The 56674-nt window shown below is 70.1% G+C and carries 49 protein-coding genes, 1 tRNA gene and 2 pseudogenes (1 of these 52 only partly in view); 32 read left to right on the top strand and 20 right to left on the bottom strand.

Features of this window, described 5'->3' with window-relative positions; translation table 11 throughout:
* Positions 1-455: the 5' portion of an LLM class F420-dependent oxidoreductase gene (locus ACFO60_RS20235; RefSeq protein WP_380842180.1), read on the bottom strand. The gene continues 391 nt to the left of window position 1, outside the view; 455 of the gene's 846 nt are visible here — the first part of the coding sequence; the start codon lies at positions 453-455; its stop codon lies off the left edge, out of view.
* 533 nt (positions 456-988) lie between these two features.
* Here ACFO60_RS20235 and ACFO60_RS20225 point away from each other — a divergent pair.
* Positions 989-1285, top strand: coding sequence for a hypothetical protein (locus ACFO60_RS20225; RefSeq protein ID WP_380842178.1), 297 nt, complete (start codon positions 989-991; stop codon positions 1283-1285).
* A gap of 184 nt (positions 1286-1469) precedes the next feature.
* Here the strand turns inward: ACFO60_RS20225 and ACFO60_RS20220 are convergent, their stop codons facing one another.
* Positions 1470-1808, bottom strand: a complete 339-nt coding sequence (locus ACFO60_RS20220) for a hypothetical protein (protein WP_380842176.1) — start codon at positions 1806-1808, stop codon at positions 1470-1472.
* A gap of 264 nt (positions 1809-2072) precedes the next feature.
* Here ACFO60_RS20220 and ACFO60_RS20215 point away from each other — a divergent pair, with 264 nt between their 5' ends.
* Positions 2073-2510: a hypothetical protein gene (locus ACFO60_RS20215; RefSeq protein ID WP_380842174.1), complete on the top strand. Its 438-nt coding sequence runs from the start codon at positions 2073-2075 to the stop codon at positions 2508-2510.
* Between the two features lie 298 nt (positions 2511-2808).
* Here the strand turns inward: ACFO60_RS20215 and ACFO60_RS20210 are convergent, their stop codons facing one another.
* A complete protein-coding gene (locus tag ACFO60_RS20210) occupies positions 2809-3879 on the bottom strand; it encodes a flavin-containing monooxygenase (RefSeq protein WP_380842172.1) in 1071 nt (356 codons plus the stop codon).
* A gap of 59 nt (positions 3880-3938) precedes the next feature.
* Here ACFO60_RS20210 and ACFO60_RS20205 point away from each other — a divergent pair, with 59 nt between their 5' ends.
* The 7 genes from ACFO60_RS20205 to ACFO60_RS20175 all read left to right on the top strand — a co-directional run bounded on the left by ACFO60_RS20205 (position 3939) and on the right by ACFO60_RS20175 (position 9830).
* Entirely contained in the window at positions 3939-4292 is a 354-nt protein-coding gene (locus tag ACFO60_RS20205) for an ArsR/SmtB family transcription factor (RefSeq protein ID WP_380842170.1), read from the top strand.
* 244 nt (positions 4293-4536) lie between these two features.
* Positions 4537-4674 carry a hypothetical protein gene (locus ACFO60_RS20200; protein WP_380842168.1) on the top strand — a complete coding sequence of 46 codons (138 nt, stop codon included), beginning with the start codon at positions 4537-4539 and terminating at the stop codon, positions 4672-4674.
* 25 nt (positions 4675-4699) lie between these two features.
* Complete coding sequence (locus tag ACFO60_RS20195; RefSeq protein ID WP_380842166.1) at positions 4700-6106, top strand: FAD-dependent oxidoreductase; 1407 nt, start codon at positions 4700-4702, stop codon at positions 6104-6106.
* Between the two features lie 14 nt (positions 6107-6120).
* Complete coding sequence (locus ACFO60_RS20190) at positions 6121-6390, top strand: hypothetical protein (RefSeq protein ID WP_380842163.1); 270 nt, start codon at positions 6121-6123, stop codon at positions 6388-6390.
* Positions 6387-7616: an MFS transporter gene (locus tag ACFO60_RS20185; RefSeq protein ID WP_380842160.1), complete on the top strand. Its 1230-nt coding sequence runs from the start codon at positions 6387-6389 to the stop codon at positions 7614-7616. The genes ACFO60_RS20190 and ACFO60_RS20185 overlap by 4 nt, the downstream gene beginning before the upstream one ends.
* 32 nt (positions 7617-7648) lie before the next feature.
* A complete protein-coding gene (locus ACFO60_RS20180; RefSeq protein WP_380842158.1) occupies positions 7649-8023 on the top strand; it encodes a metalloregulator ArsR/SmtB family transcription factor in 375 nt (124 codons plus the stop codon).
* A gap of 526 nt (positions 8024-8549) precedes the next feature.
* A complete protein-coding gene (locus ACFO60_RS20175; protein WP_380842155.1) occupies positions 8550-9830 on the top strand; it encodes a M28 family metallopeptidase in 1281 nt (426 codons plus the stop codon).
* Between the two features lie 99 nt (positions 9831-9929).
* Here the strand turns inward: ACFO60_RS20175 and ACFO60_RS20170 are convergent, their stop codons facing one another.
* The 4 genes from ACFO60_RS20170 to ACFO60_RS20155 form a co-directional block, all read right to left on the bottom strand.
* Complete coding sequence (locus ACFO60_RS20170) at positions 9930-11159, bottom strand: GNAT family N-acetyltransferase (RefSeq protein ID WP_380842153.1); 1230 nt, start codon at positions 11157-11159, stop codon at positions 9930-9932.
* A gap of 13 nt (positions 11160-11172) precedes the next feature.
* A complete protein-coding gene (locus ACFO60_RS20165; RefSeq protein WP_380842151.1) occupies positions 11173-11508 on the bottom strand; it encodes an ArsR/SmtB family transcription factor in 336 nt (111 codons plus the stop codon).
* A 77-nt stretch (positions 11509-11585) separates the two neighbouring features.
* Positions 11586-11987 (bottom strand): arsenate reductase ArsC, encoded by a 402-nt coding sequence (locus tag ACFO60_RS20160; protein WP_380842342.1) that lies wholly within the window; start codon positions 11985-11987, stop codon positions 11586-11588.
* 40 nt (positions 11988-12027) lie between these two features.
* A complete protein-coding gene (locus ACFO60_RS20155) occupies positions 12028-12726 on the bottom strand; it encodes an arsenate reductase/protein-tyrosine-phosphatase family protein (protein ID WP_380842149.1) in 699 nt (232 codons plus the stop codon).
* A 68-nt stretch (positions 12727-12794) separates the two neighbouring features.
* Between ACFO60_RS20155 and ACFO60_RS20150 the strand changes: the two genes are divergently transcribed.
* From ACFO60_RS20150 to arsB, 3 genes are all read left to right on the top strand, one after another.
* Entirely contained in the window at positions 12795-13163 is a 369-nt protein-coding gene (locus ACFO60_RS20150; protein WP_380842147.1) for an arsenate-mycothiol transferase ArsC, read from the top strand.
* A gap of 183 nt (positions 13164-13346) precedes the next feature.
* On the top strand, positions 13347-13661 hold the full coding sequence (locus tag ACFO60_RS20145; protein ID WP_380842145.1) for an ArsR/SmtB family transcription factor: 315 nt from the start codon (positions 13347-13349) through the stop codon (positions 13659-13661).
* Entirely contained in the window at positions 13658-14746 is a 1089-nt protein-coding gene (arsB, locus tag ACFO60_RS20140; protein WP_380842143.1) for an ACR3 family arsenite efflux transporter, read from the top strand. Before ACFO60_RS20145 ends, arsB begins: the two co-directional genes overlap by 4 nt.
* Positions 14747-15349: 603 nt before the next feature.
* Here arsB and ACFO60_RS20135 read toward each other — a convergent pair.
* Positions 15350-15520: a hypothetical protein gene (locus tag ACFO60_RS20135; protein ID WP_380842140.1), complete on the bottom strand. Its 171-nt coding sequence runs from the start codon at positions 15518-15520 to the stop codon at positions 15350-15352.
* A 40-nt stretch (positions 15521-15560) separates the two neighbouring features.
* Complete coding sequence (locus ACFO60_RS20130; protein WP_380842138.1) at positions 15561-15788, bottom strand: Tn3 family transposase; 228 nt, start codon at positions 15786-15788, stop codon at positions 15561-15563.
* 595 nt (positions 15789-16383) lie between these two features.
* On the opposite strand from ACFO60_RS20130, the gene ACFO60_RS20125 reads away from it, so the two are divergent.
* Both ACFO60_RS20125 and ACFO60_RS20120 read left to right on the top strand, forming a co-directional pair.
* Positions 16384-17058 (top strand): DUF2637 domain-containing protein, encoded by a 675-nt coding sequence (locus tag ACFO60_RS20125; protein WP_380842135.1) that lies wholly within the window; start codon positions 16384-16386, stop codon positions 17056-17058.
* A gap of 306 nt (positions 17059-17364) precedes the next feature.
* Entirely contained in the window at positions 17365-17568 is a 204-nt protein-coding gene (locus ACFO60_RS20120; protein ID WP_380842132.1) for a hypothetical protein, read from the top strand.
* Positions 17569-17806: 238 nt separating this feature from the next.
* On the opposite strand, the gene ACFO60_RS20115 is transcribed toward ACFO60_RS20120, so the two are convergent.
* Positions 17807-17971, bottom strand: coding sequence for a hypothetical protein (locus ACFO60_RS20115; RefSeq protein ID WP_380842130.1), 165 nt, complete (start codon positions 17969-17971; stop codon positions 17807-17809).
* A 179-nt stretch (positions 17972-18150) separates the two neighbouring features.
* On the opposite strand from ACFO60_RS20115, the gene ACFO60_RS20110 reads away from it, so the two are divergent.
* A complete protein-coding gene (locus ACFO60_RS20110; protein ID WP_380842339.1) occupies positions 18151-18666 on the top strand; it encodes an IS5 family transposase in 516 nt (171 codons plus the stop codon).
* A gap of 91 nt (positions 18667-18757) precedes the next feature.
* Here ACFO60_RS20110 and ACFO60_RS20105 read toward each other — a convergent pair whose 3' ends face one another.
* Positions 18758-21340, bottom strand: a complete 2583-nt coding sequence (locus ACFO60_RS20105) for a PASTA domain-containing protein (RefSeq protein ID WP_380842127.1) — start codon at positions 21338-21340, stop codon at positions 18758-18760.
* Positions 21341-21447: 107 nt separating this feature from the next.
* On the opposite strand from ACFO60_RS20105, the gene ACFO60_RS20100 reads away from it, so the two are divergent.
* The 5 genes from ACFO60_RS20100 to ACFO60_RS20080 all read left to right on the top strand — a co-directional run bounded on the left by ACFO60_RS20100 (position 21448) and on the right by ACFO60_RS20080 (position 28554).
* Positions 21448-22116: an FHA domain-containing protein gene (locus tag ACFO60_RS20100; RefSeq protein ID WP_380842125.1), complete on the top strand. Its 669-nt coding sequence runs from the start codon at positions 21448-21450 to the stop codon at positions 22114-22116.
* A 182-nt stretch (positions 22117-22298) separates the two neighbouring features.
* Complete coding sequence (locus ACFO60_RS20095) at positions 22299-24389, top strand: serine/threonine-protein kinase (RefSeq protein WP_380842123.1); 2091 nt, start codon at positions 22299-22301, stop codon at positions 24387-24389.
* On the top strand, positions 24390-25358 hold the full coding sequence (locus ACFO60_RS20090) for an AAA family ATPase (protein WP_380842121.1): 969 nt from the start codon (positions 24390-24392) through the stop codon (positions 25356-25358).
* On the top strand, positions 25355-26509 hold the full coding sequence (locus ACFO60_RS20085; RefSeq protein WP_380842119.1) for a DUF58 domain-containing protein: 1155 nt from the start codon (positions 25355-25357) through the stop codon (positions 26507-26509). The genes ACFO60_RS20090 and ACFO60_RS20085 overlap by 4 nt, the downstream gene beginning before the upstream one ends.
* Positions 26506-28554, top strand: a complete 2049-nt coding sequence (locus ACFO60_RS20080; protein ID WP_380842117.1) for a DUF4129 domain-containing transglutaminase family protein — start codon at positions 26506-26508, stop codon at positions 28552-28554. The genes ACFO60_RS20085 and ACFO60_RS20080 overlap by 4 nt, the downstream gene beginning before the upstream one ends.
* Before the next feature lie 47 nt (positions 28555-28601).
* Here the strand turns inward: ACFO60_RS20080 and ACFO60_RS20075 are convergent, their stop codons facing one another.
* The 3 genes from ACFO60_RS20075 to ACFO60_RS20065 are packed head-to-tail and all read right to left on the bottom strand — an operon-like array spanning position 28602 to position 30488.
* A complete protein-coding gene (locus ACFO60_RS20075; protein ID WP_380842115.1) occupies positions 28602-29315 on the bottom strand; it encodes a hypothetical protein in 714 nt (237 codons plus the stop codon).
* A complete protein-coding gene (locus ACFO60_RS20070) occupies positions 29309-30151 on the bottom strand; it encodes a hypothetical protein (protein WP_380842113.1) in 843 nt (280 codons plus the stop codon). The genes ACFO60_RS20075 and ACFO60_RS20070 overlap by 7 nt, the downstream gene beginning before the upstream one ends.
* Before the next feature lies 1 nt (position 30152).
* Positions 30153-30488 carry a hypothetical protein gene (locus tag ACFO60_RS20065; RefSeq protein ID WP_380842111.1) on the bottom strand — a complete coding sequence of 112 codons (336 nt, stop codon included), beginning with the start codon at positions 30486-30488 and terminating at the stop codon, positions 30153-30155.
* A gap of 177 nt (positions 30489-30665) precedes the next feature.
* On the opposite strand from ACFO60_RS20065, the gene ACFO60_RS20060 reads away from it, so the two are divergent.
* Both ACFO60_RS20060 and ACFO60_RS20055 read left to right on the top strand, forming a co-directional pair.
* Positions 30666-31016, top strand: a complete 351-nt coding sequence (locus tag ACFO60_RS20060; protein ID WP_380842109.1) for a WXG100 family type VII secretion target — start codon at positions 30666-30668, stop codon at positions 31014-31016.
* Positions 31017-31040: 24 nt separating this feature from the next.
* Positions 31041-35378: an FtsK/SpoIIIE domain-containing protein gene (locus tag ACFO60_RS20055; protein WP_380842107.1), complete on the top strand. Its 4338-nt coding sequence runs from the start codon at positions 31041-31043 to the stop codon at positions 35376-35378.
* Positions 35379-35415: 37 nt separating this feature from the next.
* Here ACFO60_RS20055 and ACFO60_RS20050 read toward each other — a convergent pair.
* Positions 35416-35583 (bottom strand): annotated as a pseudogene (locus ACFO60_RS20050) (hypothetical protein); the annotation flags it as partial.
* Between the two features lie 347 nt (positions 35584-35930).
* Between ACFO60_RS20050 and ACFO60_RS20045 the strand changes: the two are divergent.
* Together ACFO60_RS20045 and ACFO60_RS20040 are read left to right on the top strand one after the other, a co-directional pair.
* Positions 35931-36215: pseudogene (locus tag ACFO60_RS20045) on the top strand (tyrosine-type recombinase/integrase); the annotation flags it as partial.
* Positions 36216-36230: 15 nt separating this feature from the next.
* Entirely contained in the window at positions 36231-36644 is a 414-nt protein-coding gene (locus ACFO60_RS20040) for a hypothetical protein (RefSeq protein ID WP_380842104.1), read from the top strand.
* A 93-nt stretch (positions 36645-36737) separates the two neighbouring features.
* Here ACFO60_RS20040 and ACFO60_RS20035 read toward each other — a convergent pair.
* Positions 36738-36826: transfer RNA gene (locus ACFO60_RS20035), tRNA-Leu, on the bottom strand.
* A gap of 177 nt (positions 36827-37003) precedes the next feature.
* Between ACFO60_RS20035 and ACFO60_RS20030 the strand changes: the two genes are divergently transcribed.
* The 3 genes from ACFO60_RS20030 (at position 37004) to ACFO60_RS20020 (ending at position 41661) form a co-directional block, all read left to right on the top strand.
* Positions 37004-38302, top strand: a complete 1299-nt coding sequence (locus ACFO60_RS20030) for a M20/M25/M40 family metallo-hydrolase (protein WP_380842102.1) — start codon at positions 37004-37006, stop codon at positions 38300-38302.
* 183 nt (positions 38303-38485) lie between these two features.
* A complete protein-coding gene (locus tag ACFO60_RS20025; RefSeq protein WP_380842100.1) occupies positions 38486-39340 on the top strand; it encodes a hypothetical protein in 855 nt (284 codons plus the stop codon).
* A 614-nt stretch (positions 39341-39954) separates the two neighbouring features.
* Positions 39955-41661 (top strand): chaplin family protein, encoded by a 1707-nt coding sequence (locus ACFO60_RS20020; protein WP_380842098.1) that lies wholly within the window; start codon positions 39955-39957, stop codon positions 41659-41661.
* A 1251-nt stretch (positions 41662-42912) separates the two neighbouring features.
* On the opposite strand, the gene ACFO60_RS20015 is transcribed toward ACFO60_RS20020, so the two are convergent.
* Positions 42913-43098 carry a DUF5703 family protein gene (locus ACFO60_RS20015; protein ID WP_380842096.1) on the bottom strand — a complete coding sequence of 62 codons (186 nt, stop codon included), beginning with the start codon at positions 43096-43098 and terminating at the stop codon, positions 42913-42915.
* 242 nt (positions 43099-43340) lie between these two features.
* Between ACFO60_RS20015 and topA the strand changes: the two genes are divergently transcribed.
* Entirely contained in the window at positions 43341-46007 is a 2667-nt protein-coding gene (gene topA / locus ACFO60_RS20010) for a type I DNA topoisomerase (protein ID WP_380842094.1), read from the top strand.
* A gap of 191 nt (positions 46008-46198) precedes the next feature.
* Here the strand turns inward: topA and efeB are convergent, their stop codons facing one another.
* From efeB to efeU, 3 genes are all read right to left on the bottom strand, one after another.
* Positions 46199-47449: an iron uptake transporter deferrochelatase/peroxidase subunit gene (gene efeB, locus ACFO60_RS20005; protein WP_380842091.1), complete on the bottom strand. Its 1251-nt coding sequence runs from the start codon at positions 47447-47449 to the stop codon at positions 46199-46201.
* Positions 47450-47567: 118 nt separating this feature from the next.
* Positions 47568-48707, bottom strand: coding sequence for an iron uptake system protein EfeO (gene efeO, locus ACFO60_RS20000; protein WP_380842088.1), 1140 nt, complete (start codon positions 48705-48707; stop codon positions 47568-47570).
* Positions 48708-48769: 62 nt separating this feature from the next.
* The gene (efeU, locus tag ACFO60_RS19995) at positions 48770-49618 is read right to left on the bottom strand and encodes an iron uptake transporter permease EfeU (protein ID WP_380842085.1); all 849 of its coding nucleotides are present in this window, start codon (positions 49616-49618) and stop codon (positions 48770-48772) included.
* 696 nt (positions 49619-50314) lie between these two features.
* On the opposite strand from efeU, the gene tmk reads away from it, so the two are divergent.
* From tmk to ACFO60_RS19975, 4 genes are all read left to right on the top strand, one after another.
* Positions 50315-52375: a dTMP kinase gene (gene tmk / locus ACFO60_RS19990; RefSeq protein WP_380842082.1), complete on the top strand. Its 2061-nt coding sequence runs from the start codon at positions 50315-50317 to the stop codon at positions 52373-52375.
* 247 nt (positions 52376-52622) lie between these two features.
* On the top strand, positions 52623-53804 hold the full coding sequence (locus tag ACFO60_RS19985) for a DNA polymerase III subunit delta' (RefSeq protein ID WP_380842080.1): 1182 nt from the start codon (positions 52623-52625) through the stop codon (positions 53802-53804).
* A gap of 140 nt (positions 53805-53944) precedes the next feature.
* Entirely contained in the window at positions 53945-54781 is an 837-nt protein-coding gene (locus ACFO60_RS19980; RefSeq protein WP_380842337.1) for a PSP1 domain-containing protein, read from the top strand.
* Between the two features lie 259 nt (positions 54782-55040).
* On the top strand, positions 55041-56624 hold the full coding sequence (locus ACFO60_RS19975; protein WP_380842078.1) for an alpha/beta hydrolase: 1584 nt from the start codon (positions 55041-55043) through the stop codon (positions 56622-56624).
* Positions 56625-56674 lie beyond the last annotated feature (50 nt).

Here is a 56674-nt window from a genome sequence, read left to right as displayed (position 1 = left end):
GCCTGGTCCTTGGCCCAGATCTCCTTCATCGCCTGGACCCGCTCGCGCAGCAGCGTCATCCGGGTCTTTGGATCGGTGCCGTGATTTCGCATTTCCTCCAGGTTCCAGCCAGCCCCGATGCCGACGGCGACCCGGCCCGCGGAGACATGGTCGAGGCTCGCGATCTCCTTGGCGGTGGTGATGGGATCCCGTTCGACGAGCAGGAGGATGCCGGTGCCGAGCCGGATTCGCTCGGTCACCACGGCCGCCGCCGTGAGGGTCACGAACGGGTCGAAGGTCCGGTAGTACTTCCGCGGGAGCTCGTCGCTCTCAGGCCAACGCGACTCGCGGCTGACCGGGATGTGGGTGTGTTCGGCGACGAACAGCGACGCGAAGCCGCGCTCCTCCAGCGCCTCCCCGAGCCGCGCCGGCGCGATGCCCTCATCGGTCACGAACGTTGCGACCCCGAACTCCATCTGGCCCCCCAAGTTGTCATCTAGAGCGACTCATTCCTACGCGGGCTCATGGGCAAACGGGGGTGCGAATGGAGTCCGGCTCTTCGTTGTCCCTGGAGATGCCCCGTACGAACGTCGTGGGGTGAACGTGGACCTCAGACGGTTCAAGGTCAGGCGCAGCCGTGTCCTCGGGGTGGCGCTGACGCCGAAGGCGGCGTGCGATGGAGCGCCGGCCGGCCCGTCCCGGTCAGCACGGGCGCGGGCGGATCAAGGACACGGACTACAAGACGCGGCTGCTGGAGACGCTCGGGGGCAGCGCCAGGGCGCCGACCGCGCCGGCCGTCGTGCCGATGGCCTGCCGCAAGCCCGGCCCGGCTCACTGTCGGCTCGTCCGGCGGCGGGACGGTACCCATCCCGATAGCGTCGCCGAGCCCGCACAGGCGCGTGGCCACGGCGGTGACCGCGGCCCGTCCACGAGTCGAGTACGCCGGCGACCGATCGCGCGCCTTCGGCGAGACCTGTCCGCGGGCCGGAGCCGGTGAGCGAGCCAAAGCGTGAGCAGCCGCGCGCCGATCCACTCGCCGCCCACCGTCTCCAGCAATCCGTTGAACACCGCAGGACTCGGCGGCGGCCGCAGCGCGGCGGCCAGCGTGCAGAGCGTCGCCATCGGCCCCACCCGCGGGACCGCCGCGCCGAGCGCGGCCACGGCCGGTGTGACCGCCATCGCCGGCCACGGGTCGCCGCTGACCAGCGCGCCGAGTCAGGAGAACACCGCCACGACGGCGACCACGGTGACTGGGAGCGGATGCGAACGCCCTGTGATCCTTGCATCGAGAAGGCACCCAGCGTGACAAGCCGGCTCTCCGCCATGTGGCCGCTCACCAGGCCCGCGACGAGCCGGGTGCACACCTCGGCGCGCTCACCAGCCCGTAGGCGGGCTCCGGGACCCCGTCGGAGTGGCGAACGTCCGGCGCGCAGTGTGACCGCACGGCCACCCCGACGACGGGCGGAGATCATCACATCACGCGGCCGACGTCACGGCCCGCCGACCGCCGGCAGGTGCGGAACCGACGCACGGCGCTGTTCCGGGCTGGTCGTGACCCGTCGGCGCGGCTGGTCGCTGTCCAAGAGTGCGGGCAGGCTGTTGCGGCGCCCTTCGATGATGGCCCTGACGCTCATGGTGCTGCAGTTGGGACAGATGATCTCGTCGCCGGTGGGGGGTAGCACCGGAACACCGTCGAGCCGGTAGAAGGCGAACGACGCGCCGACGTCGTCGCTCACGTACTGCACGTCGTAGTCCGCCGTCCAGGTGTGCCCGCAGCGCCCGCAGACGAATCTGTAGCGTTCCACGGCGACTTCGACCAGCATCGTCATCGCCGTCCCCCCGGCGCTTCGTGAACTTCCCTTCATCGTTCCCGCCACCGGCTCTCGCGCACGCGCCGGACCGTTTCTTTACCGTTGCTGGCGGCCGCGCCGTGCCGCCGGCCTTGCTGGACGCCTACACCGCCCACCACACCGCAACCATCAACACCGACGCCTCCGCCTCGGCCGCACCTAGAGTCCTCATCGCCCCGGACATTGAAGATGCCTTTCTCCGCAGGCAAAGTCGCCTGCGGTTCCTTCAGTACGCCCTCGCCCATGATGAGCAGTTTCGTCAGGACCCAATCGCTCGGCAACTACAGCAAGCACTCGGCCGGCGGGCCCGCCTCGAGACGCCGGCCACGACCCCTGAAGGAGACCCTGATCAGGGAAAAGCGCGACGCTGGCACCTGCTGGCGACCACGCTGTCCCCTGGCGACTTCGCCCATCTCCTTGACGCAACCGAAGTGGGACTGCGCGTACGTGGCACAGGCCGCCGAATATCAGAACACAGCGCGAGCTGCCGCGATCTTGCTGGTATTGGACAAGACCCTGGGCGGCGAAGGCGCACCAAAACTGTTCGAGAGCGCGTGGGTCGAGGAGGTCAAACGCCGCGACGAACGACACACCTGCCGCGTGGTGATCGTCAGGGTGCCGGGTGGCCGGGATAAGCCCGACCAGTTACGCCCACCCGCCCAGCTCTACGCCGCAGGTTGAGCGTTGCCGGCCAACTGCGATGGCGCCCTGGGGGCTGCGTCCACGGAGGTGGTGTACGAGTTTCCGCTGGTAGTCAGCGTGGCGCGGCCGCCGAGATGGTCTCCACTCCAAAGCACCGGGGGCCGATCTACCAGTGGCCCTCACGTCCGCGGGGATGGTTCCGCGACCAACGGCATCAGTGGTCATCTCGGAGATGGAGCGAAGATGGGCCCTCATTCGGCGTCATCGCGGCTGTTCGTTCTCAGCTTGATGAGTGCCAGTGTGGTGGGAATGTACATGATCAGCGGTCCGGCCACGGCTACACGCCTGCCCGCGTGCGCCGTGTGTCGAGATGGGCTTTGAGCTCACGGGTGAGGTGGCGGGCGTCGCGGCCTACGCCGCGGAGGGTGTTGGAGGAAGGGGTGCGCTGCCATTCCAGGCCGAGGTATCCGAGGCCGGCATGGGTGGTCGACAGGCCGCGGGCGTGCCGGGGATGACCTGTCTCGTCGAGTGCGCCGATCTTGTCCAGGTAGGAGAGGCTGGGCCGGTAGCCGGTGGCGAACAGCACCACGTCGACAAGTTCACGCGTGCCGTCGGCCCACACCAGTTCGTCGCCCTCGAAGCGGGTGAACATAGGGCGCCGATCCATGCGCCCATCACGCAGCGCCTGGCGGTAGATGCCCGTGTCCAGGACCGGGACGCCGGGCGGGCTGTCGATCAAGCGGGCGGGAAACCGGTCGAAGCCGGTGACGTGGAACCAGAAGTGCAGGTCCTTACCCAAGGGGCGCTGGTCGACGAAGCGGACCGGCTCGCGGGTGGCCAAGGTGACCGTCGCGGTCTCCGCGAGCTCGTAGGAGATCTGGACGGCGGAATTGCCCGCGCCCACCACGACGATGCGCCTTCCCGCGTAGGAAGCGGGGTTGTCGTAGCCGGCGGCGTGCAGGATCTCTCCGGGGAAATCCTGTTGCCCTGGCAATGTGAACAGGTAGGGGTTGGTGAATGAGCCGCTGGCCGCGATCACTGTGGGTGCCGAGAACATGTCGCCGTTGGAGGTGCGCACGTTGAAGCGGCCGCTATCGGCTTCGACGGCGGTGACACGGGTGCCGGTGCGGATGCCGGCGCCGCGGCGGGCCAGGGCGCGGGCGTAGCGCGCCAGGTAGTCCACCACTTCGTCGCGGTGGGGGTAGCGATCTGGGTGGCCCGGAAACACCATGCCGGGCAGTGAGCTGTAGCGCGCGGGGGAGAACAGGGTGAGGCTGTCGTAGTAGCGCGGCCAAGATCCGGTGGCCTGGTCGCCGGCTTCGAGGAGTACGGGCGTGAGGCCGGCGTCCAGCAGGGTCCAGGTGGCTGCCAAGCCGGACTGGCCGCCGCCGATGACGATGGTGTCCATGCGGCCAGATCATATCGTCATATCTAGAAAAGACAATATGATGGCCGGGGGGTGATGCTATGACCATGACGTCGAGTCCGGTGGAGATGAGTGAGCGGGCGCGTGGCCTGCTCAAGGCCCTGGCCAGCGACACCCGCCAGCAGATCCTCATGCTGTTCGCCGGGGGGATCGAGCTGACGGTGAATCAGGTGGCCGAGCGTATGTCGCTGGCTCAGTCGGCGACCTCCACCCATCTGGCCACGCTTCGGGACGGCGGGTTGCTGAGTTCCCGGCGTGAGTGGAAGACCGTCTATTACCGCGCCGACCCGGGCCGCATCGGACGTGCGCTTACGGACCTTCAGCTCAGCCTGCAGGCATGCTGCCCGCCCGGTGACTGTCGGTCGGATGACCGCCCGGTGGACGGCTGTGGCTGAATCGCCGCCTGGATCCGTCCCCTCCGTCAGGTCTGCCGGCGGCTGGGTGCGCTGTGGCGTGAGCCGCGATGCCGTCCACGTCAGGGGCCCAGTGGTCGCGTACACCCGCAAGGCCCCGCTGCGGTCGCCTTCTGGCCGGGCGCGGCGAGAGGGCTGATTCGACCAGCGTTTTGATTTGACAATTCTCTAATCAACAGCGCATGCTGCTGACTACTTCGACAAGCTTCTAAACAGGAGGTGCGCGATGCGCGCTCTGTTCCGCCGGTCCCGCCAGGTCCAGCCTGTCTCGTTCAATGAGGCCACCGGCGAGGTCTGCGACACCGCTTGCCGCGCGGACGCTGCTCTGCACCGCGCACGCACCACCGTCCTGCTGTTCCGCTGACACCCGAAGACCAGGAGGAACCACCATGAGTGACAGCTGCTGCGGCACCACCACCTCCCTTGAACTCGAGCAGATCTTGACCGCAGGCGACGCCGGCGCTCTGCCCGTTGTCGTGATCGGTGCCGGTCCGGTCGGTCTGGCCGCCGCCGCGCACCTGGCCGAGCGCGGCCAGGACTTCGTGGTCTTGGAGGCAGGCCGGCAGGTGGCCTCCTCGGTCGCCCAGTGGGGCCACGTCCGCGTGTTCAGCCCGTGGAAGTACAACATCGACGCCGCGGCCAAGCGCCTGCTGCAGGCCGACGGCTGGACAGAGCCGGACCCCGAGTGGCTGCCCACCGGAGCCGAGCTGATCGACGACTACCTGGCTCCGCTGGCCAAGCTGTTCGGCTCGCGGGTACGGCTGGGCGCCAAGGTGAGTGCGATCAGCCGCCTCGGCTACGACCGGGTCCGGACCAACGGCCGTGAAGACGTTCCGTTCCTGATCCGCCTCGAAGGCGGCCAGGAACTGCAGGCTCGTGCGATCATCGATGCCTCCGGCACCTACACCAGCCCGAACGTCCTGGGCGCGAGCGGCCTGCCCGCCTACGGAGAGGCGGATGCGGCCGAGCTCATCGACCACGCCCTGCCCGACGTGCTCGGTGCCGACCGCCAAGCCTACGAGGGCAAGCACACTCTCGTCGTCGGCGCGGGCCACTCGGCCGCCACGACGCTCTTGGCCTTGGCCGAGCTGGCCAACACCCCGATCACCTGGGCGATCCGCGCCGGCAACGCCACCAGGACCTACGGCGGCGGCGCAGCCGACGCCCTCCCCGCCCGCGGCGCACTCGGCACCCGCCTGCGCGCACACGTCGACTCCGGCCGCATCCAGTTGCTGACCGGCTTCTTCGCCCACTCCCTCACCACGGCCGGCGGCCAGGTCATCATGGTCAGCCGGGATCCGTCCGGAACTGAGCGGTCCGTCATCGTGGATCGCATTGTGGCCGCGACGGGCTACCGCCCCGACCACTCCATCGCCTCTGAGTTGCGCCTGGACCTGGACCCGATCCTGGGCTCCACACGCCGGTTGGCCCCGCTGATCGATCCCAACCAGCACTCCTGCGGCACCGTTCCCGCCCACGGCGTCGACGAGCTGTCCCACCCCGAGCCCGGCTACTACGCCGTCGGCGTCAAGAGCTACGGTCGCGCGCCGACCTTCCTGATGGCGACCGGCTACGAGCAGGTCCGCTCGGTCGCCGCCGCCATCGCCGGCGACTGGGAAGCGGCCCGGGACGTTCAGCTCGACCTGCCCGAGACCGGCGTTTGCTCCTCCGACCTCGCCGAGGCCCAGGAGCAGCGCGTCGGTCTGGCCACCGGCATCAGCGGCGGCCTGCTCGCGGCTCCCCTGCCTCTTGTCACCGTCGGCGGCTCCGAGGTCGGCGGCAGTTGCTGCGGCTAATAGACAGGATCGACATGTCCGACGGATACCCCACCGCCGCTCAGAAAGAGGCATTGCGCCTCATCTGCGACTACGGCCGGCTGGACACCGAAGCCCTGGGCCGCCATCTGGTCAACGCCCGCAGATCGAGCACCAACCCGGGCTTCGTTCCGGCGATCTCACGGATGGCCGGCACACTGGCCTGGCGTCTGGAGTCCCAGGGGTTCATCGCCGAGACCGGGGCCGAGTGGAGGATGACGGCGGACGGTCGCCGCCTGATCTCCTGCTCCAGCGAGCCGGAGTGAGTTCCACCTTCGAGACCGCCGCCGCCACCAAGACCGGGGGCGGCGGTCAGCCGCATACCGGCCGCGGCCGGCGGATGGTCGCCGCGCTCGCGGTGACCCAGACCATCGGCTACGGCGTGCTCTACTACGCCTTCTCCGTTTTTCTCGCCCCCATGTCCCGCGACCTGCATGCCAGCGCCCCGCAGATCGCCGCCGCGCTCACCCTGTCGATCCTCATCGCGGCCCTGTGCGCCCCGCTGATCGGCCGTCGGCTGGATGCTCGTGGCGGCCACGGTCTCATGACCGCGGGATCTGTCCTCGGCACGGCCGCCGTCCTGGCCTGGTCACGCGTGGACAGCCTGCCCCAGCTGTATGCGGTGTTCGCGGCCATCGGCATCGCCTGCTCGATGGTGTTGTACGAGTCCGCCTTCGCCGTCATCGTCAGCTGGTTCGACGGTCGAGGCCGTGCGAACGCGCTGCTCGCCGTCACCGTCGTCGCCGGGTTCGCCTCGGCGATCTTCCTGCCGCTCACCGGCCTGCTCGTCGAGTGGTACGGCTGGCGCCTTGCCTTGGTCATCCTGGCCGTGCTGTACGGCGTGGCCGCCATCCCGCTGCACGCGCTCGTCCTGCGGAACCGTACTCGCGCCACACAGGAACCAGCCGCAGTACAAGAGCGGGCGGCGATCGTCAGGGACGCCACCCGCCGACGGCCGTTCTGGCTGCTGGTGATCGCCTTCACCGCCAACGGCGGTGCGGGGGCGGTGATGGCGGTGCTGCTCATCACCTACCTCGTCCACCTCGGCCACCCGCCCGTCCTGGCGGCCACGCTCGCGGGTCTGCTTGGCGTGCTGTCGGTGACCGGACGCCTGCTCACCACCGGCCTGCAGCGCCGTCTGCCCGCTGCGCTCATCGCTGCCGCGATCTTCGCCCTCCAGGGCGTCGCCGTCCTGGCTCTGCCCTTTGTGGGCCAGACGGTGCCAGGCGCCGTCGGCTGTGTTCTGCTGTTCGGGCTGGGGTTCGGTATCGCCTCCATCACTCTGCCGCAACTGCTCGTCCAGCGATACGGGACCGCCGCCTACGCTTCCCTGTCGGGCCGCATCGCCGCCTTCTCCGTCGCCGACAAGGCGCTTGCCCCGCTCGGCGCGGTCGCGATCGCTCAAGCGGTCGGCTACTCCTGGGTCATGGGAGCCGTGGCCGCCGCCTGTGCGATCGCCGCGTTCGCGCTGGTGGCCTACCACCGCGTATAATTTAGATAGATGTCAAATCAGGGAGCGTCGTCATGACCGCCGTCACCGTCCAGTGCTGCGCGCCGATCGCCCGCGAACCGCTCGGCGAGAGCGACGCGGCCGAACTCGCGGCCATGCTCAAGGCCGTCGCCGATCCCGTACGGCTGCGCCTGCTGTCGATGATCGGCTCCCACGCGGGCGGCGAGGCCTGCGTGTGCGACCTGACCCCGGGCTTCGACCTGAGCGCGCCCACGATCTCCCACCACCTCAAGGTGCTGCGCACCGCCGGGCTCATCGACAGTGAGCGCCGCGGCACCTGGGTCTACTACTGGATCATCCCCGCGGCGGTGAACAAGCTCGGCGCCCTGTTCGCCCCGCTGGCCGAACCCGCCCGCGGGCCGGTCGAGCTGGAGCCCACTACGAGATGACCGCCGCTTCGCGCGCGGTCGTCGTCGGCGGACAGGCGGGACTCGCGGCGGGCTACTACCTGCGCCGCGCACATCCCCGCTAGCGGCCGCGTGCCCCGCGTTCGGGCCCGCATCTTTTGCCCGTGGCCGCCCCGCGCGCGGGTGTCGACGATGCGCTTTGCCGCGGAATAACTGATTAGATGTCAGTCTAACTTGAAGGTCTTCTAAGTAGTGTGGCATAGTGGCCCTGATTAGATATCCATCTAACTCATGTGAGCATGTCGCGCTCACGTCGGTAAGAAGGGAAGCCTCCGATGACGAACGACGTCAGTGGCGGATTCATCGGGAACCTGGACGAGGCGTTCGCTCCGCCGGCTGCGGGGGGATGTTGTGGCGGCCCCGCCGTGCCTGACGCCGGCGCGGCTGCCGAGGCGGCGACCTCCTGCTGCGGTAGCCAGGTAGCGGCCGGCCAGGCCGCCGAGGCCGGATGCTGTGGGCGGGCTCCGGCTCCGGCCGACGCACAAGCCGCCAAGGGCGAATCCGCCGGATGCTGCGGATGACCTCCCAGCCGTCGGCCGAAGCGCCTGCCTTAGCGTCGACCGGGTCGGCACAGGAACTGGCGTCCCTGGTGGAGCAGGTCTCGGCGCAGCGGATGCTGGCCACCGTGCGAACGCTTGCCGCAGATGAGTTCACCGGCCGCCGGGTGGGGACGCCCGGTGGCCGGGCCGCGGCCGGCTGGCTCGCCCGGCAGCTGGGCGCCCTGGGTGCTGAGGTCGAGCTCGACGCCTTCTCCGTCAGCAGTGTGCGTGAGCTGTACAGCACGCCGGTACTGCAATGGAGCGTCGGCGGGCGGGTGCGCACGCTGGAGCATCGCCGCGAGTTCGTCGAGCACCTGGCCTCGGCTGAGATGCCTCAGCCGCACACGGCGCACCTGGTGCCCGGCGACTCCGCCGACGTGCGAGGCCGGTGGGTCCTGGCCGAAGCCGGCGATTGGGCGCAGGCCTGCGACCGCGCCGAGGCGGAGGGAGCGGTCGGCGTGCTGATGGCACGCGGCATCGACGAGGGCGGCTGGATGCCCAAGATGATCGCAGGCCCGGCTGTCCGGGCGGTGCCGGTCATCGGGGTGCGCACCGACCTGCACCGATACCTGGCCGACACGCTGTCCGAGCGTGAGGCGCCCACTCAGTTGCAGGTGACCGGTTCCATACCGTTGAGATCGGTCGCCGCCGAGGGCCGCAACGTCTATGCCCGCCTGCCCAACACGGGCCGGCGGACATCCGGTGTGCCTCGCGTGCTTCTGACCGCGCACTTCGATGGGGTGGGCGATGACCCGCAGCGCCGGTTGCCCGCGGCAGCCGACAACGCCTCTGGCGTGGCCGCGGTCCTGGAGGCCGCCCGCGTCCTGTCGTCCGGGCTGGGCGCGCCGGTGGACCTGTCGGTGGCCTTTCTGGACGCCGAGGAGGCGGGCGCGTGGGGGTCGGCCCACCACGCTCCCCACGTACCGCCGGACACTGTAGTGATCAACCTGGACGGAGCCGCGCAGCTGCACCAGACCGCCTCCGTCGAGGCGGGCGGACCCGCCCACGCCCTGCTGGCCATCCTGGATCAGGCCGGGCGGTTGACCGGGCTACCGCTGCGAGCCGGGTCGATGGCATCCGACAACCGCCGTTACGCCGCAGCCGGGCTGGCCGCGGTCGGCATCGGCATGGGGATGCCCGGATACCAGACCCCGGCCGAGACCGTCGAGCGCGTCGATGAGGTCACCTTGCTGACCGCCGCACGCCTGCTGGTGGCCACCGTGGAGTTGCTGGCCACATCAAGCAAGTAGGTGAACGAACGGCGCGGGAGCGACAGACACCCGATGCTCCGCAGCCGCACGCCCAGCTCTGCAGCAGCTCGCTGACGAGCCGTTCGACCTTGCGTGAAATCAGCTGCCCACGACGGCGCTGCGGCGTTCCATGAACAACACGTCGCGCCAGACACCGTGATGGCATCCGACCCGCTCGCGGGTGCCCAGGACGCGGAAGCCCAGCGCCTGGTGCAACCTCAGGCTGGCGGCGTTCTCGGGGAAGATGCCGGTCTGGACGGTCCAGATCCCGGCATCCTCGCTGGCGGCGATCAAGGCCGTGAGGAGGGCTCGGCCGATGCCATGCGCCTGGCAGCCGGGATGGACGTAGACGCTGTGCTCAACGACGCCCGCGTAGACCGGCCTGGCGGAGACGGGTGACGCGGCTATCCAGCCGACGACCAAGTTGCTCTCGGTGTCGACGGCGACGTAGCGCAGGTGCGGCAGCCTGACCGCGGTGAAGCCCTCCCAGCTCGGCGCGACGGTCTCGAAGCTGGCCTGACCGGTGTCGAGACCGGCCTGGTAGATGGCCAGCACCTGGTCGGCGTCGGCCTCGCGCATCGGCCTGATCTCCAGGCCGGACCCGACGTGCGGCTTGCGCGCCCGGACGATGGCCGAGTGCACGCCGTCGCCGTGATCAGCGGTGAGACGGATCGAGATGCCGACGAAACCGGCCTCGCGGAGCAGGTCTCTGTACTCGTCGACCGCCAAGGACCCGGCCACGCAACCCACCCGCCGCTCGGCGGCGGCCCGTCGCACCTCATCAATAGGCCCGTCGGTGACCACGTCGCTCACACCCAACCGTCCGCCAGGACGCAGGACCCGGAAGGCCTCGGCCAGGGCGGCGGGCTTGTCGTCGGACAGATTGATCACACAGTTGGAGATGACCGCGTCCACCGCCTGGTCGAGCAGCGGGACGGCCTCGATCGTGCCGTGCAAGAACTCCACGTTGGTCGCGCCCGCCTGTGCGGCGTTGGCTCGGGCGAGTTCCAGCATGTCGGCACTGGCGTCCAAGCCGTAAGCCTTGCCGAATGGGCCGACCCTGCGGGCGGATAGCAGCACGTCGATACCGCCGCCCGAGCCAAGGTCAAGGACGGTCTCCCCAGCGCGCAGCTCGGCGATGGCCACAGGGTCGCCGCATCCCAGGCTGGCCCGCAGTGCTCCCTCCGGAAGGCCCTCGGTGTTGTCGTATCCGGCCGTTCCGAAGCAGCCCTTATCGAACTCGTCGGCCTCGCAGTCGACGATGACCTTGCCGACGAGAGCAGCACGGGCCAGGCCCGAGTAGCGCTTCACAACCTCGCTGTCTGCCATCGCGATCTCCTGTTCAGTCGCAGGCGGGTGAGGTCAGGACGGGGTTGCCCATCACCACGTCGGCGGCGGTGGGGAAGCAGCTCACGCAGGCCTGGTTGATCCGGTAGAGGTTGGACGTCCCCTGTCGCTCGACCAGTACGAACCCCACTTCGGCGAGGATCTTCAGGTGGTGCGACACGGTCGACTGGCCGACGCCGGAGACGTTCACGATCTCGCCCACGGTCATCGGCTCGCGGCGGCGTGCCAGCAGCGACACGATCTGGATGCGAGTGGCGTCGGCCAGCGCCTTGAACCAGGTCGCGTACTCCTCCGCCTCAGCCCGATCGAGAGGCTTCGCATGTGTATTCATCGGTAATCGACGATAGTCGATCAACTGTCCCTGGGCCAGCCCAGTGGTGTCGTGACGTCCGCCGAAGACAGGTGGCGCTAGGCGTCGAGTTCGCTGATCAGCTTCTCGATACGGCTGCGGATCTCGTCGCGGATAGGCCGGACGTCGTCGATGCCCTTGCCCGCTGGGTCGTTCAGGGCCCAGTCTTCGTATCGCTTGCCCGGAAAGATCGGGCAGGCATCTCCGCATCCCATCGTCACGACCACGTCGGACGCTTCGACGGCGTCAGAGGTGAGAATCTTCGGCGCCTGGTCGGTGATGTCGATGCCGACCTCCCGCATGGCCTCCACGGCCGTCGGGTTGATGCTCTCCGCCGGAGCCGATCCGGCTGAACGCACCTCGATGCGATCGCCGGCGAGGTGACGCAGGAATCCGGCCGCCATCTGGGACCGCCCGGCGTTGTGGACACAGACGAACAGGACGCTGGGATTGCTGGTGATCAATTGGAATCCTCTCCGCGGCCGCGGCCGTGCGGTGGAGCTATTGAGCAGGGATTGCTCGGACGGGATGAACGAACGGGGCCAGCCGGTCGATGCGGCCGGAGATGTCGCGGAACGCGCGGTCGAACGCCTCGTCGGTGTCCATCCGCACCGGGTCGGGAACAGACCAGTGCAGGTGACGGCCGGCTTCGCGTCCTAGCCGCTCGTGCGCGTCGTCGCAGACGGCGACCACCAGGTCGTCAGGCTGCACGACGTCGCTCAACAGGGTGGTACGAACGGGATCGATGGCGAGTCCGTGGCTGCGTGCCAGCGCCACGGCCCGCGGATGTACCTCGGTGGCGGGCTGAGTGCCCGCCGATGCGACGGGCACCGGGCTGGTGCTCGCCCACAGCGCCGCTGCCAGCTGTGATCGAGCCGAATTACGGGTGCATACGAACACCACCCGCGGCGCCTCCAGCGGAAACGCCGGAACCAGACTGGTCAGCGTGCTCGGTATCAATCGCAGATACGTACGCCGCCGATCACCCTCCGATCTGCATCGCTCCACCACGCGGGCCTCTGACAAGACCTTCAGATGGTGGGCGAGCAGGTTGGTGGGCATCTCCAGCGACCGGCTGAGCTCTCCGGGTGAGACGTCCCCCAGTAGCAGCCGATCGACGATCGACAATCGCGCAGGATCACCCAAGGCGGCATGCACCTGAGCCCGGGTCCTCACCGATGAAGTCCAGTCGTCGTTCATTGACTCAAAATATATTGACTGAATCCTGCGTCGTCAAACCTGTGGAGTGGCGCGAGAGTCATTTGCGCGTGCTCGCGCAACGATTCGCCGCGGACCGGCTCGCCGCTCTGGCCCAGGTGAAGGGCCTGTCTCCGAAGCCCGTCGTCGAGGCGCTCGTCGTCTGTACCCAGAACGCCGGCCGCTCCCAGACGGCCGCGGCCCTCATGAATCACCGTGCGCAGGGCCGCGTGCACGTGCGTACCGCCGGATCGCAGCCGGGATCGGCCATCGACCCGGCCGTAGTGAAAGCGCTGCTGGTGATCCGGGACGAGATCGACACCCACATGCGCGAGCTGCTGGACGAGCTCAGTCCGCGATCGGCGGTGACCGGCCGAGCCGCCAGAACCTCCACGGTGAGGTCCCCGCACTCGATGGCCAGGTGGGTGTCGGGGGCGTGACGCCGTATATGTGCGGGCTACGCGCACGGCCTGCTATTCATCCTGGTTGGCGCGATGGTTCACGCGGTATGCGACCGGCATCCCCTGCCGAGCTGGACTGTGGGTCGGCTGGAGTGTGAGCTTTCGGACGACTCGTGGGATGTGCGATTGCATCAGTGTCCTCTGATCTGACAGCATCACTGTATGCTGATGTCAGTAGGTTCTGATGTGATCAAGGCCTTGGCCGATCCGCTCAGGCTTCAGATCGTGACCCTGCTTGCTCGCGAGACGCTGTGCACTACGCACCTGGTCGAAGAGACCGGCGCCCGCCAGACGAACCTGTCCAACCACTTGCGGATATTGCGCGACGCCGGCGTCGTGGAGACCGAGCCATGCGGCCGCTTCACCTACTACCGGCTCAGACCCGAGGTCATCGCCACCCTCGCCGGCCAGTTCGGCGAACTGGCCGAGACCGCCCACGCCACCGCCACCGCCGACATCAAAAGGGCCTGCCCGTGACCACCGAAGATCTGACCACCCAGTCGACCGAGAAGCCTGCCGGCGTCGTCGGCAAGCTCTCGACGCTCGATCGCTTCCTGGCGGTGTGGATCATCGTCGCCATGGCGCTGGGCCTCGGACTCGGACGCCTGATCCCGGGCCTGAACGACGTGCTGTCCAAGGTCGAGATCGGAGGCATCTCCCTGCCCATCGCGGCCGGCCTGCTGATCATGATGTACCCGGTGCTGGCCAAGGTCCGCTACGACAAGCTCGACGCCGTGACCGGTGACAAGAAGCTGATGATCTCCTCGCTGGTCGTCAACTGGCTGGTCGGTCCCGCTGTCATGTTCGCGCTGGCATGGATCTTCCTGTCCGACCTGCCCGAATACCGTACCGGTCTGATCATCGTGGGACTGGCGCGCTGCATCGCCATGGTGATCATCTGGAACGACCTGGCCTGCGGCGACCGGGAAGCGGCCGCCGTCCTCGTGGCTCTCAACTCGCTCTTCCAGGTGCTCGCGTTCGGCGTGCTCGGCTGGTTCTACCTCGACCTGCTACCTGGGTGGCTGGGTCTCGGGGACGGTCAGCACCTCGACATCTCCGCGATCAAGATCGCGTTGAATGTCGTCATCTTCTTGGGAATCCCCCTGCTGGCAGGCTTCCTCACCCGTCGTCTCGGCGAAAGGCGGCTCGGACGCGAGCGCTATGAGGCCGCGGTGCTGCCGAAGATCGGCCCATGGGCGCTGTACGGGCTGCTGTTCACGATCGTGATCCTCTTCGCCCTGCAGGGCAAGGCGATCACCTCCCAGCCCGGCGACGTCGCCCGCATCGCCCTGCCGCTCCTGGCCTACTTCGCGATCACGTGGTTCGGAACCTTCGCGCTCGGCAAGGCCCTCGGCATGACCTACGACCGCACCGCCACCCTCGCCTTCACCGCGGCGGGCAACAACTTCGAGCTGGCCATCGCCGTCGCCATCGCCACCTTCGGCGTCACCTCCGGCCAGGCCCTCTCAGGTGTCGTCGGCCCCCTCATCGAGGTCCCCGTCCTGGTCGCCCTCGTCTACGTTTCCCTCGCCTGGCGCAAAAGGTTCCCCTCGAACGTCTGAGCCGGCGAGCGATGTCGCCGAAGGCGCGGTGTCCAGCGCATGGCTTGAACACCTAGATCCAGCTCACCCAGGTGCGGTCGCCGGCGCATCCGTTCGGTGGGGCCACCACGGTATGGACGGCTGGTCCGACCGGGTTGTCCGTGGCGTAGTCGACCTTGTAGCGCAGCGAGGCGTCCGGCTCGTGGTAATCCAGAGTTCGGTGTCGGCGAGGCCCGGGTCGGCCTGGCGCTCAAGCCCGGCCGATACCCCAGCGCTCTGCAGGCGGGTTACCGGGTCCAGGTGGTCCATGCCTCCGTGCAAGGCGGCCCCGGAGGGCGATATCGGGTGCTGGCGCCGAGCGCCCGCATCGACAGCGTGGAGACCTCCGCTACCGGCGTGCCGTCCGGCATGGTCACCGTGATCGTCGACAGTACGGTCGCGCCGGCTGTCGCCGCCTACGCCTCCGCCGGCGAGATCGTCCTGACGGAACTCCCCGCGGCACGCCGACCTTGGCGTGCTGGTCCACTGCGGCCGTATGCCGGTGAGGCCGCGATCCGTGGACAACTGCTGTCCGGAGAGGGTGCACTGCCCCAAGCTGGGCCGGATCGGCCGACGGTGTCTGTGCTAAGCGTCTTCAGGCGGGCGCCGGTGTTCGAGTTTTGGAAGGGCTTGTCGACCTCCGGGGAGGACCGGACCCCGCTCACGGAGTCGTGTGACGGCGGGGTCGATGTAGAGGCTGTTCCACCAGATGACCGCGTTCATGGCCAGGCCGAGCGCGCCGAGCCGGTCTTCCATGCCTTCGCGGTAGCGCTGGCGCAACTGCCCCGGTTGCCGATCATCCGCCGGTAGCCGTAATCGGAGTGGACTGCAGCAGGTGCAGCGTCTTGAAGATGCGTCCGTGATGGGCGAACGCCTCGCCCAGCCCGGTGGTGCGCCCATCGGACGACAGCATCCGGATCAGGTCGTAAGCGCGCACGCTGCCGGTGGTCAGCGCCCCGGCCACACGAACCATGTCCGCCCAGTGGGCGCGGATGCGGTCCAGACGGACCGTGTGGCGGGACATCTACTCCAGCGGCCCGCAGACCGCGCGGGTGTTGGCTCGTGCATGAAAGGTCGGGAGGAGCCGTAAAGGGACTATCGCCAGCCGGTCGGCACAAGACCACTGCGGAACTCATCCTTCGCGACGACGCCTGGTACGTCACCAAGCTCGTGCTGCGGAGGGCCGGGACATGCTGACGCCCCTCACGCCCCCGGTCGCGGCGTTCTGCGCCGCCTTCGCGAGCGTTCCGCATGCAGGAGGCGATCACTTGGATGAGCTGTGATCGTGATGAGGGTGTGGACTATGGGCGGGTGGCCTACGCCCGACGACCCAACGGTGACCCAGTGTTCGAGGAGCCGGAGAAGGAGATCACGGAGATGATTCCACGAACGACCGCGATTACCGGTGTCCCGGAAGAGGCGGACCCCGCCGACCGAACGACCTCTACATACAGATGGGCCTGCGCCTCGTCTGCGAACCCTCGGAGAGGATCGTCGTAGTCGAGGCCAGGCCCAGCATGTACCGAAGTGCGTGTCCGAGGGGCGACACCCTCGATACGTACATGCCCTTCACTGCCTCGACCCGACTCATTCTCCCTGGTCTGGAGGGGTGAGTAGTTGTGGGAGCTCCCCGAGCGGATCAGTGGATCCGGCACACGACGACCGCCAGCGTCGTCCTGCTCGCTGCGATCGCGGCGGTGGTTTCCTACGCGCACATGCACGAGTTGGTGCTGCGCCACGGCGAAAGCCTATGGAGCGCGGCGCTGATTCCTCTGTCTGTCGACGGCATGATCGTCGCCGCTTCCATGTCACTGCTTCTCGCCAGCAGACGCGGCTCCCGCGGCAGCGTGCTGCCCTGGGCTCTGCTGGTGACTGCCAGCCTCGCCAGCCTAGGCGCCAATGTCGCGGTCGCTGAGCCCACCGTTGTCGGCCGAATCGTGGCTGCGTGGCCGAGCTTCGCTCTCATCGGCGCGTACGAGCTGTTCATGGCGCAGATAAGGCAAGGCTGCAGCAGAACGGGCGTGTTGAAGGGCGAGGCGCCGACGAGGGAGGAAGTCGGCGATAACGACCCCTCGAAGGAGGACGAGTGCCTCACAGGTCAGCCGAATGACCTACACACCAATTCTCGGACGGAGGCGGGTCGACTTCAGCGGGCCGCCTGGCAATGGGCTCAGGCCAACAAAACTCCTGACGGTGTCCTGCCATCGGGCAAAGCAATCGCTGACCAGTTCTTCCGATCGCCACGCTGGGGCCGCTTGGTCAAGAGCGGTGGTTTGTCTGGTGAATATCGGTGAAGTCGGGGCCTGCCGAAGGGGTGGTGGGCGGTCGTCCCGGGCCTCTAGGTGCCGCTGCGGCGGTGACGCTGTACCGGCCTCCCGTGCGCATCGGACGGCCCTGCCCGGGGTGGTACAGCGCGGCCGCCGAGGGCCGGTGATGGCCAGCCCTCGACGGTGCCCGGCCCACTGCGTGCCACCCGCACGGCTGGCGTGCAGAAGTGGCCTGCCACTCGGCGGCGGCGCTGGCGTCTACCCCGCGACGTAACCGCGGGCGGCCTGGCATCGTACGCAGACCACCCCCATGTCGCGAGAGATGGATGGTTCATGGACTGGAGAACTGCGGCCTGCCCGATCGGGTGGCACACCGACCGCATCGCCTACGTCCGTACGGTCGTGACCGTGCGGTGGTGGGTGCGGCACCACGGGCCCGGGGGTGTCGAGCTGTGGGAGCACTACGCGCCCGCCGTTCACGTCCTGCTGTGCGAGCGCCATCAGGTGGACGTCTTCGTGGGGGCCGACGCCGGCTGACTCGGCCGAGGGCCCGGGGCGTGACCGATCCCGCGCCGCGCCCGACGTCACCGGTGGGTCGCGGCGGCCGGTTAAGGATCAGCGGGGGTTGCATGGGATGTCGGGGTCGCATGGGTCCCCCCGAGATCGGGGGTCGCCTCCAGTTCGACGGGCAGCCTGGGCGGCGCCATCGGCCGGTTGAGTACCGCCCGGAAGGTGCACCTGCCGGGCACGGTCGAGAGGCGCCGCACGTCCGAGGTCACGAAGGGGGTGGCCCCTTTCGGCTGAGCAGCTCGGTGATGTTCTCGGCCAGTTCGCCATAGATCATGTCTGGGTTGATTCCCGAACGGTCTATGACGTTCTTGGCCTGCATGCGTTTGGCCGCTTCGAACGCTGACGGGTTGTCCATCTCGGTCTTGATCATGATTTTGAGTAGTGGCGCGTATGGCCCAGGTATGGCGAACAGGCACACGCGTAGCGCAGCAATCGACCTGTCGGCCTAGAGGATCGGCCAGGTGGAGCTCACCGTGAGCATCGACTCCACCATCGCCCGGGCTCACCAGCACGCGGCCGACGCTCGAAAAAGGGGACGACGGCGGGACGATCGATACGAGGCAATCGCAAAACCGGCAGGCGCTGGGACGGTCCCGCGGCGGGCTGACCACCAAGCTCCACCTGATCGTCGAATCCCGCGGGTTGCCGATGACGTTGCACCTGACTGGCGGCAATGTCGTCGACTGCACCGCCTTCGAGGCGGTGATGGCCAAGTTCCGGCTGCGCCGTCCCGCTGGAGGCCGTCCGAGCACCCGGCCGGAGCGGGTGCTCGGGGACAAGGGCTACTCCACCAGGAAGATCCGTCTGCACCTGCGCCGACGCGGGATCAAGGCGACCATCCCCGAGCGCCGCGACCAGATCGCCAACCGCCGGCGCAAGGGCAGCGACGGAGGCCGCCCTCCCGCCTTCGACCCGCTCACCGACGAACAACGCAACCTGGTCGAGCGCTGCATCGGCAAGCTCAAGCAGTGGCGGGCCATCGCCACCCCCGCGGCGGCAAGGGCGGCGGGGGCGGGCCACCTGTGCTGGGCACAAGTACCTCCGAAATTTCGTGATGTGGGATGAGCAACCCGCTGGGGAAGTGCGAAGTCCTCTCAGCCCGCCAACGCAGAACCAGACATCAAGCGCATCATGAATTCCTGCGATCCCACAACGGTCACCAGACGCAGCCGAGCTCCTCGCTGTCGTCCGCCGCCGGCCGGGTCTCCGAAGCGACGTGCTGGTAGTAACGCGGCGAACCGCCATTCCACGTGCGCCAGAACTTCCGCTGTCCGGGTGCGGTACCACAGGTCATGAGGACGGCATGGGCTTCGCCCCGGAAATCGGCGTCGACCGTGGGCGAGCCTGGCGCCAGCAGGGAGTAGAACTCGTTGCGGTCGAGACCCCGGCACTTTCCCCCGCCGGCGCTGCACGTGTAGTGGTAGACAAGCCTCCCACCGGGGATCGCCGTGCCGGGCGGGTAGGCGGTGCCAAGCGCAGAGGGGGCCGGTGTCCAGGGCGAGAATTTGATGGTCACGGCAGTGCCGAGCTTCGACGGGCCGGCGGGCGGGTCCTGGGCGACGACCGCGTTCGGCGTCGGGTTGAGGACGTGAACCGGGTTGCAGCCGAACCCCTTCGCCTGGAGATCGGCGCAGGCGGCGTCTGGAGCCGTGTTGACGTAGTTGCCCAGGGCGCAGTTCTCGCTGTAGTGGGTCAGGGTGACCCGGCCGCCCACGGCGACGGGGGTACCGCCGGGCGGATTCTGGTCGTACACCTCGTTGACGGGACGGCCGGTGCCGCCGGCGCACTTGCCCGCCGCAGGCACGCAATCGAGCCCTTCACTCTTGATGGTGGCGCAGGCGTCCGTGACGAGGGTGCCAACGACGTTGCCCGGGGTGCTCTCGCCCCGGTAGTACCGAAGCTGGACCAGGTCGCCGATCTTGGCGACGGCGTCGGCGGCCGGCACCTGGGTGCTGACCAGACCGGGCTGCTTCCCTGCGGGCGGCGGTCCGTCCACGGTGCCCTGGCACCTCATCTGGTACTGCTGCTTGAGTCGCTCACACGCCTCGGCGAACGGCTGGTCGGTGACGTTCGGGAGCGCGATCGTCTCGGGGTAGCTGAGGGTGATGGTGTCGCCACGGGCGACCTCGGTGTCGGCGAGCGGATTCTGTTCGGACACGACGCCGAGTTCCTCGGGCGCCAGGGCGGGGCCGACGGCGACGCCCTTCTCGCACTTCAGCTTCACGGCGGCCAGCTCGCGGCAGGCCTGCTTGTACGGCACCCCCCGCACGGCAGGGGTCAGCAGCGGGCCCACATATCGGACTTCTACCCGGCTGCCCTTCGCGACCGGCCGACCGGCCGCCGGACGGGTGTCGAGCACGTCGCCCGCCTCCAGTCCGGCCGTCTCCTCGGAGGCCGGTACGGGCCGGCAGCGCAGGCCCGCCTGGTTGATCGTCGCGCACGCCTCCTGGTACGGCGTACCGCGTTCGATCGCGGGCACGGTGACCTTCGTCGCGGCGATCGGGGGCGTCGTGGTGTCCGCTGGGGGCTGGGAGGGCTCGACGTCGGCCTTCGGGGACCGTGTCGGCACGGTCGACGGCTCCGCCTTCGGCTGCTCGGGCACTCTGTTCTGCCCTTCGGTATCGGTGAGTTCCGGCCCAGCGCCCTTGTCGGCGTAGCGGTGGCGGCCACCGGCGTCCACCACGAGGGTCCTGCGGTCGTACTGGTTGTTGGCCCAGACCCGGCCGCTGGTGACCTTGAGCTCGAAGACGCCCGGCTGACCGGGGACGTCGAGCGGCTTGCCGACGGCCTTGCCCTGGCGGAGGTCGACTTTCCACAGCCTGGGCCCGGAGTGGTCGGGGACGTAGGCGAAGTCGCCGAGCATCACCGGCGCCGCGAGTTCGGCGCGGGGGCCCGCGTCCAGCTCGACGTCGAAGGCGTGTCCGGTCCGGGGGTCGAGCACCGCCAGGCGGCGGCTCTTCGGATCGACGGCGAGGACGTGCCGGCCCGCACCGCGCCAGGCTCCGAGGAAGACCGATCGGCCGGACACCCCGAGCTTGCCGGCGGCCCTGGGCTCGTCGCCGTCGATCACGTACGCGGTGCCGTCTTCGGTGACCGCGATCGGCTGGGAGTCGGCGACCGTGACGCCGACCGGCGGGGCGCCGAGGCGGATCCGGCGGACCTCGCGGCCGCCGGCGACCTCGATGATGTCGCCCGTGTCGGTGACCACCCAGATCGAGTCGGCGGCGGGCACGGCCTCCTTGATGCCCTCTTCGACGGTCAGCGGCGCGCCTTTGGACGCACCCGGCACGGCGATCTTGTCGATCGTGTCCTTCTCCGAGTCGACGAGGTATCCGTCCGACTCGGTGGACACCACATCGATCTTCCCAGCCGAGGCGGGCCGGTTGTCGGCGGACGCGTCGGCGGTCAGGGTCGCGGCGTCCAGGTAGATCACCTTGCCGGTGTCCTCGTTGACGACCGCCAAGCGACCTCCCGGCAGGCTCACCGGCTGGAGCCTCTCCTCGCCGGTGGCCAGTTGCATGGCGACCTCGGCATCCGATCTGCCCGTCTCGCCGTTGAGGCGGGCGGCCGTGTGTCCCTTGCCCATGAACGCCGAGCCGTCGTTCAGAAGGGGCCGTGCCGCCGTGTACCCGATCCCGGCTGCGGCGGCGAGGACGCCGCCGAGTATGACGACGGCGAGCAGCGCGGCGCCGACCCTCTTGGCGGGGCGCCCAGGGCCACGCAACCACTTCAGCTTCACCGAAGCTCCTTCGTCCCAGTTTGCCCGTGTGTGTCGGGCCAGGCTACAAAAGATGAGGCCATCCGTTGAATGGGGAGGAGTCCCCAATACGAGCGAGGAGCCGCGTCGTGGGTGACGGCGAGCTGCTAATTGTCGCAAATGGGGCGAAATACGAAGTTGGACCAGAAGAATTATTTACTTTTGGGCGTGGAGAAAGCTGCACGGTCCGCTTGTCACCGGAAGACACGACGATTTCGCGGGTGGCCGGCGTGGTGGAGCGCCACGGATCCGTCTGGTTCCTCCGCAACCCCAGCGAGACGCGCCCCCTGGCGATGGTCGACCGCTTCGGCCTGCGCAGCGTACTGCCCCCGCTGAGCCGGGCGGCGGTCGAGGGCCGCGTCCGGGTGATCGTCGAAGGCGCGCACACCCACGAGCTGGTATTGCACGCCCCAGAGCCGGCGCAACAGCCGTCTGCGGCGGGCACCGGGACGGCCACGACGGCCGGCGAAGGGGTGCTGATCAACGACCAGGACCGGCTGGCGCTCGTCGCGCTCTTCGCGGGCTATCTCCGGGAGGGCGACCGCTACGACCCGAACCCGAAGTCCTACGCCGCGGCGGCCGCACGACTCGGCTGGCCCCGCACCACTTTGGTCAAGCGAATCGAGTATTTGCGTACCCGATTGGATAAATCGGGCGTTCCGGGCATGCAGGGATGGAACGCCTTGGGTGCCCTCGCCGAGTACGCCCTGACAACGGGCTTGATCACGAAAAACGATCTAGATCTCATTAACTCCTGATTCGGAGTTGGGAAGACATTCCCATGCCACTCGGACGGCCCGCGCTCTAACCTCCTATATCTATGGACCCCAGCCGCCTCGATGTGATGCCGCGTGTGCAGCATCCCCTTTCTCATCATTCGGCGGACATCGATCACAACGAGGTGCCCACCCCGGCTATGTCACCGCCCACCATCCCGGACGTGCGCCCGCTAGAGCCACTGTCCGGTGCTCCCCTGGCCACCGCCCCGGCCGTCCACGCCCTCACCGGGGAACCGATCCGGATCCTGGTGGTGGTCGAGGATCTCGATCCCGTCCTGTCCCGCCGGATCCGCGGAGAGTGCGGCGCGCTCGAGGCGGCCCTCGCCGACCTCGATCCCACCGTGGTGCTGCCCGTCGTGGATCACGGCGTCGACGCCGGGGGACGACCCTATCTTCTGTTGTCCCGGCCCGGTTCCGAGCTCACCGGCCCGCTCCCGCCCTCACAGGTGCCCGCCGCCGCGGAGGCGCTCGCGGCCGGTCTGACGGCGCTGGTCGAGCGGGGTATGGTCGGGCCGCCGCGCGGGCTGCACTCCGTGCGGCCCGGCGTGATCGCGCTCGGCACTCCTCTGCCGCCGGCGCTGGCGGAGCTGGAGTCCACGGCCGGCGGAGGGACCGGCCTGGAGCCACCGGAGGTGCTCCGTGGCGACGAGTGGACTCCGGCCGGGCAGGTCTACGCCTGCGCGTGGTCGTTGTGGACCCTCCTCGACGGGCGGCCGCCCCACGGACGGGGGTCGGCCACGCTGGCCCGGATGACCGCGGCACCGCCGGCCCGGATGCGGGCCGACGTACCGGAGCCGATCGTCGACCTGCTGCGCACGGCGCTCGCCGCAGAGCCGGCTGAACGGCCCGCCACACCGAAGGAGTTCGCCCGTGCGCTGCGCGCGGCCGGCGCCCCCGGGAAGCGGCAGCTCGGCAGCCGGTACCTGCTGGAGACCAGGATCGGCTCAGGTAACACTGGCGAGGTGTGGGCCGGCCGCCGGACCGACGACCAAGCCAAGGTCGCGGTGAAGGTGCTCCGGGAGCACCTCATCGAGGACGAACTCGCGACGGCCCGCTTCGTCCGTGAGTACAAACTCCTGCAGCGCCTCCACCACCCGCACCTGCTGAAGGTGCACGACCTGGTCGTGGAGGACGGGGTCATCGCCATCGTGATGGACTTCGTCGAAGGGGAGGACCTGCACCGGACGGCCCGGCGGGGTCCCCTGTCCCATGCCGTCGCGGTCGAACTCGTCGCCCAGACGGCCGAAGGGCTGGCCGCCGTGCACGCCGCCGGGCTGATGCACCGGGACGTCAAACCGGCCAACGTGCTGGTGACACGGCGCGACGGCCGCCAGGTCGCCCTGCTGTCCGACTTCGGCATCGCGCGGTCAGTGGAGGGCGCATCCCACACCCAGCCGATCGGCTCGCCAGCGTACCTGGCTCCCGAGATCGTGGCCGGTCGGCCGCCGACTCCGATGGCCGACGTGTACGCGCTGGGCGTGACCGCCTACGAACTGCTGGCCGGGCGGCTCCCTTTCCAGGCCGCGAGCATCGACGCGCTGGTTCGGGCGCATCTCGACGGCACCCCCTCCCGGCCGGACGGCCTGGACGACCGCGTGTGGGAGCTCCTGGCCGCGTGCCTGAGCAAGACCCCGGACACGCGGCCGACCGCCGCCGAGCTCGCCGCCCGGTGGGCCGCGATCGCGAGATCCGGCCCGGCCGGCGAGACCACCCCACCACCGGTCGAGTCGGCCCGTCAGTCGGCGCCTTCCGTGGGGTCGATGACGCTCACCTCGGCAAGGCCGCTGTCCGTGCGCCCCCCGGAACCACCGCCGCGCCGGTCTCTGCGGCCGCTCTTGATCATGGCGGTGACGGTGCTGCTCGGTCTCGCCATCGGGGCCGGAGGAGCCGTATGGCAGAACGGGCAGCGGAGCGATCCCCCTGCTCCCTCGCCTTCTCCGTCCGCGCGGCAGTATCCCGTGCCTGCGTCGATCGCCGTGGGCGCGAAGGGCACCGGGACGATCACCTGGACCGGCCGGGCGGCCAAGCTGCCCGGCTTCCGGGGATTCCTCGTGGTGGGTGTCAGCGGCGACCGCGCCCGTGCGGTCTCGCCCACCCTGCTTCCCGGCGACGAGACCTCATACAAGATCAAGGGCCTTCGGCCGGGCCGCGAGTCCTGCTACCTCGTCATCGCGGTGGGCGTCACCGCCGCTCCGCCCGAGATCCCCCCACCCGCCACCTGTGTGACCCAGCAACGTGAGGACATCAGATAAATGACCGCCTACCCTTCCGCCGACCCGCGCGGGGTCGCCGACGCGGTGACTGCCAACGTCGAGCAGTTGCTGCTCGGCAAGACGGAGGCGATCCGGCTGGCTCTCTCCTGCCTGCTCGCCGGAGGCCACCTGCTGATCGAGGATCTCCCCGGTACCGGCAAGACCTCGCTGGCGAAAGCGCTGGCGGCGAGCATCGGCGGCACGTCGCAGCGCATCCAGTTCACGCCCGACCTGTTGCCGACCGACATCACCGGCGTCTCCGTATGGGATCCGGACCGCCGGGCCTTTGAGTTCCGGCCGGGCCCAGTGTTCGCGAACGTGGTCGTCGCGGACGAGATCAACCGGGCCTCCCCCAAGACGCAGTCCGCGCTGCTGGAAGTGATGGAGGAGGACCAGGTTACGGTCGACGGCCAGACCCACCGGGCGCCGACGCCCTTTCTCGTCGTCGCCACCCAGAACCCGATCGACCTAGAGGGCACCTATCGGCTGCCCGAAGCCCAGCTCGACCGGTTCCTGATGCGGATCTCGCTGGGTCACCCCGATCCGGCGGCGGAAGAGGAGATCCTCACCGGACGCGCCCGCGCGGCCGTGCCCGTCCTGCGGCCCGTCACCTCTCCTGAGCAGATCGACTGGGTGCGCCGCGCCGTGGCGACGGTCCACACCGCCCAGGAGATCGCCCGCTACATCGCGTCGATCGCTGATGCCACCCGCCGGCACGAGGCGCTCCGGCTCGGCATGAGCACCCGCGGCAGCCTGGCGCTGTTGCGGGCGGCCCAGGCGCACGCGGTGTGCGCGGGTCGGCACTACGTCGTGCCCGATGATGTGAAAGCGACCGCTTCGGCCGTCCTGACTCATCGGATGGTGGTGTCCGCGCAGGCCGAGGTCCGCGGAGTGAGCGCAGCGGACGTGCTGGCGGAGGTGCTCGACACGGTACGGGTGCCGACTCCCGTCGCCGCGGAGCGAACGTGAAGCGGCTGACGGTCACCGGCACCGGCGTGAGCGTCGCGATCGGCGCGGTCGTGTCGTACGCGGTCGGCGTCGCGCTCGGATATCGGCTGCTCGTCGTCCTGGCCGTCGCCGGAGTGGCGATGCTGGCCGCAGCCGCGGTGGCGGTCGCGATCCGGCCCTCGGTCGTGCTGACCCGGGCGGTTCGGCCCGACCGGGTGACGGTCGGGGAGCCCGCCGAAGGCCGGCTCGACGTGCGCAACAAGTCGCGGTGGCCGGCGCCCGCTTTCACCGCCGTCGACCTAGTCAGCAGCAAAGAGGTCCCGCTCAAGGTCCGCGCGCTCGCCGGCAGAGGACGACGGGCCGTGCACTTCCCGGTGTGGGCCGACCGGCGCGGGCGGCTGCGGCTCGGGCCGCTGACGGTGGAGCGGCGCGATCCGGCTGGCCTGTTCGCGTGGCGGCAGCGCCAGACCGGCGACGGGGTGTTGTGGGTGCACCCGCGGGTCCATCCGATCCCCCCGCTGCCCGTCGGGATCGTCCTCGACTACGAGGGCCGGACCACCGACAACGCACGGCTGGGCACCGTGACGTTCTCCTCTCTTCGGGAGTACGTGCCCGGCGACGACCCCCGCCGCATCCACTGGCGGTCCACCGCCCGTACCGGCGTGCTGACCGTACGGGAACACGTGGACACCACCGAACCCAGCACGACCGTGGTACTCGACGCCCACCCTTCGGCCCTGGACGCCGACGCGTTCGAGGAGGCCGTCGAGTTCGCGGCGTCGGTAGTGCGCGCGGTCGAACGCATCGGCCGCCCTGTAACGCTCCACATCATGGGCGAGCGGCCTGCGGACGTGGTCGCCACCGGCGCCACCGGCTCCCTCGACCGCCTGGCCCTCGCGCAGCCCACGAACGAGGCCGATCTCGTCGGCGGATTGGACCGGCTCTCGTCCGGGGGGGCGCTGGTCGTGGTCACGGGGAAGCTGGAGCCGGCCGCGATGGCCCGGCTCTCCGAGCAGCGCCGCCGATTCTCGCCGGTCGTGCTGGCGATGATTGATCCGGCGAGCGGAAACACGGGGGTCCGCCGCCGTCCTGGAATTGGCATGCTGATCGCCCGTTCGGCGGTCGAGGCGACCGCCGCCTGGCACCGCATGATCAATGGAGACGTCGGATGAGGGCCATGCGGGTCATCGTCGCGGAGGCACTCGGAGTGCTCACCGGATTCGCGTTCTGGCCGGTGTTCGGCGGCGTGTCGAACGCTTTCGTGATCGCGATGGCCGCCGTGATGGCGGCGGCGGCACTCACCTGCGCGGCAGCCCTGACGCTCCCGCGGGTGCCACCGGTCGCGTCAACCCTGACGGGCGCCGCCCTGGTGGTGGTCGCAGCCATGGTCGCCACCGGCAGCGGCAGCGGGCTGGTCGACGGCCCGTGGCGGCTGCTCACCGGCGCGGTGCCCGCGGAGCCGTCCGGCCCGGCGCTAGCCGCGGTCGCGGTCGCGGCGGGCTGGGGGACACTGGCCGGCGGGTTGCTCGCGACGCACGCCGCCCGGCCGCTGTTGCCAGCCGCGCCACCGCTGGCGTGTCTGCTGCTCGCGCTGGCGCTCGGCGCCTCGGGCCCGCCGCTGCCCGGGTGGTACGCACTTCCTGTGGTGGCTCTGCTGGTCGCCCTGCTCTTCGCCGCCCAGCCCGACGCGCCCTCGCCCTCGGCGCTCGCCGGAGGTGTGCTCACGGCTGTCGTCGCGGTCGCCGCCGGCGCGCTGCTCGGGCCCGTCGCGCCGGTGCTCGGCCGGTCGCCCGCGGACGTCCGCGACCTCGTGTCCGCCCCGGTCCTGCCGCGTACAGGGGTGAGCCCGCTCCAGCAGTATCCGGCATTGCGTGACGGCCCCCGGCTGCTGCGCGTCACCGGAACCGCGTCCCAGCCCGGCAGCCTGCTGCGGATGGCCACGCTGACCAGGTTCGACGGCTCCTACTGGACGGTCGAGGGCGACTTCCGTCGCGCCGGCGGAACGCTGCCGATGGGCCGGGAACCGGTCGGCCGCCGGGTCACGCTGACCCAGCGGGTGAACGTGGAGGCGGGCGAACTCGACTGGCTCCTCACCGCCGGACGCGCCACTGAGGTCTCGGTGCCCGGCCTCGGCGTCGACGAGATCACCGGCGACGTCGCCGTCCCCGACAACATCCCGCCACCCACCCGCTATTCGGCGTCCTCGGCCATCACCAAGGCGACCTTCGAGGAGATCCTCGCGGCCACGCCTACGCGGGCCTCGGTGCCCCTGACCCCGGCGGTGCCGCCGCAGATCGGCAGTTTCGTCCGCAAGGCGGTCTCCGGCTGGGCTCCGGGGCCGGACCAGATCCTCGCCCTCTACCGCGCGTTCACCAAGGGCGGCGGCTTCCGGTACGACCAGTCCGCCGAAGCGCCGGCCGGGCACGGCTACTTCCACCTCCTGCGACTTCTCCGCGACAGACGCGGCACCAGCGAGCAGTACGCCAGCGCGTACGCCGTCATGGTCAGGCACCTCGGCTACGAGGCCCGGGTGGTGATGGGGCTGCGACCCGACTACACCGGTGATGCCTTCGTCGCGGAAGGCCGGCACGTGTACGCCTGGGTCGAGGTCCACTTCGCCGGCCTTGGTTGGGTCGGTGTCGACCCGAGCCCGTGGCGCAAGACGATCGGCACCCGCCCGGACGCGCCGCAGACCATCAGCAAATCCACCCCGCTGGACGATCCGCTCCAGGACGCCGACGCGTCCCCGCCCTCTGCCGCCCCCAGCCCCGTCGAGGAGGACGACGTGGCGGCCGAACCCGTCGGCTCCGTCGCGCCTCTGCTGGCGCCGCTGGTGCTGGCGGTCGTCGCGCTGCTCGTCGCCGCGACACCTCTGGCGAAAGCGGTCCGCCGGGCCAGGAGGCGGCGCTCGCCCTCCCATCGGCTCTCCATCCTGGGCGCGTGGCGGGAGACGCTCGACCGCCTCCAGGAGGCCGGGATACCGGTGCGACCGGCGCAGACCACCGGCGAGATCGTGGCCGCCGCCGGTCTCGCGGGCACCCTACCGACCCTCGCTGAGACCGTCGACCGGGCCGTGTACGCACCGGAGGAACCCGATCCCGCGCTCAGCTCCGACGCCTGGACGGCGGCGGCCCGGATCCAAGGCGAGGTGCGGGCGACGATGCCACCCGCCCGACGGCTCGGCGCGGTCCTCGATCCACGGCCCCTCCTGAGATGACGAGACGGCCCGGCGGTCAGACCGCCGGGCCGTTGCCCGATTGAACGTCAGTGTCCGTGGACGGCCATCGCCTGCAGCGCCGCGTCCACTTCGGAGTCCGAAACCGGGGTGGCGATCAGCATGTCATCGGCGTCGTCCTCGTGGACCAGCCAGATCTGACCCGGGCCTCCGTCGAGGATCGCCAGGGAGCCGTCTACCCGGGCGCCGCCTTTCACGTCGGCGCGGGCCAGCCGGGTCACCCGTCGCCAGCCGCCTTCAGGGGCTTGGATGACATCGTCCAGGCCGGCTGCTTTTGAAGCACATCGCCGCCGTCGCCCGGACTCCCCGCGGCCTTCCGACCGGTCGACGAGGTCCGCCAGGACCACGGCCAGGTCGGTGCCAGCCGGGTCGAGGGCGAAGAGGTGGATGGGGTCGTCCACGAGATGCAGCACCACGCCCGCGTCGCTGGTCATGGCCTCCCACCGAATCACCGACCCGGAGACCGTCTGCTCCACGGACAGGTGGGCCCGATGATCTCCCACCGTGCCGATCAGCATGGCCAGTTCCTCGGACGGTTGCAGCACCCCGTCTCCGTCCGGGGCGAGCAGGCCACGGGCGACGAGCGACATGAGGAAGCCGTGGTCCAGCACCGAGTGGAGCTCGGGACCGACGGCGTCGTAGCAGCTCGCGCCGACTCCGGGGAACGACCCCGCGCCGAGGCCGTGGGCGATGGCGGTGAGCTCGTCGCCGGTCAGCGAGATGACGTCGGTTGTGTTCACCACGGCACCCGGATCCTGGGCGGCTTGGGGAGCAGATCCTTGACCAGCCTGCCGGCCTTGCCCGCCACATCGGCGACCTTGTCACCGACCCACTTGCCAGGAGCGGAACACGCGGCTCCGCCGACGATTCCACCGCCGATGCCGAGCCCCAACTTGACTCCCGGGTGGGGGATCGGAACCGCCGCGCCCGCCTTGGCACCGACCATCGCGCATGCGCCGACGGTGGCTGATTCGCCCAACGCCCCCGCGGTCGCCTTGCCCACACTCGCGCCATCCCGTAAGCGGTTGTTGAACGCGTGCACAGTGCGGCCGGCGTGACCCGCCACCTTGCCGATCTTGTCGGCTCGGTCGACCAAGGTCCTCAACTGAGGATGCAGCTTGGGGCCGGCGAGCAAGGTGCGCCAGGGTGGGCCGTTCTGGGCGTGGGGGTAGCCGTATCGATGACGAAGCAATTTGATCGCAGTGCTGTTGACGGCGGTCAGCCGCCCGAACAGCCAGGTGTAGGGGCCGAGCGGGCCATGTTCGCCCGGCGGTGCGAAATTCTCCTTCAGCGCCTTGCCGAAGGCGGGCACGATGCCAGGTCTGTCGGCCTTCTTGGCCGCGGTGCCGGTCTCACCGAATGACTCCGCCGCCGCCGTCAGCGCGTCCGCGGCACGTTCGAGCCGGCCGCGCAGCGACGGCAGCCCCGCGAGGACCTGCTGCGCTTCGGGCGGCAGATCCCCCGGCTGCATCGTGAGGTCGGCGGCCGCTTCACGTACCCGCCGGGCCTGCCCGCGCAGGGACTCGTCGGCGGCGAAGAGTTCGTCGAACACGAAGATCCGCAGGTTGAACGCCGACATGTCATCCGGTCCCTTCTAGCATGGCCGCCGCGAGCCGGCTTTTCGCGGCACGGAGATCGACTCGGGCGGCGTCGGCCTTGTGGTCGTATTTGCGGGCGATGGCCTGGAGTTCGCCCATCATCCTGTCCAGTGCCGCGCGGGCGGAGCGAACTGTCCCGGCCGCGCCGTCCGCCTTGGTCTTCGCCCGTTCGACCCGGACGGATCTGGAGCGCATTCCGCCGGTGTCGACGGACACCCCGGACAGCGCGGTGGTGATGCCCTGGATTCGTCTGGCCGCCGACCGGCACGCCTGGGCGTGGCCATCGGCCTCTGCTGCCGCGTCGCGCAGGGCCTCCACGCGCGCGGTGAGGATAGCTACGTTGCTCACCCCGTCAGCTTCGCCGCGGCCGGTTCTCCGGGATATCGGAAACCCTCCCCATCCAGCGCGGGGGGCATTGGGGAGGGCTTCCGATTCCGCCCACCCCGGTCTTGTTCCTAACGTCGGATCCAGTCAGACCGACGACAGGAGAAGCGCATGTACCAGCTCGACCCGGCACAGGCAGACGAGTTGGCCCGGAAGTTCGGCCACCAGGCGGACGTCGAGACCACCGCCCTGATCCGCGACATGAACGCCGGGGTCCACCGGATGCAGACGATGATCGGCACGCTCACGGCAGGCGTGAAGGGCATGGACTGGAAGGGCCGCCGGGCCACTTCGTTCGACAACCAGTGGGAGAGCGAGTTCCGGCCCGGCCTGCAGCGCATGCAGCAGTCGATGCAGGAGTTCACGCCGACGCTGGAGCGGATGAAGCTCGCGCTCAAGGACGCCGAGACGGCGATGCACGCCCACGCCCGCGACACCGAAGCGATCGACCAGGGCCGCTGAGCCTAGGGTGAAGGAGCGACTGCCATGGAGTACGAGGTCACGATCGCCGACCAGGATGGGACCGCAGCGCCGATGCTGATCAGCGCGGGCGAGTCGGCCACCGTCCGGGGCCTGGTCGAGGCGATCGGCCGCACGCCGGACGCGCGGCTGTATCTGGAGTCGGAGTGGCTGCGGCCCGACCAGCCGCTCTCCGCCACCTCGCTGTGCGCCGGCGCTCGCCTGGCCTTCGCACCCTCGTCCGCTCCGGCGGCGGTTCCGGCGTCCCGTTGGGAGGCCGCCGTGGTGGGCGGGCCCGCCGCCGGGACCGCCGTGCCGTTCGGCGACGACGCGGCGGTGACCGTGGGCCGGGCGCCGGGAGCCGGGCTGGTGCTTGACGATCCCGAGGTCAGCCGACGGCACGCCGAACTGCGCCTGGGCCCGGACGGCACCGTGGTGGTCGCCGACGCGGGCTCACGCAACGGCGTCGGCTGGCGTGGCCACCGCATCGGCGCGGACACGCCGGTGCCCGCGGGTGACCTGGTGCGGATCGGCGAGTCCATGGTCACCGTCCGACCCTCTGCCTCAGGTGACGCCGAACTCGACCAGGCGGGTGGTGTGCGCCGGTTCAACCGCCCGCCCAGGATCGCGCCGCCACGGAGACGTCCAGAAGTGGCTGTTCCGTCCGCGCCCGATCAGCCGAAGGGCATCCGCTTCCCGCTGGCCACCGTGCTGCTGCCGCTCGTGCTCGGCGGAGTCGTCTACGCGCTGATGCCGAGCTCCGCCATGTTCCTGATCTTCCTGGCGCTGTCGCCGCTGATGGCCGTGGCCCACGTCATCACCGAACGCCGCAGCGGCCGCGGGGAGTACAAGGAGAAACGTCGCGCGTACGAGAGCGAGATGGACACCGTCCGGGCCAGGCTGGGCGCGATCGCGGTCGCGCAGGAGAAAGCCGCCCGTGAGGCGCTGCCCGACCCGGCGGCGGTGACGCGAATCGCGACCGGCCCCTCCAGCCGCCTCTTCGAACGCCGGCCGGACGACGACGACTTCGGGCGGTTGCGGGTCGGGCTGGCCGACCGATTGGCCGACGTCCGGCTCACAGGTCAGGGCGCGGACGCCGAGGAGCCGCCGACCGTCTATGCCGTCCCGGTGGCTCTCGACCTGGTCGCCGCAGGTGTTGCCGGGGTGGCTGGGCCGCGCGCGGCGATCCTGCCGATCGCCCGTGCGCTCGTCGCGCAGGCGGCGACGCTGCACGCGCCGCACGACCTCGGTTTTGTGATCTTCTCCGGTGAGGACACGGCACCGGACTGGGAATGGGCGACCTGGTTGCCGCACACCCTCCCACACCGGCCCGACCTGGCCTGTCGCCGGATGGTCGCTACCGATCGGGAGCTGGCGGAGACCCGGATCGCGGAACTGCTCCGGATCATGGAGGAGCGACGGTCCGGGCTGCGGAGCGGGGTCTCCAAGGGCAGGCGGCTCCTCTTGGTTCTCGACGGCGCACGCCGGGCGCGCAGCCTGCCCGGCCTGGCCGACCTGCTGGCCGAGGGGCCGGGTGTCGGCATCTACGCCGTCTGCCTGGACCGGGCGGAGTCCGATCTGCCCGACGAGTGCCGGACAACGGTCGTGGCCGACTCGTCCGGCGGCCGGGCCCGAGTGTCCGGAGCAGACCTCCCCGATGAGGAGGTGCTGACGGATCACCTGCCGCAGGAGCTGGCCGATAAGATCTCCGGCTCGCTGGCGCCGGTCCGGGTACTCGGCGCCCGGTTCAGCGAAGACGGTGACCTGCCCGAGCGGGTCCGCTACCTGGATCTCGCCGGGCTCGGCACTCGCCCGCACCGCGACGAGGTCCTCGCGCGCTGGGCCGCCCAGCCCAGTGGACGCGGCACCACGGCGCTGATCGGCGTGGACGGGACCGGCCCCGTGGCCGTCGACCTGCGCCGGGACGGCCCCCACACCCTGATCGCCGGAACGAGCGGTGCCGGAAAGTCCGAACTGCTGCAGACGCTGGTGGCCTCACTCGCCCTCGGCAACGAGCCCGACGCGCTGAACCTCGTCCTGGTCGACTACAAGGGCGGCAGCGCGTTCGCCGAATGCCGCGACCTGCCCCACTGTGTCGGCATGATCACCGACCTCGACGGCCGACTGGCCGACCGGGCCCTCGCCTCGCTCACAGCCGAGCTGCGCCGCCGGGAGACCATCCTGGCAGAGGCAGGGGCCAAGGACATCGAGGACTACTGGGCCCGCACCGGCGGCCGGTTACCCCGGCTGGTCATCGTCATCGACGAGTTCGCCACGCTGGTCGAGGAGCTCCCCGACTTCATTACCGGCGTCGTCGGAATCGGCATGCGCGGCCGGAGCCTCGGCGTCCACCTGGTGCTGGCGACGCAGCGTCCGGGCGGCGTCGTGAACGCGGACCTCCGCGCAAACGTCAACCTCCGCCTCTGCCTGCGGGTCACCCGCCCAGACGAGAGCACCGACGTCATCGACGTGTCCGACGCCGCCGGCATCTCCCGTCTCCACCCCGGCCGCGCCTACCTGCGCACCGGGCACGGCGACCTGTCGACCCTCCAGTGCGCCCGCGTCGGCTGGCCGAAAGACGACGCGCCGGACGCGCGGGCCCGCGCGGACATTGTCACCGTCGCTCGTCGCCGGATCACCGAACTCGGCCGGGCCCGTCTCGGAGACGGCTTGGCCGGCCCAGACGAAGGCCACGCCGGTGACACCGATCTGACAGCTCTCGTGACGGCGATCCGGGAGGCGGCCGAGCACAGTGGCGTCTCGGCGCCGCTGAGTCCCTGGCTTCCCCCGCTCCCGGACCGATTGACGATCCCCCTCGCTGAAGACGGCGGCCCTCCGCCCCCGATCGCCCACATCGGGCTCGCCGACCTGCCCGCGAGTCAGGCCCAGTCGCCGTTCCTGCTGGACCTGGAGCAGGCCGCACCCACCGTGATCGCCGGGATGGCGCGCAGTGGCCGCTCAACGACGCTCCGCACCCTGGCGGCCTCACTGGCCGCCGCCGGCAGCCCCGCCGACCTCCACCTGTACGTCCTCGACCACGGTAACCGCGCGCTGACCTCCCTCGAAGCGTTCCCGCACTGTGGCGCCTACGTCGAAGCCATGGAGACCGACCGCACCACACGGCTCCTCGACCTGCTGACGTCCCAGATGACGGAACGGGCCCAGATCCTGGCCGCCAACGGACACGCCTCGCTCCGCGAACAGCGCGCCACCGCCGCCCCATCCGACCGGCTCCCCTATCTGGTGCTCCTCATTGACCAGTACGAGTCCTTCCTCGCCCGGCACGCGGAAACCGACGGCGGCCGACTCGTGGAGACCCTCGACGGCCTGCTCCGGCGCGGCGCCGCGGTCGGCATCCTCATCGTGCTTACCACCGACCGTTCCGGCTTCACCCACCGCCTCGCCGGCACGGCCGCCACCAGGCTGGTCCTCCGGCAGGCCGATCGTGACGACGCGGCCGTATTCGGCGCCGATCCGCGCGCCATGTCCGCCACGCCCCCGGGCCGGGCGATGGCGATCCCCGCCGGGATGGAGGTGCAGATCGCCCTTCTGACCCCCGACCCGGACGGCGCCGCGCAGGCCGCCGCCGTAGAAGACTTGGCCAAACGCCTCACAGACCGCTGGGAGCGGCTACCGGCGACGGCCCGCCCCCACCGGATCGACCGGCTCCCCGTCTCGATCGACCTGGCCGCGCTCGAAGAACTGCGGGGCACGCGTGTGACGTCCACCCCGAGCACCTGCACGGTCGGCGCCGGCGGCGACCATCTGCGGCCGATCGACGTGGACCTCATGGACACTGACTCCGTCTTCCTGGTCTCCGGGCCGCCTCGTTCCGGCCGTAGCGCCGCGCTCGCGGCTATCGTCTCGTCGCTGCGCGGCCGTGAGAACGGCGAGCTCTCGGTCCTGCTCTGCTGCCCGCGCCGATCCCCGCTGATGGAACTCGCCGGCCTGCCCGGGGTCGTCGCTGCGCTGCACGGGTCGGCGATCGCAACGGACCTTGAGGAGACGATCGCCCGCACCCGCGGCTCGCTTGCGGTGGTGGTCGACGACGCGGAACGACTCTCGGAGGGCGTCGCCGCCGACGTCCTCGACCGGCTCGTCCACACCGCACGCGACGACGGCAACCTCGTCATCGCCGCCGGAACCACCGATGATCTGGCGACGTTCCGCTATCGCAACTGGATAGCCAGCCTGCGCCGTGCCCGTTCAGGACTGCTGCTCAACCCGACGTCTTACGTGGACGGCGAGGTCTTCGAGGTAAAGCTTCCCCGCTCGACGGGGGGCGGTCAGGTCGCGGGTCGTGCGTTGCTGATCCGGCGCGGGCAGAGCACGTCCGTCCAGATACCGCGGGTAGCTCCACGGTGACGCGGATCCCGCCGCCCGGGCGCGGCGTGAGGGTGAGCGTCCCGTCGTGGGCGCTGGTGATTGTGTTGACGATCGCCAGCCCCAGCCCGACCCTCGCGTGATCGGCGTGGATCCGCTCGACTCCCGCCGGAACGGTTCGGTCAGCGTCGACACTAACAGCCCGACGCAGGCGTCGGTCAGTCGAACAGGCGCACGACGAGCCCACAACTTCGCCGGCTTGGCGTACTGCGGGGGTGCTCCGTCACCCGGGCGCACTCCGGATGATCAAATCAGAGGAGGGTCAACGTGGCTGAGTAGAAGTCCCGACGACGATCGCCCGGCGAGGGAAGTGTCTTCGAGTACAAGCTGGCGAACGAACAGGCCCGGTACGGGATCAAGTTTCAGGTGCCGCAGGAGGACGGCAGCAACAAGGCGGTCCTCCGCCGGCGCGACGAGAACAACCAGCCGTGGACCACGAAGACGGCCGCGCAGAAGGCGCTCTGAGACGCCCTCGGCAAGATCGAGCGGAACGACTGGATCGACCCCTCCAAGTAGAGCGTCGGCGAGTTCCTCACGACGTGGGTCGAAGGGCACCGGAAGATCGGTGACTCGACGCGGGCGAGCTACAGCAAGAACATCCGCTTGCACGTCGTCCCGCACATTGGCGCCGTCCCGCTCGCCTCGCTCGCCCCGGTCCGGATCGCGAAGCTGTACCGCGAGCTGGAGACCTCCGGCCGCAAGGACCACAAGGCCGGCGAAGGCAGCCCGACCGTGACCCTGACGGTCTATGCGCACGTGATGCCGGGCAACCAGCGCGATGCCGCGACGCAGTTCGCGTCGCTCGTCGCCGAGGCGTGAGCCAGGATGGAGATCATGTGGAACGAGTGGGTCGATTTGGTCGCTGCCCTTGCTGGTCTTGCGGCGGTGTTCTTCGCGATCGTCGCGGTGCGACAGGCGTCCAAGCAGGCGGCTGAGAACATGGAGGCCCTGCGACTGGAGCGCCGGATCGACTTCGAGCTCAACGTTCTATCCCAGCTCGCCGAGTACAACGAGAAGGGCTCGAACGTCTTCGGGGCTGATGCCCGAGTGAGAACGCTCGCCGGCATGCTGCCCGAGGTGTTGATCCCACTCACCCGTTCTGCGGTATCCCTACCCAGTACGCCGGAGGCCGACGCGCGCACCCAGCAGGCGCGACCCGGGGCGTCGGAGGCCCGAGAGTCTCTCCGGAACGAGATCGCGGACGAGATCTACGAGGCGATCCAGAAGCGGCTGGAAGAGCGGAAGTGACCAGGCAAGTATCAGAGCGGTATCACGGGGCCGTTTCGGGGCCAGAGATGAAAATGCCCCGAGTCCGTGACCTGCACGTTCTCGGGGCTGATCTGGTGTCCGAGGGGGGACTTGAACCCCCATGCCCCGTAAAGGGCACTAGCACCTCAAGCTAGCGCGTCTGCCTATTCCGCCACCCGGACAGTGGTGCCTGCACGCTGGAACGTGTTCCCGCGTCGGCTGCACCAGGTTAGCAAACTCCGGGCACTCCTTCATACCGGTAACTGGGTGGGGAGGATGGGCTATGCCGGAGATGCCGGTCGGTGCCCCGGGGCGGCAGGATGGGGGTGTCAGCCGGTACTTGACCGAAGGAGCAGGGTATGACCGCGTTCAACGGCGAGGACGAGGTCGTCGAGCTGTGCCGCGACCTGATCCGCATCGACTCGACCAACGCTGGGGACAACGCGGGGCCGGGAGAGCGGGCCGCCGCGGAGTACGTCGCGGAGAAGCTCGCCGAGGTGGGCCTTGCGCCGCGCATCCTGGAGAGCGACGACAAGCGGGCAAACGTGATCGCCCGCATCGAGGGTGAGGACTCGAGCCGAGGGGCATTGCTGCTCCACGGCCACCTCGATGTGGTTCCGTTCGACGCGGCCGACTGGACGCATCATCCTTTGAGCGGGGAGATCGCCGACGGCTGCGTCTGGGGACGGGGCGCGGTGGACATGAAGGACATGGACGCCATGATCCTCGCGGTGGTCCGGCAGCGGCTCAGCGAGGGGCGCAGGCCGCCGCGTGACGTGGTGCTGGCTTTCACGGCGGACGAGGAGGCCGGGGGGCGGTATGGCGCGCAGTGGCTGTCCACCGAGCACCGCGACCTGTTCGAGGGGTGTACCGAGGCGATCGGCGAAGTGGGCGGGTTCAGCGTCTCGGTGGGCGAGGCCAGGAGGCTCTACCTGATCGAGGCCGCCGAGAAGGGCATTGCCTGGATGCGGCTCACGGCCGCCGGGCGGGCGGGGCACGGTTCGATGCTGAACAGCGAGAACGCCGTCACCGAGCTGGCCGACGCCGTCGCGCGCATCGGGCGTCATGAGTGGCCGGTACGGCTGACGCCGACCGTGCGCAGCTTCTTCCAGGAGGCCTTCGAGATCGAGTTGGAGGCCGAGGACGCCGAGGCGGCGGTGGCCAAGCTCGGGTCGCTGGCCCGGATGATCGGCGCGACGCTGCGGAACACGGCCAACCCGACGATGCTCGACGCCGGCTACAAGGCGAACGTGATTCCTCAAACGGCGACGGCGCACGTGGACGGGCGCTTCCTGCCCGGATACGAGGAAGAGTTCTTCGCCACCATCGACGACCTGCTGGGCCCCGGCGTGACCAGGGAGTTCATCTACCACGACATCGCGGTGGAGACCGCCTTCGACGGCCCCCTGGTGCGCGCGATGGCCGAGGCGTTGCAGGCGGAGGACCCGGGCGCGCGGGCCGTGCCGTACACGCTGTCCGGGGGGACGGACCTCAAGGCGTTCAGCCGGATGGGCATCCGGGGCTTCGGGTTCGCTCCGCTGAAGCTGCCCGCCGACCTCGACTTCTCCGGGATGTTCCACGGCATAGATGAGCGGGTACCGGTGGATTCGCTCCAGTTCGGAGTGCGGGTTCTTGACCGTTTCCTTGACGCCTGCTGACGCGTTCTTCGAAAAAGCGTTGCCATAACTTCAAGTGCTGCTACGGTTACTTTCCGTTGAGGGGTTGATCCCAGGGTCGTCCTGCGAGAGCTGGACGGTCGAGCAGTGCGGGGAGGTCACGTGGCACGCATGCCGGAAGGCCGGCGGAGGGCTCAGTCGCCCACCGTCGCCGGGTGTGTGCCCGTGACCGTTTCCGGCGATCAGATCCAGGCGATCGTGGCGCGGGAAGTTCGGATGGCACGGTTCGTGGCCGGCTCCCGGTTCGGTCGTCTGCTGGCCATCGGCGGTCTGATCGCCGTCGGCTGGTTCCTGGGTGTCGTCTTCGGCGCCGGTCCCGCGGCGGCGGAAGCTCGCGTCCCCGCGAGGCAGGTGGTGGCGAAGTCCGGCGACATGGTCGTGCCCGGCCATGCAGGAGCATCCGCCGATGCCGTGAAACGTCGTCATCCCGCAGTGGGCGCCGTCGAGCGTGGTCATCCGGCTGAGCCGGGTGGCCGGGCGGTGACCGCTGACGGGGGCATGTTCGGTGATGCGGGGACGCAGTACGGTCTTCCTGCCGAGCTGCGTGATCTTGCCGAGGGCCTCGACCCGCTGGGCCTTGGCAGGCCGGGCGGGTTCGGTGAAGCGGGTCGGGAAGGGGCGCCGACGGCCGGTTACGTTCGTGATGACGCTTCCGACGTTCCGGCGCGCCGCTCTGGGTCCGCAACCTCTCATGTCGCCACCGGGCCGGCTTCCGCCGGCGGTTTCCCCACGGTGCGCGTCGACGCCCCGGCCGATGCCAGGGCGATGGCTGGGAAGAGGGTCGATGGGCTCACAAGCCAGTCGAAGCCCGTCTCCCCCCGCCCCCCCACCGCCGACCACTCGGCAGGGGCCAATGGGTTCGTGCCCAGGGCCGGCTCCGGTCCGCTCGGGCCGGGCTTCGGGGATGTCGCGAGGTCCGTCTTCGACCCGCGGCTCGCGGTCGCGCCCGCTGTGATGGCGAGTGTGCCCACCCCTGTCGTCCGCCCGGCAGCGGACGACCCCTCTTTCTCTCCTGACTGACCCCGCCGCTGCGCCGGCCTCGGAGGCTTCACGCCGTCCGACCGGCTGCGGAACGCTGCGCTGATCTTCCCGCCAGGAGATCGTGCCGCCTCCGCGCGGGTGAAACGTCATCTCAGCATCGCGATGCTCTCGGGCTGATGCCCCCCGTGCGATCTCTGCGATCCGATCCCTTCGTTGCGTCGAGTCGGCGCAGGTGTGATCGGTGCAGGTGAGGTTCGCGTGATCGGCTCGACCCCATCGTCGTCATCGTCCCCCCGGTGATCGCGAAGGGCGGACCGGTCAAGGGCCGGACCGCCGTGGCCGGTGGCGTTCGCGCTCGACGCCATCGTCGGGCACATGCGCACCGACGCGATCGGACTCGGCTTCGCTGCCTCCCTGCGAAACGCCTGCGAAGCGATCCGTGCCCTCCACGGGTCGTGCGAACCGTGGTGATCGGAGAGGTCGGTCCGCTCGATCGTGCGGCTCCTGAGGCGCTTCCAGCGCCTCAGGGAGCTGCCCGGAGCATTTCGCGATGTGTCAGGAACTACTCCCCCCGAAAAATATCCAAGGAGCGATCTGTTATGCGGACGTGGGCGAAGGGCTCTGCCCCCGCGGCTCTACTCGCGGTAAGTGTCATGACCCTGGGCAGCGGCACCGCCGTGGCCGACACCTCCGGCACCGGTTCGGTGGCCGGCGGCAACCAGGTGAACCTTCCCATCACCCTCCCCATCGACATCAGCGGCAACGCCGTCGGCGTGATCGGCGAGTCCTCGGCCTCGTCCCGCGGCGGCTCGTCCGTCCAGGGCGGCTCCGGTTCCGCCGGCATCCAGGACAGCACGTCGGGCCGGCACAGCGTGCTCGGCGGCAATCAGGTGAACGCTCCGATCACCGCACCCATCAACGCCTGCGGCAACGCGGTCTCCCTGGTCGGGCGCTCGGACGCCGGCTGCCGGGGCGGCGCGACGGTGAAGAACGCCGGCGGCGGCGGTTCGGGCGGCAACAGGACCGACGGTCGGCACAGCGTGCTCGGCGGCAACCAGGTCAACGCGCCGATCACCGCGCCGGTGAACCTGTGCGGGAACGCCGTGGCCATCTTCGGCGAGGCCACGGCGGGGTGCAAGGGCGGCGCGTCGGTCGTCAAGGGCGGCGCGGGGCGTGGTGCCGGCGGCAACCACACCTCCGGGCATTCGTCGGTGCTCGGCGGCAACCAGGTCGTCGCGCCGATCACCGCGCCGGTCAACATCTGCGGCAACTCCGTCGCCCTCATCGGCGAGGCGTTCTCCGGCTGCCGGGGCGGTGCCCACGTCAAGGGCGGTCACGGCGGCAACGGCTACAACGGGCACGGCCCGCGTCCCGGCGGGGGCGCCGGCCACAACTCCACCGACGGGCGGCACAGCGTCGGCGGCGGCAACCAGATCGTCGCGCCGATCGTCCTGCCGATCCAGGCGTGCGGCAACGCCGTCGGTAACGGCAGCGCGGGCTGTCCGGGCGGCATCACGGCCCGTCCGGCCGGGTCCGGCAGCGGCGCGGGCGGCAACCGCACCTCCGGGCATTCGTCGGTGCTCGGCGGCAACCAGATCGTGGCCCCCATCACCGCGCCGATCAACGTCTGCGGCAACGCCGTGGCCGTGCTCGGCGAGGCCTTCGCGGGCTGCCGGGGCGGAGCTTCGGTGAAGGGCGGCGCCGGCGGCGGCGCGGGCGGCAACCGCACCGACGGCCGGCACAGCGTGCTCGGCGGCAACCAGGTGATCGCGCCGATCACCGCGCCGATCAACGTCTGCGGCAACGCCGTCGCCGTGCTGGGCGACGCGGCGGCCGGATGCCTGGGCGGCGCGCGTGTCGGCGGTGGCGCCGGGCGCCTGGCCCACGTGGCGCACGGCTCCGGGCAGGCTTCCAGCACGCAGGTGTCGAAGGCGGGTCTGCTGCCCGAGCTGCCGGTGGCCCCGGCCCTCCGTGGGCAGAGCGGGACGATGACGCGGCAGTCCGGCCCCGCGGGGGTGCAGCCGAAGGCCGACCCCCTGCCGCTGCTGCCGACCCTGCCCGGTCAGGCCGCCGGCGGCGCTCACAGCGGCGGGAACGACGGGCCGCTGGAGCAGGTCACCGGAACCGTGGCGAACAGCCCCGTGGGCGGGGTCGTGGCCAACACCCCCGTCGGCGGCGTCGTCGAGGGCAAGGCGGCGCGCGACCTGCCGGTCAACACCGGCCTGATGAGCGCCGAGCGGCCACTGGGCCTCACCGGCATGAACTCCGGCTCGCTGGTCGCCCTGCTGGCCGGCGCCCTGCTCGCGGCCTCGGCCACGCTGTTCGCGGGCACCCGCCGCCTCCGGCTCCGCCGGAGGTGATCTCCAGGCGGTCCCATCGTCGGGGGTGATCTCGGGACGGTTCCACCGTCAGGGGTGATCTTGGGACGGGCCACTGTCTGGGGGATCCCGGGACGGGAGGTCGTCCGGAGTGATCCTCGTGATGGGGCCCTGGTCCAGGGTGATCTCCAGATGGAGGTCGTCGTCCGGGGTGATCCTCGTGACATCCCGGTCCGGGGTGATCCTCGTGACATCCCGGTCCGGGGTGATCCGCGGGACGGGTCCTGGTCCGGGGTGGTCTCGGGATGGGGGCCTGGTTCGGGGTGATCTCCGGACGGGGCCGCTGTCCGGGGTGATCTCCGGACGGGGCCGCTGTCCGGGGTGATCTCCGGACGGGGGCACCGTCGCGGGGATCTTGGGACGGGGCCGCTGTCAGGGGTGCTCATCCGCGTCGGCGCGTTGTGAGACTGATCACTGTCGTTCGGCCTTGATGGCCGGGGATGATCAACATGGATCCGCGTCGGATATGGCCACCCGTTGACGTTCCGTCGCGAGTCGGACCCATGCCGAAGGTACTCGCTTCATAGACGCTCCGTCACGGGCCGAGCCCCACGGAGCCCCAGACGCCTCGCCGCTTGCGACAGCGGCCGTGGTGCCCGGCCGTTGTCGGGCTCGCGGTGAGGCAGAGATGCTTTGCCCGTTCCGGGGGCGCGGCCCGGAGCGGGCAAAGCCATGTCCGGAGGCCTGCCGATGCCGACGTGTCAGGCCGGCGCCGGAGGTTGCGATGAGTCGGCGCGTTCGCAGGTCGGCGCCGGGCCTTGGACCCGCTGGTCGGTGCCAGGGCCTGGACCCGCTGGTCGGCGTCGGCCCGGGGTTCCGCCGGTTGAGGCCGGTCCGCTGGTTAAGGGGCTGGTCCTGTGTCGGCGATTGGTCGTGGGTGCGCTGGCTGGTGCTGGTGCTGGTGCTGGTGCTGGGTTGCGGGTTTGCCGGTTAGGGCTGGTTCTGTGCTGGGTTGCGGGTTCCCTGGGCGGGGCCGGACTTATGTGGGCGCCGGGTTGCCGGCTCGCTGGTCGGGGCTCATCCTGCGTTGTTGCGGGGTGGTGCTGGGGCTGCGGGTTCGGCGGGTGGTGCCGGGGACGGGCCGAGCGTGCGCAGGTCGGCGCCTCGATGGCGGCTCGCCGTGGTTTCGCGCTCCCGGGCCGTCGCAGGATGGAGAGGGCGGTGTTCCGGGCTGAGGGAGGCGTTGTGGCGGGGGTAGCCGGGTCCGGGGGGTTACAGTTGCCTGGGCGGCGACTACAGTGTGCTGGCCACTCGCAGGATCTTGCGGCGAAGCCGTACGTACCGGCGGCCATCGGGATACAGCCTCAGGCGGTCCAGCTCCCAGTGTCCGTATTCAGCATGTTCCGTCAGCACTCGCCGGGCGGCTTCCCGGGTGATCCCGCGCGGCAGATACAGGTCCAAATAGGAGTACTCGAGCACAGCGGTTAGTCTCCGAAGGGTGTGCAAGGGGACGCTGGCACTCTCTGGGCTCTATTCTGCGTCCTCGTGGGTATCGGGTCCAGGTAGGTGGAACACCGGTAAGTGACCGGGTAGTCCGGCGGGGAGAAGTTTCCGGCGGCGGGTTACCTTCATGCCTGTGACGGTCACATAGGTCCGCCTCCCACGGCGGGCCGTGCGACATCGGCAGGGGAATGACAGCGAACAGCGAGGTAGGAAGCAGCGTGCCAGCCAAGGACGGCAACGCCGGCGGAACCCGCCTGGTGATCGTGGAGTCGCCTGCGAAGGCGAAGACGATCGCCGGGTACCTCGGGCGCGGCTACATCGTGGAGTCCAGCATCGGCCATATTCGAGATTTGCCCGAAAAGGCCGACGACATCCCCGAGAAGTTCAAGGGCGAGGCATGGGCCAGGCTCGGGGTGAACGTGGACAACGAGTTCGAGCCGCTCTACGTCGTCAACCCGGACAAGAAGTCGCAGGTCTCCAAGCTCAAGCAGCTCCTGAAGGACGCCGACGAGCTCTACCTCGCCACCGACGAGGACCGCGAGGGGGAGGCCATCGCCTGGCACCTCCAAGAGGTGCTCAAGCCCAAGGTGCCCGTGCACCGCATGGTGTTCCACGAGATCACGCCGCAGGCGATCCGGGACGCGGTGTCCAACCCGCGCGCCCTCAACCTCCGCCTGGTCGACGCCCAGGAGACCCGCCGCATCCTCGACCGGCTCTACGGCTACGAGGTCAGCCCGGTGCTGTGGAAGAAGGTCAAGCCGCGCCTGTCGGCGGGGCGGGTGCAGTCGGTCGCGACCAGGCTGGTCGTCGAGCGCGAGCGCGAGCGCATCGCGTTCACCTCCGCCGGCTACTGGGACCTGCGCGCGCTCTTCGACGTCGGCCGCGACGAGGATCCGCGCACCTTCGGCGCGAACCTGACCTCGCTGGACGGCCGCAGGGTGGCCCAGGGCCGTGACTTCGCGAGCACGGGAACGCTCAAGAGCGCCGAGGTCCTGCACCTGGACGAGCAGGCCGCCCGGGCGCTGTCGCAGCGCCTTGAGAACTCCTCGTACGCGGTCACGTCCGTCGAGAGCAAGCCGTACACGCGCAGGCCGTACGCGCCGTTCCGGACGACCACGTTGCAGCAGGAGGCCAGCCGCAAGCTGGGCTTCTCGGCCAAGTACACGATGCAGGTCGCCCAGAAGCTCTACGAGAACGGCTACATCACCTATATGCGTACCGACAGCACCACGCTGTCGGAGACCGCTCTGGCCGCCGCCAGGAACCAGGCGGTGCGCCTGTACGGCGCGGAGTACGTGCCTGACAAGCCCAGGGTGTACCAGAGCAAGGTGAAGAACGCCCAGGAGGCCCACGAGGCGATCAGGCCCTCTGGGGACGAGTTCCGCACGCCTGGGGAGACCGGGCTCACCAGCGACATGTTCCGGCTGTACGAGCTGATCTGGCAGCGCACGGTGGCCTCGCAGATGAAGGACGCCGTCGGCGAGGCGGTGAGCGTCCGCATCGCCGGCACGTCCAGCGCCGGCGAGAAGGCCGAGTTCAGCGCCTCCGGGCGGACGATCACCTTCTACGGCTTCCTCAAGGCGTACGTGGAGGGGGCGGACGACCCCTCTACCGACCGCGACGACTCGGTCAGCCGGCTGCCCAACCTGGCCCAGGGAGACGCGCTCAGCGCCCTGGAGCTGGAAGCCGAGGGCCACTCGACCCGCCCGCCGGCCCGCTTCACTGAGGCGTCGCTGGTGAAGGAGCTCGAGGACCGCGAGATCGGGCGCCCGTCGACGTACGCGTCGATCATCGGAACGATCCTCGACCGGGGCTACGTGTTCAAGAAGGGGACGGCGCTGGTGCCGTCGTTCCTGGCCTTCGCCGTGGTGAACCTGCTGGAGCAGCACTTCGGCAACCTGGTCGACTACGACTTCACCGCCGAGATGGAGAAGGTCCTCGACGACATCGCCAACGCCCGCGCCGAGCGGGTGCCGGAGCTGCGGCGCTTCTACTACGGCGGCCAGGGCGACGACGGGCTGAAGGAACTGGTCAGCGACCTGGGCGACATCGACGCGCGCGAGATCAGCTCGTTCGCGATCAAGGGCACGGACATCGTGATCCGCGTCGGCCGGTACGGGCCCTATCTCGACCGCGACGGGGCCCGCGTGAACGTCCCTGAGGATCTCGCGCCCGACGAGCTCACCGCGGAGAAGGCCGAAGAGCTGTTCACGCAGCCCAGTGGCGAGCGCGAGCTCGGCGTCGACCCTGCCAGCGGGCGCGTGATCGTCGCGAAGTCCGGGCGTTTCGGGCCGTACGTGACCGAGGTCCTGCCCGAGGAGGAGCCGCCGCCCGCCGAGGGCGCCAAGCGGAAGGCCAAGAAGGACGTCGCCAAGCCGCGTACGGGCTCGCTTCTCAAGTCGATGACACTGGACACGGTCACGCTGGACGACGCGCTGAAGCTGCTGTCGCTGCCGCGCGCGCTGGGCGCCATCGACGGCGAGGAGGTCACCGCGCAGAACGGCAGGTTCGGCCCCTACATCAAGAAGGGGACGGACTCGCGGTCGCTGGCCTCCGAGGACGAGCTGTTCACGGTCACGATCGAGCAGGCCAAGGAGCTGTTCGCGCAGCCCAAGCAGCGTGGCAGGGGGCGCGCGGCCGCCGCTCCGCCGCTGCGGGAACTCGGTGCGGACCCGGTCTCCAAGCAGCCGGTCGTGGTCAAGGAGGGCCGTTTCGGCCCGTACGTGACCGACGGTGAGACGAACGCGTCGCTGCGCAAGGACGACTCGGTGGAGCAGATCACGATCGAGCGTGCCGCCGAGCTGCTCGCCGAGCGCCGGGCGCGCGGGCCGGCGCCGAAGCGTCCGCGGGCCAAGGCGGGCGCGAAGGCCGGCGCCAAGTCCTGATATTTCCGTGTGCGTGGGGCGTCGCCGGTACGGCGGCGCCCCTTGCCGTTCCGGGGCGTGCCGGAGAGCTCGGCGCGGCTCGGAGCATGGGCGAGGCCAGGGGGACGGCGTCGGTAGCGCTGAGGAGGCGCAGGGACGCGCGGAAGGCTTTGTGGGGGCAAACCCAAGGCCGGGCGGGCCCGGCTTGTGGGTCAGGCGAACAGGGAGCGGCCCCAGTGGTCGCCCGCGTCGCGCAGGCCGGGCGGACAGGCGAACAGGCCGCTGGAGATGTGCTTGATGTACTCGTTCAGCGTGTCCTTGCGCGCCAGTTCCATCTGAATCGGGACGAACTGCTTGTGCGGATCGCGCTGGTAGGAGATGAAGAACAGCCCCGCGTCCAGCCGCCCGAGCCCGTCGGAGCCGTCCACGTAGTTGTAGCCGCGGCGCAGCAGACGGGCGCCCCCATGCGTGGTGGGGTGCGCGAGCCGGATGTGGGCGTCCATCGGGATCACCGGTGTGCCGTCGGGCTTCTTGGCCGCGAAGTCGATCTGGTCGAACTCCTTCTTCTTGCCCAGGGGCGCGCCCTCGCCCTTGTCGCGGCCGAAGATCTCCTGCTGCTCCGACAGCGAGGTCCTGTCCCAGGTCTCGATGTTCATGCGGATCTTGCGGGTGACCATGTAGCTGCCGCCGGCCATCCACGCGGGGCCGTCCCCGGGGGCCGCCCACAGGTTGTCCCTGAGCATGGCGGCGTCCTCGAGCTTGAGGTTGTTGGTGCCGTCCTTGAACCCCATCAGATTGCGCGCTGTGGCCTGGGCGCGCGAGGTGGAGGACGTGCGGCCGAAGCCGAGCTGGGACCAGCGGACCGACACCTTGCCGAAGCCGATGCGGGCCAGGTTGCGCACCGCGTGCACGGCGACCTGGGGGTCGTGGGCGCAGGCCTGGATGCAGATGTCGCCGCCGGAGATCTCAGGCCGCAGGTCCTCGCCGGGGAACTTCGGCAGGCCGGCCAGAGCCGCGGGCTTCTTGGCGGCGAGGCCGAACCGGTCGTCGAACAGCGACGCGCCGAAGCCGATGGTGATCGTCAGACCGGAGGCGGGCAGGCCGAGCGCCTCGCCGGTGTCGTCCGGCGGGGCCTCCTCCGCGCCGCCGACGGCGCCGAACGTCCCCGCGTCCTTGCCCTGGGTCATCCGTGCCGCCGCCGCCGTCCACTCCTGCAGCACCTCGATCAGCTCGTCGCGCTTCTTGGTGATGACGTCGAAGCTGACGAAGTGCAGGCGGTCCTGCGCGGGGGTGACGATGCCGGCCTGGTGTTCGCCGTAGAAGGAAACCGGGTCCGCGGTGGAGGCGGCCGCGGCGGGGGCCGGGCTCTCCATCGCGGTGCGAGTCGCGAACGCTCCCGCACCGGCGGCGGCGACTCCCGCGGCACCGATGCCGAGCAGTTTGCGCCGGTTGATCTGCGTCATCGTGTCTCCAGTCCGCGGGAGCCGCCCGGGTGCGCGGAGCCATGGAACCCGTTGGAGCCGCGCCGGCCGCCGGTGGCGCCGGGAGCCTCGGGTTCGGGCCGCGCGCCCGCAGGCCGGATCACTTGGCCACCACTGCGGCGACCTTGCTGATCGGCTCGGCCAGCGCGTTGATCGCGTCGGAGAGCTCCTTCAGATCGTCCTTGGACAGTTCGGTGTGCAGCTTCCATCCGTCGCCGTCGCGGTGCTTGTCCAGGGCGGCCTCGGCGGCGGCGAACTTCTCGTCGAGGGACTTGGCGAGGGCGGGGTCGCGCTCGTCCAGTACGGGACGCAGCGCGGAGACGGCCGCCTGCGACCCTTCGAGGTTGGCCGCGAAGTCCCACAGGTCGGTGTGCGAGTAGCGGTCCTCCTCACCGGTGATCTTGCTGGTGGCGACCTCGTCGAGCAGCTCCTTGGCGCCGTTGGCCAGCTTGAGCGGGGGGACCTTCTCGGCGGACGCCCGCTCGACGATCTTCTTCACGTCGGTCATCAGCTTGTCGGCGATCGGGCCGTCCTTGCTGATGTCCTTGGTGATCCAGAGATCCTTCTCGATCTTGTGGAAGCCGGTCCACTCTTCGCCCTTGGCCACGTCGCCCTCGCGGGCGTCGATGGCGGGGTCGAGGTCGCCGAAGCTCTCGGCGACCGGCTCGATGCGCTCCCAGTACGTCCGCGCGATCGGGAACAGCGCTTTGGCCTTGCCGGCGTCGTCCGCCTTGACCGCGTCCACGAACTCCTGGGTCTTGGTGAGCAGGGCGTCGGTCTGGCTCTTGACGTACCGCTGGTAGTCGGTGCTCGCCTTGGCGAGCTTGGCGTCGTCGCTGAGCGGGACGGCGGCGCCGCTGACCTTCAGCGGGTTGCGGATGCCCTTGCCGACCATGCCCGGCTTGCACGCCGTCTCGTAGGCGCCCGCGGGCAGTTCGATCAGCACCTCGCGGGTGAGGCCGGGGACGATGTTCTCGACCTCGCCCATGACCCGGTCGCCGGCCGCGTACACGTAGAACTCGGTGACCTTGGTGCCGCCGTTGGTCACCGCGAACGTCGAGGTGCCGGCGGGCAGGTCGGTCGTGGAGATCTTGCAGTCGGTGTCGGAGGCGGCGACGCTGATCTTCTTGGGCTCGCCCCCGGCCTGGGCGGCCGTGCCGCCGCCACCGCCCGCCGAGGAACACGCGGTGAGCCCCGCCAGGGCCAGCACGCCGGCGGTGAGGACGAGGGGGGTGCGCATGTTTCTCCAGTTCGCGAGGTTGACGTTGAGATGTTCCGGCCGCATCACGGCGTGAGGCGTGATCACGACGAGGTGGACGCGGCGGCCGTGGACGCCGCGCGGGTGGCGTCCTTCTTGCGGGGCGGCATGAGGAACAGCACCAGCACGGGCACCAGGTAGGCGCCCCAGGCGATCGTCTCCAGCACGCTGGGCTGCGGGGTGAAGTTGAACATGCCGCTCAGCAGGGTGGTGTACCAGGCGTCCGGCGGAAGGGCGCCGGACAGGTCGAACGCGGGACCGGTCAGCACATGCACCACGCCGGCCTCGATGAGGTCGTGCACGCCGTACTTGAAGATGCCCGCCGCCACGATGATCAGAAGCAGGCCGGTCCAGGTGAAGAACTTGGTGAGGTTGATGCGCAGTGCGCTCGCGTACAGGCCCCAGCCGAGCACGACCGCGGTGGCGAGGCCGAGCAGGATGCCGATGAGAGGGGTGGCGCTGGTGGTGGCGCCCTGGGCGGCGGCGAAGAAGAGCAGCGCGGTCTCGAGGCCCTCGCGCGCGACCGCGAGGAAGGCCATCACCACGACCGCTGTCGCGCCGAGGTTGAGCGCCTCGCTGAGCTTGGCGCGCAGGTCGCCGGACATGCGGCGGGCCGCCGTGCGCATCCAGAAGATCATGAAGGTCACGAACACGGTCGCGGCCAGCGAGGCGATGGCGTCGAAGAGCTCGTGCGAGCGGGAGTCGAGGTTGGCGGCGGTGAAGGTGAGCAGCGCGCCGAAGGCGACGGACAGGGCGACGGCGGCGGCCACCCCGGCCCACACGAGCGGCAGCCGGTCTCGTCGGTCGCTCTTGACGAGGAAGGCGACCAGGATGGAGACGACGAGAGTCGCCTCAAGGCCCTCCCTCAGACCGATGAGATAACTGGCGAACACCACGACTCCCTGACACGTACTTAGCCTTACCTAAATTAGGACAGACTTACCTTAGCCTTGGCAAGGGCGTGCTCGGCGGCTGGGGTGGCCCTTCTAGGGGCCGCCGTACGCCGTGCCCTCGTCCTCGGCGTCCAATTCCCACGATCGGCGCGGAAACGCGCTCTCGCAGGCAAAGGCTGAGGCGGCGGGAGCGGCCATGGAGGCGGCGCACGTTCGTCGGGACGTCATCCTCCCGCGGGGACCGCGTTCAGCGCCGCGGAGCCGTCCGGGTGGCCCGGCGGTGACACTTGAGTGGCCAGAGTGCCGCTCGGGACACCGAGCCGAGCCACAGGCGTCTTCCGGTACGCGTTCGCGTGGACGCGGCGCGGTCGGTGCGACGTGTTCGCGTGGACGCGCCGCCGTTGTGACGCGTTCGCGTGGACGCGGCGCGGTCGGTGTGACGTGTTCGGGTGGAGGCGGCGCGGAGGCGTCATGGGTTCGCGTCGATGTCCGCGCGGCGCGTGGTGCGGGCGTGGCGCCGGGGGAGCGGCCGGGCAGGTGAGCGCGTCGGCCGACCAGGAACCTGTCCTACTTTTCGCTACGTCTTTCCTGCAGGGGACAGGGGGAGGTAATACCCTCAGGTGAATGACAGGCGGGTGATTCCGTCTTGTGTTCGATTCATTCCATGCCCAGCGAGCACCTGGATACGCTGACATCATGACCACCTCCGGCCGGTCCGCCTCGCGTCGCAGACCCCCCCATGTGCTGGCGAACGCCCCCTTCCGCCGGCTCTGGACGGCCATGGCGGTCTGCAGCCTGGGTGACTGGCTCAACATCATCGCGATCACCGCGTTCGCGGCGTACCTGACCCAGGACGCTGGGTACAAGGCGCAGAGCCTCGCCATCGGCGGTGTCTTCGTCATCAAGATGCTGCCCGCCATCGTGCTCGGACCGCTCGCGGGCGCGTTCGCCGACCGGTTCGACCGGCGCATCGCCATGTTCCTGGCCGACCTGGCGCGGTTCGCGCTGGTGCTGTCGATCCCGCTGGTCGGCAGCTACCAGTGGATCATCGTCGCGACGCTCCTGGTCGAGTGCGTGAACCTCTTCTGGGTGCCCGCCAAGGACGCGACCGTCCCGAACCTCGTGCCCAAGGACAGGCTGGAGGAGGCCAACCAGCTCAACCTGCTGGTCACGTACGGCACCGCGCCGGTCGCCGCGGCGCTGTTCGCCGTGCTGTCGGTGAGCGTCGAGGTGCTGGGCAAGGCCGTTCCCGGCATGGCCTGGGAGCCCGCCCAGCCCGCCCTGGTGCTCAACGCCGTCGCCTACCTGATCTCCGCCTTCCTGATCTTCACGCTGAAGAGCATCCCCAAGGGCCACGTCGCCACCGTCGCCCCCCCGTCGGTGCTCCGTCAGATCGTCGACGGCTGGCGCTTCGTCGGCGCCAACCGCATGGTCCGCGGTCTGGTCATCGGCATGCTCGGCGCGTTCGCCGCCGGCGGCGCGGTCATCGGCGTCGCCAAGGTGTACGTCGTCACGCTCGGCGGCGGCGACGCCGCGTACGGCACGGTCTTCGCCGCGGTCTTCGTCGGCATGGCCCTCGGCATCTTCTTCGGCCCCCGCCTGCTGAGCGAACTGTCACGGCGGCGCCTGTTCGGGCTGGCGATCGTCACGGCGGGCGTCGTCCTGGCCGGCACCGCACTGATCCACAACCTCGTGATCGTGGTCATGCTGGTCGTCGTGCTCGGCGCCTGCGCCGGCATCGCCTGGATCATCGGGTACACACTGATCGGCCTGGAGGTCGAGGACGGCATCCGCGGCCGCACGTTCTCCTTCCTGCAGTCCATGGCCCGGGTGACCCTGCTGCTCGTGGTCGCCGTCGCCCCCGCGCTCGCCGGCGTGTTCGGCGAGCACGTCATCTCGGTCGGCGCCGGCCTCGACTACCACTTCGACGGCCCGAACCTCGTCATGCTGATCGGGGCCCTGGTCGCGATCGTCGTCGGCGCGCTCGCGCTGCGCCACATGGACGACCGGCGCGACGTGCCCATCGCCTCCGACCTGATGGCCGCCCTCCGGGGCGAGCGGTACGCCCCCGAGCCCGCCGAGCAGTCGCACGGCATGTTCATCGCCTTCGAGGGCGGTGAGGGCTCGGGCAAGACCACCCAGTCGAGGCTGATCGCCATCTGGCTGCGCGACCAGGGGTTCGACGTGGTGCAGACCCGCGAGCCGGGCTCCACCAAGGTCGGCATGCGGCTGCGGGCCATCCTGCTCGACTCGGCCCACCAGGGGCTGTCCGCGCGCTCTGAGACCCTGCTGTACGCGGCCGACCGCGCCGAGCACGTCGAGAAGGTCATCAGGCCGGCCCTGCACCGCGGCGCGATGGTGGTCTGCGACCGGTACGTGGACTCCTCGCTGGCCTACCAGGGCGCCGGCCGCGAGCTCGACCAGCAGGACGTCGCCAAGGTGAACTCCTGGGCCACCGGCGGGCTCGTCCCCGACCTGACCGTGCTGATCGACGTGCCGCCGTCGGTCGGGCTGACCCGCATGGCCTCGCCGGCCGACCGCATCGAGGCCGAGCCGCTGGAGTTCCACGAGCGGGTGCGCCGTGAGTTCCGCGCGCTGGCCGCCGCCGACCCCGACCGCTACCTCGTCGTGGACGGGCAGGGCACCCAGCAGGAGATCTCCATGGTGATCCAGGACCGCGTCCGCGAGATCCTGCCCGACCCGGTCCCCCAGGAGACCGAGGCCATCACCGGCACGATGCCCGCCATCCGCGACTGAGCCGCAGCGTGATGGCCGCCACCCAAGACACCTCCGCCGCCCCGCGCACGAGACGCGGTGCGCCGTCCGCCGCCCCGCGCACAAGACCTGGTGCGCCATCCGCCACCGGGGCGAGGATCCGCGGTCAGCGGCCGGTCTCTGGCCTGGTGGCCGTCAGCGGGGCGAGGTTCCGCGATCGGCGGGCCGTCTCTGGCGGGATGTCCGTCGCCGGGGCGACGCCCCGTGGTCCGCGGCTAGTCTGGCGTCCGTGACAGTCTTCGACGACCTGGTCGGCCAGGACGAGGCGGCGGACGTGCTGGGACGCGCCGCGGCGGCCGCCGCCGAGGCCCTCAAGGGAGGGCGCGGGGCCGGCATGACGCACGCCTGGCTGTTCACCGGCCCCCCGGGGTCGGGCCGTTCGGAGGCCGCGCGAGCGTTCGCCGCGGCCCTGCTGTGTCCCGACCAGGGCTGCGGTCACTGCGACATGTGCCACCAGGTCGCCATCGGCTCGCATCCCGACGTCGAGACCGTGCGGCCCGAAGGGCTGTCCTACAGCGTCAAGCAGACGCGTGAGCTGGTGCTCCGGGCGTCCGGGGCTCCGACGCTGGGCCGGTGGCGGGTCATCCTCTTCGAGGACGCCGACCGTTCCACGGAGGCCGCCGCGAACGCGCTGCTCAAGGCGATCGAAGAGCCGCCCCCGCGTACGGTGTGGCTGCTGTGCTCGCCGTCTCCGGACGACATGGTGATCACGATCCGGTCCCGGTGCCGGGTGGTGACGCTGCGCACTCCCTCCACGGCCGCCGTCGCGCACGTGCTCACCACGCGCGACAGCGTGCCGCCCGAGACGGCCGTATTCGCCGCGCGGGCCACGCAAGGGCACGTCGAGCGGGCGCGACGGCTCGCCCTCGACGACGAGGTGCGCCGCAGGCGTGAGGCCGTCCTGTCGCTGCCGAGGTCGCTCACCGGGGTCGGTGAGTGCATCGACGCCGCCGAACGCCTGGTCAAGACCTCGGCCGAGGACGCCTCGGAGGCCACCGCGCATCTCAACGAGGCCGAGACCACCGAGCTGCGCAAGATCTACGGCGAGGGCTCGTCGGGCAAGGGACTCAACAAGGGGCTGGTCCGGGGCGGCGCGGGCGCGGTCAAAGACCTCGAAGACCGGCAGAAGTCGCGCGCGACGCGCATCAAGCGCGACTCCCTCGACATCGCGCTCCTGGATCTGGTCGCCTTCTACCGCGACGTTCTCGCCGTGCAGTTCGGGGCCGAGATCGAGCTGTCCACGGACGACCGCAGGGACGACCTGGCCGCGCTGGCGGGTTCGAGCTCACCCGAGGACACCTTGCGGCGCATCGACGCGATCATGCTGTGCCGCGATCGGCTGGCCGCCAACGTCAACCCCCAGATCGCCGTCGAGGCCATGACCATCTCCCTCTGGCGTCCCCGCGTCTGACCTTCCCGCCGTCGCACCCAGGTCGCTCGCGCTGGGCCAAGTGTTGCCTTTCGCGACCGATCTGCGCGTAATGTGGGCCGGAAGCGCGAGTGCTGGCCGTATCGAGCGTGACGGCGAGGAGGCGGAGGCGTTCCGTGGGCATGATCATGGCGGTGAGCTTCACCCGCTACGGAAGGCTGTACTACCTCGATCCAGGCGGGCATAGTCCCAAGGTCGGCGACAAGGTGCTCGTCCCGACCGACGCCGGGCCCGAGGTCGCCGAATGCGTGTGGGCGCCGCAGTGGGTCAGCGACGACATCGAGGGCCTGCCCGTCTGCGCGGGAGTCGCGGGCGAGCAGCAACTGGAGCGGGACGAGGGCAACCGGCGGCGGCGCGCCGAGGCCCGCAGCGTGTCCAAACGCCTCATCAAGCGGCACGAGCTGCCGATGAAGATCGTCGGCATCGACTACCTCGACGCCGAGAACGTCTACACCGTGTACTTCTCCGCCCCTCACCGGGTGGACTTCCGCGCGCTCGTCCGCGACCTGGCCCGCAACCTGCGGGCCCGTGTGGAACTGCGGCAGATCGGCCCGCGCGACGAGGCCCGTCTGCAGGGAGGCATCGGCCCTTGCGGCCGCGACCTGTGCTGCGCCACGTTCCTCAAGGACTTCGAACCGGTCTCCGTCCGCATGGCCAAGGACCAGGACCTTCCGGTCAACCCGCTGCGCATCGCCGGGGCCTGCGGGCGGCTGATGTGCTGCCTGAAGTACGAGCACCCGCTGTACCAGGAGTTCCGCTCGTCGGCGCCGCGCGTGGGACTGACGGTCGACACGCCCGAGGGCGAAGGCACCGTCGTCGGCCACAACGTGCCGTCCGACTCGGTCGTCGTGCGCCTGAACGACGGAGGGCGCAGGTGCGCCTGCTCGCGGGCGAGCGTATGCGCGCCGCGCAAGCAGCATGACGCGAGATACGGCGGACGGGATACCGTCGAGGAGTGAAAGCCCACATGGGCGGGGTACAACCTAAGCGCCGAGCAGTTGATCAACGGGTGGTGTTCGGCAACGGGGGACGGCCGGCATGGCCTCTGCGACAGAGGCCGTCGGGCCGTCGGTGACGAGGGCCGGCGTGCTCGCCGTGACGAAGACGGCGGTCGGCAGGCGGTGACAGAGCAGCGGCCGGCAGGCTCGCTGTGACCAACAGGGGCCGGTTGGCTCACTATGACAAAGACGTCTACAACGGGGGATTGGTGGCGGCGCGATGATGCGCTTTTCCGGCGCGGGCCGTACGGCTGCCGCACTTGCGGCGGCGACGCTGTTGGCCTCGGCCTGCTCGGCGACGGGCGAAACAGGAACCCGCGCGGGCGGGCCGTCGCCGGCCGATCCCCCCGCCGCGACGCAGGCCACCGGAGACGCCACCAAGGCGCCCTCCGCCGCGCTCGCGCCCTTCTACACGCAGAAGATCGCGTGGGCGCCGTGCAAGGACGGCTTCCAGTGCGGCAAGCTCGAGGTGCCCCTGGACTACGCCAACCCGTCCGGTGACCGCATCAAGATCAGCGTGATCCGGCTGCCGGCCACCGGGAAACAGCGCATCGGGTCCATCCTCCTCAACCCGGGCGGCCCGGGAGGATCCGGAGTCGAGTACGCCCGCGCCGCCAAGACCGTGCTGACGCCCAACATCGTCTCCCGGTTCGACACGGTCGGCTTCGACCCGCGCGGCGTCGGCGAGTCCGCGCCGGTCCACTGCCTCTCCGGCCCTCAGCTCGACAAGTTCATCGGGCTGGACGGCACCCCGGACGACTCCGCGGAGGTCAAGGCGCTGGCCAAGGGCGCCAAAGAGTTCGCGGAGGGGTGCGAGGCCAAGTCCGCCAAGCTGCTCCCGCACGTCGGCACCGCCGACGCGGCCCGCGACATGGACGTCCTGCGTGCCGCCCTCGGCGATCAGGGCATGACCTATCTGGGCAAGTCGTACGGCACCTACCTGGGCGCCGTCTACGCCGATCTGTTCCCGAACAAGGTCCGCGCCCTGGTGCTGGACGGCGCCATCGACCCCGCACTGGCCCCGGTCCCGACGGTCAACGCCGCCCAGGCGCGCGGCTTCGAGGTGGCGTTCCGCTCGTTCCTCGCCGACTGCTTCAACCAGACCTCCTGCCCGTTCTCGCCCAGGACCACCGACGCGGCCCTGGCGCAGCTGTCGACCCTGCTGAAGACCGCCGACCAGCATCCGTTGCGCAACAACACCGGCGACAACCGCAAGATCGACGAGTCGTGGACGACCCTCGGCATCGTCACGGCCCTCTACGACAAGCGCTCGTGGCCCGTGCTGCGCACCGCTCTGGGCCAGGCCTTCCGCGGGGACGGCACGACGCTGCTGAGGCTGGCCGACATCCTGGTCGACCGCCACCAGGACGGCCGCTACTCCAACCAGACCGAGGCCAACATGGCCGTCAACTGCCTCGACCACCCGTACCCGCGCGACACCGCCGCCTACGAGAACGCCGCCCGCGCGGCGCAGCAGGAGTCGCCGCACTTCGGCGCCTACGTGATGTGGGGCTCGCTGCCGTGCGAGTACTGGCCGGTCAAGCCCGCGGGCACCGACAAGCCTCTGAAAGCCGCCGGCTCGCCCCCCATCCTTGTCGTCGGCACCCAGCGCGACCCAGCGACGCCGTACGAATGGGCGAAGGCGCTGGCCTCGCAGCTGTCCTCCGGCGTGCTCCTCAGCTACGACGGCGACGGCCACACCGCCTACCGCACCGGCTCCTCCTGCGTCGACGCCGCCGTCGACCGCTACCTCCTGACCCTGACCACTCCCACGTCCGGCACCCTCTGCCCCAAGGTCACCTGACCACCCACCACCGGCCCAACGCCGGCGTAGCGCCGGCCGATCACCCGTCC

Origin of the sequence: Sphaerisporangium dianthi, from assembly GCF_042654065.1 — a bacterium.
GTDB lineage: Bacteria > Actinomycetota > Actinomycetes > Streptosporangiales > Streptosporangiaceae > Sphaerisporangium > Sphaerisporangium dianthi.
Note: the sequence above shows the minus strand (reverse complement) of the source record. Positions and strands in the feature narration are given on the sequence as shown.

What these genes read in the sequence shown, in the direction of transcription:
- ACFO60_RS20145 (WP_380842145.1), top strand. Translation starts at nt 13,347, where the DNA reads ATGCTGATGTCAGTAGGTTCTGATGTGATCAAGGCCTTGGCCGATCCG.
- ACFO60_RS20155 (WP_380842149.1), bottom strand. Translation starts at nt 12,726, where the DNA reads ATGAACGACGACTGGACTTCATCGGTGAGGACCCGGGCTCAGGTGCAT.
- ACFO60_RS20120 (WP_380842132.1), top strand. Translation starts at nt 17,365, where the DNA reads ATGGACTGGAGAACTGCGGCCTGCCCGATCGGGTGGCACACCGACCGC.
- ACFO60_RS20210 (WP_380842172.1), bottom strand. Translation starts at nt 3,879, where the DNA reads ATGGACACCATCGTCATCGGCGGCGGCCAGTCCGGCTTGGCAGCCACC.
- ACFO60_RS20080 (WP_380842117.1), top strand. Translation starts at nt 26,506, where the DNA reads ATGAGGGCCATGCGGGTCATCGTCGCGGAGGCACTCGGAGTGCTCACC.
- ACFO60_RS20170 (WP_380842153.1), bottom strand. Translation starts at nt 11,159, where the DNA reads ATGGCAGACAGCGAGGTTGTGAAGCGCTACTCGGGCCTGGCCCGTGCT.
- efeO (WP_380842088.1), bottom strand. Translation starts at nt 48,707, where the DNA reads ATGCGCACCCCCCTCGTCCTCACCGCCGGCGTGCTGGCCCTGGCGGGG.
- ACFO60_RS20215 (WP_380842174.1), top strand. Translation starts at nt 2,073, where the DNA reads ATGATGAGCAGTTTCGTCAGGACCCAATCGCTCGGCAACTACAGCAAG.
- ACFO60_RS20135 (WP_380842140.1), bottom strand. Translation starts at nt 15,520, where the DNA reads ATGGAAGACCGGCTCGGCGCGCTCGGCCTGGCCATGAACGCGGTCATC.
- tmk (WP_380842082.1), top strand. Translation starts at nt 50,315, where the DNA reads ATGACCACCTCCGGCCGGTCCGCCTCGCGTCGCAGACCCCCCCATGTG.
- ACFO60_RS20020 (WP_380842098.1), top strand. Translation starts at nt 39,955, where the DNA reads ATGACCCTGGGCAGCGGCACCGCCGTGGCCGACACCTCCGGCACCGGT.
- ACFO60_RS20070 (WP_380842113.1), bottom strand. Translation starts at nt 30,151, where the DNA reads ATGTCGGCGTTCAACCTGCGGATCTTCGTGTTCGACGAACTCTTCGCC.
- ACFO60_RS20180 (WP_380842158.1), top strand. Translation starts at nt 7,649, where the DNA reads ATGACCGCCGTCACCGTCCAGTGCTGCGCGCCGATCGCCCGCGAACCG.
- ACFO60_RS20220 (WP_380842176.1), bottom strand. Translation starts at nt 1,808, where the DNA reads ATGACGATGCTGGTCGAAGTCGCCGTGGAACGCTACAGATTCGTCTGC.
- ACFO60_RS20200 (WP_380842168.1), top strand. Translation starts at nt 4,537, where the DNA reads ATGCGCGCTCTGTTCCGCCGGTCCCGCCAGGTCCAGCCTGTCTCGTTC.
- ACFO60_RS20115 (WP_380842130.1), bottom strand. Translation starts at nt 17,971, where the DNA reads ATGATCAAGACCGAGATGGACAACCCGTCAGCGTTCGAAGCGGCCAAA.
- ACFO60_RS20165 (WP_380842151.1), bottom strand. Translation starts at nt 11,508, where the DNA reads ATGAATACACATGCGAAGCCTCTCGATCGGGCTGAGGCGGAGGAGTAC.
- efeB (WP_380842091.1), bottom strand. Translation starts at nt 47,449, where the DNA reads ATGACGCAGATCAACCGGCGCAAACTGCTCGGCATCGGTGCCGCGGGA.
- ACFO60_RS20205 (WP_380842170.1), top strand. Translation starts at nt 3,939, where the DNA reads ATGACCATGACGTCGAGTCCGGTGGAGATGAGTGAGCGGGCGCGTGGC.
- ACFO60_RS20190 (WP_380842163.1), top strand. Translation starts at nt 6,121, where the DNA reads ATGTCCGACGGATACCCCACCGCCGCTCAGAAAGAGGCATTGCGCCTC.
- ACFO60_RS20030 (WP_380842102.1), top strand. Translation starts at nt 37,004, where the DNA reads ATGACCGCGTTCAACGGCGAGGACGAGGTCGTCGAGCTGTGCCGCGAC.
- ACFO60_RS20175 (WP_380842155.1), top strand. Translation starts at nt 8,550, where the DNA reads ATGCTGCGGATGACCTCCCAGCCGTCGGCCGAAGCGCCTGCCTTAGCG.
- ACFO60_RS20040 (WP_380842104.1), top strand. Translation starts at nt 36,231, where the DNA reads ATGTGGAACGAGTGGGTCGATTTGGTCGCTGCCCTTGCTGGTCTTGCG.
- ACFO60_RS19980 (WP_380842337.1), top strand. Translation starts at nt 53,945, where the DNA reads ATGATCATGGCGGTGAGCTTCACCCGCTACGGAAGGCTGTACTACCTC.
- ACFO60_RS20130 (WP_380842138.1), bottom strand. Translation starts at nt 15,788, where the DNA reads ATGTCCCGCCACACGGTCCGTCTGGACCGCATCCGCGCCCACTGGGCG.
- ACFO60_RS20060 (WP_380842109.1), top strand. Translation starts at nt 30,666, where the DNA reads ATGTACCAGCTCGACCCGGCACAGGCAGACGAGTTGGCCCGGAAGTTC.
- ACFO60_RS20090 (WP_380842121.1), top strand. Translation starts at nt 24,390, where the DNA reads ATGACCGCCTACCCTTCCGCCGACCCGCGCGGGGTCGCCGACGCGGTG.
- ACFO60_RS20055 (WP_380842107.1), top strand. Translation starts at nt 31,041, where the DNA reads ATGGAGTACGAGGTCACGATCGCCGACCAGGATGGGACCGCAGCGCCG.
- ACFO60_RS20195 (WP_380842166.1), top strand. Translation starts at nt 4,700, where the DNA reads ATGAGTGACAGCTGCTGCGGCACCACCACCTCCCTTGAACTCGAGCAG.
- ACFO60_RS19975 (WP_380842078.1), top strand. Translation starts at nt 55,041, where the DNA reads ATGATGCGCTTTTCCGGCGCGGGCCGTACGGCTGCCGCACTTGCGGCG.